The sequence below is a fragment of the Streptomyces sp. MNU76 genome (genome assembly GCF_020982545.1).
Classification (GTDB): Bacteria; Actinomycetota; Actinomycetes; order Streptomycetales; family Streptomycetaceae; genus Streptomyces.
In genome coordinates this window covers 1-56,119 of the sequence record NZ_JAJKLK010000011.1, presented here as the reverse complement: position 1 = coordinate 56,119, position 56,119 = coordinate 1, and the positions used below count along the sequence as shown (strand labels likewise).

Below are 56,119 nucleotides of genomic sequence, written 5' to 3'. Positions count from 1 at the left end.
CGCGGCCTCCGCCCAGGGCGCCGCGCAGGCGGCGGCCGCCGACTCCCTGAACGACCAGGGCATCACGTGCGCGTCGACTTCCGTCAGGATCGACACCGGTGGCCTGAGCGTTCCGGTGGGCCAGGTCGGCACGGTCACCGCAACCGTGACCTGCACGGTCAACCTCTCCGACCTCTTGCTGCCTGGCGTTCCCGGGGCGCGGACACTCACGTCAACGGCGACCTCGGTGGTGGACCAGTACCGGCAGCGGAGCGACTGATGATCTTCCGGCAGATGAGGCAGAGCCACACACGGTGGGATGACCGCGGAGGCGTCACCGTGTTCGTCGCCGTATGCGTCATCGCACTGATCGGCATCATCGGCGTCGCCGTCGACGGCGGCAGCAAAATGCGCGCGGTCGAACGAGCCGACTACATCGCCGGCGAGGCAGCCCGGGCCGGCGGACAGGCCATCGACCCCGCCGAAGCCATCAGCGGCAATGCGATCGTCGTGGATCCGCAGGACGCGCAGGCCGCCGCCCAGGCGTACCTGCGCTCCGCCGGCGCCACCGGCACGGTCAGCGTGTCCGGCGACGGCAAGACCCTCACCGTGAACATCACCAGCACCTACGACACGAAGTTTCTGTCGGTGGTCGGGATCGGCTCGTTGTCGGTGACCGGCCAGGGCAAGGCCACCCTCCTGCATGGCATCACCGCTCCCGAAGGAAACTGATGCGCACCACCCACTCCCCCGCCGCAGCGGCTGCCCGCACCCTGGCCCGTCTTCTCAAGGCCGGCTTGAGCCTGCTCGTTCTGGTCGCCGCGGTCGTGGGGCTGCCGTTGCTGCTGGCCTGGGTCACTCCGGTCATCTGGGCTTCCACCCACGACGACCTCACTCACCTGCTGGACCGGCAGGACACGGGCGCGGCGTTTTTGCTGTTGCTCGTCGCGGTGGGCTGGATCGGGTGGCTGCAGTTCAGTTTCTGTGCGGTACGCGAGCTGATCGCGCAGGTGCGAGGCCGGAGCTGGCACGCACCGCGAGGGATGGGCGCCTCGCAGCGCGCTGCGGCGCTACTGATCGGCAGCATCCTGGTGCTGTTGCCCACGAGTTCGGCCCTGGCCTCCGATGCTCAGGCCGCACCGGCCACTGCGGCGCCCGTCATCCCCGGCCAGACGGTCCAGGCCTCGCAAGGAGGCGAGACCGATCAACCCTCGCCGTCCTCCACGGCGCGCACACCCGCCTCCGGTACGTCGTACACGGTGCGCGAGGCGCGGCCGGCCGAGAGCCTGTGGGGCATCGCCGAGCGGGAGTTGGGCGACGGCGAGCGGTGGCGGGAGATCGCGAGCCTGAACGAGGGCCGTCTCATGCCGGACGGCCAGGTCTTCCGCGCGAACAGCTTTCTGCAGCCTGGCTGGCAGCTTCAGATGCCCGACGCCGCCGCGGCGGGAGGCGTCCGCACGCAGTTGGGGGACGGTCCTGCCACTTCTGCTGGCCGGAGCGAGCACGCCGTCACGGTCCACTCGGGCGACTACCTGTCGAAGATCGCAGAGGAGGAGCTCGGCGACGGCACCAAGTGGCCCGAATTGTTCGAGGCCAGCTCGGGCAAGCCACAGCCGCACGGCCTGCCCGCGATCACCGATCCGGATGTCATCTACGCAGGACAGCAGATCACCGTGCCCGGCCCGCAGCCCGACCAGCAGACGCCGCCGCGCGAGAGCAGCGACAGGGATGCGGCGGACAACCAGGAGAGCACTCCCCCGGCTACTCAGGCGCCGGACAGCGAGCAGAAGCCGGGCGCTGACACGGGCGATGGGCAGGCACCCGCGCCAGGCCAGAGCACCGCGCCCGCACCACAGTCGTCGGCTCCCAGTACCCCGAGCAGTCGGCCCGCCGAGCGGCCCGGCGAGGAGCACTCTCCTTCCGCAACGGCTTCAGCGACGCCGCAGCCCAGCAGCGGCGCCTCGTCCTCTTCCTCCTTGCCGTCGGCGTCGGCTGAGCAGCCTGGTGCCGCTGCCTCCTCCCCCGCCGCCGCGGCGTCCGAGACGCCGGCGTCGGCTCCGGCCGACGGTCCGCTGGTGCTGCGCACGGTGCTGGGCGCCGGTGCGCTGCTGGCCGCCGCCATCACCGGTGCTCTCGCCCTGAGAAGGGCGCTGCAGCGCCGCCGCCGCAAGCCGGGCGAGAAGATCGCCATCGCGTCGGAGACGTCCCCGGCGGAGGCGAAGTTGGCTGCCGCCGCCGAACCGGGCGGCGCAGCTCGCCTGGACACGGTACTGAGGACTATGGCCCACCAGGTGGCCCAGCAGGAGGGTCCTGCGGTCCTGCCGCAGCTGCGGGCCGCACGGATCAGCGCCCGCACAGTGGAGGTGCTGCCCGAGGACCTTGCCCAGAGGCCGCAGGCACCCTTCGTCTCCGGGAAGGGCGGCTGGTGGGCCCTGGACTCCGATGCGGTCGTCCTGGGCGAGGAGGCCGCCCGCGAAGTGCCGGCGCCGTATCCGGGGCTGGTCACGGTCGGCAGCACCGAAGCGGGCGACCTTCTGCTGCTCAATCTCGCCCGGGTGCCCGCCGTTTTGCTGGACGGCAACCCGGTGCACATCACCGAGGTGTGCACCTCGCTCGCCCTGGAGCTCGGGATGAGCCCGTGGGCGAGCGAAGTCGAAGTCGTGACGGTCGGGTTCGGCGAGGACCTGCCGCAGCTGCTGCCCACCGCGCGGATCGCCCACATGCGCCACGCCACGCACGCGCTGCGCGATCTGAGCGAGCGGCTGCTTGAGGCTCACCAGATGCCCGAGACCAGTCACCAGCCCTACCTGGTGCTGTGCGCATCGTCGCTGGACCCTGACGCGGCTTGGGAGTTCGCCGACGTCATCGACAAGGCGGGGACGGTTCCCGTGACCATGGTCGCCCCGGCGAGTACGGCGGCCTCCCACTTCCCCGAGGCGGAGATCCTCAACGCCTCGCTCAGCACACCGCAGCAACTCGATTCCGTCGGCGCAGAGATCACGGTGCAGCGTCTGGAGCACGCCTCGTATCTGCAGATCACCACCGCGCTGAGGGTGTCCGCGCAGCCGGCCCACCCGGCTGAGGGCCCGTGGAAGGACGTCCCAGAAGAGCCCGACAACGTGGCCCAGACCGAGCAGACCGGGCCCCAGGAGACGGCCGTGCCCGCGGCCCGCCCGGGCACAATCCCCTCGGTGACGCCGGCAGCAGACGTGAGCGGCGAGGTCTTCCCGGCCCTGCTCGCCGCCACCACCGACCCCACCGGACTGCGCCTCCTGCCGACAACCGCACAGGCGCCCCCGGCCGAGGAGGACCAAGCTCCGGGCACCGACACTCTGGCGCCCCAGGCCGCACAGGAAACGGAGCCCAAGGAAAAGAAGACGGACGCCGCAGACGCCCCTGCGGCGGAGACGAGGGCGGTTGAGAGCGCGGCTCAAGACCTGCACGCGCCGGAGATCCGGGTTCTGGGCCCGGTCGAGGTGACGGGCGTGGACAGCACCGGCCACGGCCCGCGCATGGCCCAGCTCGCCGCGCTGTTGTATTTCCGGCCCGGGCGGAGCGCGGACGCCGTGTGCTCCGACATGGATCCCATCAGTCCGTGGGGACTGAGCACCCTCAACGCCCGGATGCAGGGCCTGCGCCGTTCCCTGGGCAGCGATCCCGCCGGCAACCCCTACGTTCCACGGCGCAAGTCCGGCGAGGACCCCTACCGGCTCTCCCCCGGAGTGCGGTGCGACTGGAGCCGCTTCCTTCAGCTTGTCGAACGCGCTCTGCCGCTGGGCCCGGCCGGCCTGCCCGATCTGGAGAAGGCGCTCACCTTGGTCCGCGGCAAGCCGTTCGGGGGCACTCCTCTGCCCTGGGCCGAGCCCTACCAGCAGGAGATGATCACGCGGATCATCGACGTGGCGCACACCGTGGCCACCTACCGAACCCCCGCGGGCCCGCACCACGATCTCAGCGCCGCCCGCCAGGCCGTCGCGACCGGCCTCGACGTCGACGACACCGCTGAGCTCTTGTACCGGGACTGGTGCCGCCTCGAGTATGCGGCCGGGAACCGGCAGGGACTGCACACCGCCATCACTCGCGTCCAGCAGGTCAACCGGGCGCTTGACTGCTCGCTGGAGACGGAGACCGAACAGCTCATCAACGAGCTCCTCAACGGCTCGGGCGGGACAGCGCGCAAGGTCCTGTAGCCGCTGGGTGCGCAGCGCGCTCTATCGGCTGTGGGCGACGTCGCGGGCTGCGTACGCGAGCAGTTCGCTGACGGCGGCTTCGTCGGAGGCGGGAGGCCGCGCACTCCACTCCGTCAGCGTCTCCCGAACGGTCTGCGCAACTGCCGTCGCGTGCTGGACCAGGTCGTTGTCGAGTGCTGTCACGTCCCCGGTCGCTGTGCGGCCCGTGATGACGATGGTCCCGGCCAGCGGGTACAGGGCCATGCCGCGCCAGGCACTCGCGAGGGCCCATGCGGTCAGGTTCTGCGGGAGCCCGGCCTGCTGGCCGCTGCCGTGGATGTGCAGCACAGCCCGCCGGTGGTAGGTGCCCTGGTCGACGGCGTCGGGGGATCCGACGAGCTCCCGGATCGCCGCATGCGCGTCGGCCTCGGGGAGATCGAGGTCTGTGACGGTGGCGTCCGGGTCGATGCGCAGTGCTCGCAAGGGCCCTCCTCATTGTTGCGGAAGTGGGGGCTGCGCAGTGGGTTGAGGCTCGGGACTCAGGTCTGCGCAATGATCGCGCGGCCTGCGCAATGCACGGCTGATCAGGGGTTTTGCCGATTGCGCAGACTGGTGGGTCTGATGGGGTGCCCAGTGCTCAGCCAGTGCGCGGTCGCGGGCTTACTGCTGCGCATCGGCGTGGTGGCGGGTAAGGGCCTGCCAGCGCCGCTCGAATTCGTCGGCGTTCTCGGTGACGTAGTCGGTGGTCACGGGCTTGTTGTACTGGGCGGTGATTCCTCGGGCTGCGCATTCCTGCGCAACGGTGTCCGCCGCGGGTTCCTCACTGCGCATCCGGTACTCGGCCCAGACGTTGTAGACACGGGAAGGCAGGAAGTAGCGGCGCAGGGTTGACGGGCTGACCGGCTTCCCGCCGCGCCCGTGCATGCCCTTCCCGGCAAGATAGGCAGACAGTTGCTCGGCTGTCGGTTCGTCACCGTGCTCGGTCTGGTACTCCATCCACGCCAGGTAGTAGCGGTCGACCGTGGTGAGGACAATGCTCTCCGCCGTTGCGGCTTCCGGTCCTGGCGGCGGGTCGTCGATGGCGGCGTTCACCCGGGGACTGCGCTTCTCCTTGGCGGCCTGCGCAGCCGCAGCGGCAGACGCCTTCTCGGGTTCCTCTTGTGCGGGAGGCTCCTCTGCGGCCGGTTCGGCGGGATCGGCCGCTGACTCCTCAGCTGCCGGTCCGCTGCTGCTGAACTGGCGCTCCTGGAAGCTCTTGACGAAGTCGGCCAGGTCGTCGCCGGTGATGGGCCGGCCGCCGTCGCCGGTGATGGTGTCCCGCTCGTAGACGAATGCCGCGAGGGCAGCAGCATCAGGGTAGGTGCCGCGCTCCTGCGCGTAGGTGAGCCAGGCGCTGTAGAAGTAGTCGTACCACTGGTCGGCCGGTTCGCCATTCGGCTCCGGTTCGTCGGAGGCGGCTGACTCCCCCTGCGCCGCGTAGCGCTCCTGGAGCACCTGGAGGATGGGCTGCAGCTGGTGCTCGGAGAGCGGTTTTCCTGCCGCCCTGGTGATGCCGTACGCGTCGCGGAGCCAGAGTGCCCACTGCGTGGCGGTCGGCTCGACCTGGAACTGCGTGATGAACGCCTGGTAGGCCCCAGCGAACCGCTCGGCGTCATCCCCAGTGGAGTCCTTCAGTTCACGGCGCAGTTCGGGCACTGCGGCCGTAGCCTGCTCCGGCCCCGCCACCGTGATCGCTAGTTCCGCTGTCTCCGGCTCAGGGGCTGGCGTGTCCCTGAGCGCGGAGCCTTCGGGCTGGGCGGCGGGAGCTGCGACCCGCTCGACGGTGAAGATGATCGGCGGCTCGTCGATGCCAGCCGCAGCGAGACCGGCAGGAGCGGTTTCCGCGAGGGGAACGCCGTAGCGGGCAAGCCGCAGAGGCATCAGTGCTTCGACGGGGGCTTTGCGTCGCCATGCGCGGCCGAAGCGGGAGCGGAGGCTGGCCTGGTAGACAAGCCGTTCCTGCTCCAGCTTGATGACCTGGTCGTAGGAGCGCAGCTCCCACAGCTTCATGCGGCGCCACAGGAGGAACGTGGGCCCAGGTGAGAGGAGCCAGCGGGTGAGGCGGACGCCCTCCATGTGCTTGTCTGCCGTGATGTCTGCGATCCGGCCGATCGCGTGCCGGGCGGCCTCGACCGCGACGACGAACAGGATTGGGATCACCGAGTGCATGCCCACGCCCAGCGGGTCCGGCCAGGCCGCCGCGCCATTGAAGGCGATCGTTGCCGCTGTGAGCAGCCAGGCCGTCTGGCGCAGGAGGGGGAACGGGATACGGATCCAGGTGAGGAGCAGGTCCAGGGCGAGCAAGACGCAGATACCGGCGTCGATACCGATGGGGAACACGTAGGAGAAGTTCCCGAAGCCCTTCTGGAGGGCCAGCTCGCGGACCGCTGCGTACGAACCGGCGAAACCGATGCCGGCGATGACGACGGCGCCGGTGACCACTACGCCGATGAGGACTCGATGCGCTCGAGTCAGCTGGGGTATCACGCCCCTCCCCGCAGCCACGTCCCACTCCCCTATCCAAGCCTCACGACCGACCGGTTCTCACACTCCCATGAGGCGGGTGGGGTTGTGACGCTTGGCGGGTCACTTGTTGCGGATCGTCAGCGAAAAGTGATCACTTGGGCGCTTCATCCGCGCCCGGCATTGGCGTCGCGATTCTTTACGGCGTAAAGACGAGACCCCCCGGAGCTGAGGCTCCGGGGGGTCTAGCGACGCGGTCTTTACGGCGTAAAGGGCTCACCGGTACAGCTTCATCTGTCGACCGATCTTCGTGTAGGCCTTGGCGGCTCGACAGTTCGGGGCGAAGAGGGTTACCGGCTGTCCGGCCGTGTAGGCCTCGGGGACCTTTACGTCGTCGCAGACCGTCTCCACAACGATGTCGCCGTAGGCCTCCCGGAGCTGGTCCTCCATGTCCTTGTAGACCTTGCCCTGCGACTTGTGATCGACGCCTTCGGTGACCACCACCCAGTCGATGCCTGTGGGCATGCCCGTGTGGCCGTACGCCGCCGCCACGTCGGCAATCTTGTCCTCAAGTTCGGTGAGGCCGCGCGCTTCCTTCTCCTGTGACTTGGTGCAGCCAACGACCTCGTCACTGGCGATGATCGCAGCTATCGTCGCGAGCTTTACGTCGCCAGGGCAGTCAAAAATGATCAGGTCGAAGCGCCCTCGCAGCGCCCCAATGATCCGGTGCAGCCAGAGCTCCCGCGCGGTCTCGCCCGCGAGCTTGAATTCCAGGGTTTCGAGCTGCTTCGACTCAAGGACGACCCAGAGGTCCGGGATCACTTCCTTGGTTTTGCTGTCCTTGGCGGGTACGACGGCCTCGGAAAGCGTGACGAGCTTGTCCACCACGTCGTACATAGTGGCCAGGTCTTCGTCTCCGTCTGGGTCGTCGTAGCCGAGCAGGCGGGAGATGTCCCGCTGCTTGTCCAAGCCGATGACGCAGACGAGCTTCTTCTTCTTTGCTGCGGCGTAGGCAAGGGCTGCGGCGGTGGTCGACTTCCCGGATCCGGCGGAGCCGTTGGTGCACGCCAGGACACGGGTATCGCGTCCCGTGTCCTCCGGGAGGGTCGGAGTTTCTGTGGTCACGAAAGGTCTCCGTCGTTACGCGGTGAGAGCGGGTTTGGCGTCATCGGCCTGCTGGTAGTCGGCGTGCGTGGCCAGCCAATCCAGGTAGGCGCGGGCGTGTGCGGCGTCGTTGCCGCCGTCTCGAGTCATGCGGATCTCGCAGTGGGCGAGCGAGAGGGCGAGCGCGGCCCTCGTCTGTCGGTCGTGGCCCTCATCGCCAGTGAGGGATGCGAGGCTGAGCGCCGAGGCACCGATGCCGGTATCGCCCAGCCACTGGGAGGCGAGTGCGACGGCCTCGTCGGGATCGACGGAGGCCTGCAGCGCGATGATGTGCAGCCGGGAGGGATCGCCGTCGAAGACCGCCACGGCGGCCATGCACGCCTCGCGCCTCGCCTTGGCTGCTTCGTCCAGCTCGTCGGGACCTGAGCCGCCCTGCTTGGGAACAGCCTTCTTCGCCGCCTTCTTACCAGCGCTGTCCTTCTTCTCCCCCTTGGCCGGCCTGGGTGCAGCCGTACGGGCGGCGGCCAGGGCCTTCTCTTCCTCCCACGCCCGGACCTGTTCGGCGGGGTCTTTGATCTTCCCCAGGTCTCGGGCCAGCTCGATCGTCATGCCGTCGGCTCGCTGTTCGAGGGCCTGGCGGACCTCGGGCTGGAGGTTGTGGAGTCGGCGGCGCTGAGAGACCCAGCCCGCGGTCTTCCCGAGGACCTTGGCGACGGCGTCGTACGTCCCAAACTCCTGCTTGAGCTCCTCGATCGTCGCGAGCTCTTCGAACGGCTTGAGCTCCTCGCGGGCGAGATTCTCGGTGGCGGCCGCGACCAGGATGTCCTTGCGCGTCGTGGCCTTCCTGTTCACCAGGACGGGCAGTTTCTCCAGGCCGGCGAGCCGGGCCGCTGCGAGGCGCCGGTTGCCACCGATGACCACGAAGCGGGCGGCACCGACCTCATCCGCGTGCTCCGGGAAGGCCGCCGTGAAGACGTCGGCCGGGACTACGGCGACCGACTGCAGCAGGCCGACCGACTCGAAGGTCTCGGCGAGCCCTTCGAGCCCTTCAAGCTCCTCGCGCGCATTGCGCGGGTTGTTGACGAGCTCGTCGATCGCCACATCGGAACCGCCGCCGGCAGGCTGCGCTGCTTCGGCACGCCGGCGCTCCTCCTCTTCGGCGCGGCGGCGCTGTTGCTCAGCTCGCTGCCTGCGCCGTTCGGCTACGGACAAGTCGTTCTGCGCGCCAGGCATTCACCGCTCCTGATGGTGGTACGTGATGGGTTCCTCGGGCTGGAGCTTAACGAGCGCGACGCTCCGTGGCTCGCATGCCCCGGTCTTTACGCCGTAAAGAGGGCCAGTCGGGGTGGGGCGCGGGCGGGCAGCGGGCCTGGTGTGCCGCCACCGGCACACTGCCCAGGCCGTCAACGGACCAATCGGAATCGTCCTGTTGGGAGCTCCATCGAAGCCGCACATGATCACTCGAAGGAGATCTCCGCAGACCGGGCTTGCTGGTGCAGGCGAGGGGTCCGTCTCCGCCGCCATCTGGGGCAGGAGTCTTTACGCCGCAAAGACGCGTCCCCGAAACACGAAGAGCCCCGTACCCAGGACACCTGTCCTGGGTACGGGGCTCTTCGGATCGGCTCGGCCGAGCGGAGCGCGGCGCGGACGCCGCCAGCGGGTCCCGATCGAGCGGCGCTCACCCGGCGGTACTGACCTCACTGTGCATGTCGTCGTACGTGGCGCATGCCCTCCCCCAGATGTCACAGGCCCGCTCGTATCCCTCCTGTGCGTGCAGGCGCGCCCAGAGATCGGGGAAGTTGCCGCCGATGCCGTCCCCGTCCGGGTCGCTGTCCATCAGCATGGCGAGCTGATAGGGGTCCCTGGGCAGGTGCGGGTCGAGGTAGTCGAGCCCGGGGTGATGGGGATGCACGGTCACGGTCGTGCCGGGGACATGCTGGGTGCTGGTCCTCTGCTGCCGCAGGCTCGTGGTGATGGACTCGGCTTGGTGGAGGTAGTCGTAGGGGCCCAGGCGGAGGTCGGGGAGTCCGGGCCGGGCGAGGACGACGGCGTACCGCTCCCCCGGTTCGGGTGCGGCCGGTCGGGATGGTCGGCCTTCCCAGAGCTGCGGGGCGAGGCCGAGACGGAGCCGGAGCGGGTGGTGGGGGTGGCCGGCCTGGGTCACGGCGAGCGTGCTCAGCCGATGCATACCGGGAAGCGTGAGCACTTCGGCGACGCGATCGGGGTGGGCGTTCGTTCCCCATCCTGCGACGAGGGGGCCGCCGGTGTGCTCGGCGAGCCGGGCCGCGGCCTGGAGGTAGCTGTTGTTCTCCGGTCCGACAGGGTCGTCCGCAGTCGCGAGGTCGCGAGGCTTGGTGGCCCGCCAGGCGTACAGGTTGACGATGAGGAGGCCGCTGCAGCCCCACCCTTGGGCGTACTTGATGCAGCGCTGGCTGGTGTTGTCGTCCTTGGTCGCGTCGGCGGTAGAGGGGTTCAAGAGAACGAAGACGGCAGACTTGCCGGCTCCTGAACCCATGTCTCCCCATTCACGTACGAGCAGGTAGCGGTATCGGTCGCAGGCGGACAGGACCGCGGAGCGTCGTATCGGACTGCGTGGGGTGCGTAAGAGTCGCGTCATCGCTGATCCGTTTCGTGGTCGAGGGATCGGTGTCCGTGATGTGCGGAATCGCCGGGCGGTCGCAAGCGGGGTTCAGCGGTCGCCTGTGTCGTTCCGTTGGCAGCGTGTGCCGTGGCGGCGAGGAGGGCGGCCAGGGCGCGGGGCTGGTTGGACGTCTCTATAGTCCACAGCCGGATGGGTGTCTGGTCGACGATCGTGTCGATGTACGTCATCCGCCACCACAGCCAGTCCGGCATGCCGTCGTGGCTGGGCTCGGTGGTGCCGTAGGCGCTTGCACCCGTCGAGTGGCCGGTCCTGTTCAGAGCGTGCGCCCAGGCGTGCAGGGACTCCCTGTCTTCGACCTAGAACAGGGCGGCTGGTCCGAGGCCTGTCACGTCAGTGACGTCCACCGATACCGCGGAGAGGGAGGGGTGCGCGGCAATCAGGGCAGCCGCCACACCGGCGGCCGCGGTGTGAGGGTCCTGGGGGTTGGTCGTCATGGGTTCCTTCGGCAGGGAGTTGGACATGGCGCGCAGCCCACCCCGGGCTCGCCGGGTGGGCTGGTGTTCTTTACGGCGTAAAGATGTGGGCCCGGATCAGCGCGAGACCCGGCGTTGGTGAGTAGCGCCTCGCGGCCCGGCTATAGATCACGTCCGGGCGGATGGCCGTCGGGGATCCGGGCGGCAGCGGCCGCCTCTCGCCCCCTGCCTCGACCGCCTTGGTGCGCGGGGGGCGCGGATGTCTCCGTGACCAGTCCGTGCTCGGCCACGAGGATCCGCCACCGGATCCACCGCGTGCCCGTGCAGGTCCACCGGGTGGGGCTGCGCGTCCAGACGCGGCCGTGCCGGTCGCTGACTGCTTGGACGTCGGGGGGCGCTTGGAACGAGCCGGTCCCGCCCGGCATCCAGGTGCGGGCGGCCGTCGTGCTGCTCACGTGCTGGCAGCTACGGAGGTGGTCAAGGGGGCGATGATCCGGGTGGCTTCCGCTTGCCAGGCCTCGCAGTCGCAGAACACCCCGCGCTGCGGATGTTCGGGGCAGCCCCGGCGGTATCGGCCGACCGCGGCGAGCAGTGCGGGGTGCGCGGTGCGGACCAGGCCGACGCTTCCTGTGACTGCCAGGTGGCCGTTCCATGTGGAGTCGACGTCGAATCCGCGGCGGCGCAGTTCGTCGGCGAGTGCCTCCAGTTCGCCGGGCTCCAGCGGGTTCGCCGGAACCTGGTCTCCGTCGTCGGTCTTGTACTCGACCTTGGACACATTCACGGAGACAACGGGCAGGTTGCGGGCTCCGGTGGGGCTGAAGCCGTACCAGCGGTTCGCGGCCGGGAGCCCGAGGGCGATGCCGTGGTGCTGCTGGTGGGAGTTGTCGGGCTGCTCGGTCTCATACAACCAGTGCAGGCCGGCGTCGAGGACGGAGTCGAGTGTGGTCATGGTGTGGATCTCCTCGTCGAGGTTGCGGCATGCGGGCGGTCTGCCGGGTGGTCTTTACGGCGTAAAGACCGGGCAGCGCTCAGCGTGCGGATCGGGCGATAGTGAGCGGCGGCACCGCGTCGTGGAGGTGGCCGTCCAGGAGGCGGCCGGCTCGCTTCTTGCCGACGCGGATCATCTCGATGCGATGTCCGAGGTCGTCGACCGGTTCTCCGACCAGCACGCTTCCGGCTACGGGGCGGCTACGGATGACGTGGTAGCCGCTGGGGACCCACTCTCCCCATTGTTTGAAGAAGTAGGGCACGTCCGCCGCCTGGCACTGGTCCCTCAGGCTGCGGGCCCAGGCGGGGTCCATCGGACGGCCTTTGGCTCCGCTCTCTCCGCCCGCGATCAGCCAATCGATCGTGGGAGAGTGTCCGCCATGCCGCGTTCGCCGATCACCGTTGCGGAAGTATCCTCCGCGTACTCCTCCGGCGAGACCATCAACGAGCTCGCCGACCGGCTCGGAACCAGCCGCGCAACGATATGGCGGCGTCTCCAGGAGAGCGGAGTTGCCGTCCGCAGGCGAGGCGGCAAGCGAGCTCCCCTCAGCGTCAAAGTCCCCACGGATCCAGGTGTTCTGGGGTACATCGCTGGCATTTTCGATGGCGAGGGGAACCTGTACTGGCGGCAGCAATCCGCCCATGGCAACGGTGCTCGCATGAGCATTTACAGCACCACGCCCGAGGTGATCACGTGGTTGGAGACCACCATCGGAGGCCGAGTGCGATGGGATTACGCCCGCGTCGAGCGTCACGGGTGGAAACCCATGGGGGACTGGTCGATCAGTCGTGCAGCAGATGTCACGGCTCTGCTCACTGCCCTCATCCCCTACCTCATCATCAAGCGAGACAAGGCTCGTCAGACTGTGGAGTTGCTGAGCCGGTAGCCAGCGCCCAAGATCGATCGGCCCAAGTAGCGGCTCGCAGGACAGGAAGCGGACGCGGGCGTTGATCTGGAGGAGGAGGGGGATCCGCTCATCGGCGCGGCGCTGGTCCTCGCAGGACGTGCCGATCCACACGTGGTCCGGCCACGCGTCCTTCCAGGGCACCATGGCGGACACGTTCTCCGGTCGCTTGGTCAGCAACTGCCAGCGCAGCCACGGCGTCTGGTCGATGAGCTCCCAGAGCCGCTCGCGAGCGGTGGTGACCTGGGGGTGGTCCTCGAAGACGTCGCCCATGCTGGCGGTGAACACACGGAGCGGCGTGCCGGCCTCCTGCGCCTCGCGGTTCCACTTCAGAGGCTTGCGCCAGTTCGCGCCGGAGAGCATCCGGCGCTGCCCGCCCAGGTGGAAGACGTCGTGGCCCCAGCGGTGGGCCAGCTGGTCCGCGTAGCAGTTCCTGCACCCAGGCGAAATGCGTGAACATCCCCACCAGGGATTGAAGGTGCGGTCTGTCCATTCGATGGCGGTGTGGTCACCCACGGGCTTCTTCTCCTGCGCGGTTAGACGTGGTGGTGGTCTCGGGTGTGGGGGTGTGGCTGAGGTAGGAGGCGTAGGCGAGTTCCGCGAACCGCCATGCCGCCGGAGTGTGCCGCTTCGGCCGCCAGGGTCTGGGGGCGACGAGGGTCTCGCGTTCGCCGTTGCCGTGGTCGAGGAGGACGCCGATGCCCCAGAAGTCCGCCTCGTACAGCAGGTAGTCGCGGCGCGGCGGGGTGGGGGTGACGATGGCGCGGCTGCAGATCGGGGCGTAGGAGCTCGCCCGTCCGATGCTGGCGCGGGTGCAGGTGGCGTGGACGGTGGCGAGGTCGACGCGGCAGGGCCGGATGGCGTGCCGGGTGACGAGGTCGGGGGTCAGGTCCAGGATGCCGGCGGGGGCTCGGCGTACGTCGCGCTGTTGGCGTTCGGTGAGGTCGTCGACCGGTACGGGGTCGTCGGCGGGGAGGACCATCAGTGTGTCCAGCAGGGCGCAGTGCGAGTCGGTGATGTGCCCGAGGCCGGCCTGCTGTCGGCGGGCGTGCTCGGTGGGGTCGACGGTCAGGTGGAGGGTCGCGGCAGGGTAGCCGCGTGGCGACGGCACCCGTATCGGGCCAGTCACGTGGTGGTCCTCTCGGGATGGGCGGCCAGCTCCAGGAGCACGCCCCCGTGGCAGTGGTCGGGCTCGCCTGCGCGGGGCAACGAGCAAGTACAGGCCAGGTCACGCCCCTTCAGACGGGGCAGGCCGGTGAGGACGCGTCGCCGGTCGAACGTCTTACAGCCGACGGTGTGGGTGTCGGGGCCTTCGCCGTCCAGCCAGGCCCGGTATCGGGCGCTTGCCTCCTTGCGGGCTGCTTCGGGGGTCTCCAGGTGCTGGGTGGTGCCGTCCGGGGCGATGAGGACCGTGCCCTGGATACGCCACGGGTTGCCGTAGCGGCTGCTGCGGTCGACGATCATCGCGCTTCCGACGCTCGAGCCTTTGGTGCGCTTGCGCTGGATGCGCGTCGGGCGATGGGTGGTCGCGGGGAGGCTGTGCATTGCGCTCCTTGGTGTCGTGCGGCCTCCGTGCTCACCGCGAGCCGGGATCGGCGGCACGTGGAAGGGGAGGGTGGCGGGTGCGGGGTTCAGAACAGGAGGGCCTCGTAGAGGAGTCGGTCGACGGCGTCGAGTTTCTCGTCGCGGCTGCCGGTGACCTGGGCGTGCTGGACGTGGGCGATCTGGTCGGGGTGAGGGCCTGCGAGGCGCCGGAAGAGGGCGGCGCAGATGGGGAGGGCGACTCCTGGGAAGATGCGGGAGTTCGCTGGCGGCCGCTTGCCCTCGGGGGTGAGGTCGATGATCCAGCCATCGTCGGCGGTGGCTCGCATGCGGCTGCGCATCCCGTTGAAGGCGGGGCTGATCAGCCAGGCCGACGGTGAGACGAAGGCGACCACGGCGGCGTGCTGGCGGGTTTCGAAGGCGCGCCACAGGGCCCAGCGCCAGAAGTACACGTAGAGGTTGGACAGGTGGTGTTCGATGCGGCCCTGGCCGGGGGAGCGGAAGTCGTCGAGGCTGGGCCGCAGCAGGTCCGTGGGGGTGGGGTTCTTGGTGCGTCGCTGCTCAATCCACGGTGCTGTTCCTCGGGCTTTGTCCTTGTAGGGCGGGTTGCCCACGATCGCGAGAGGTGCGTCGTGGGTGATGCGGTCGGCGACGGCCGGGGGAAGGTCCGCGTTCAGGGCGTTGCCGTGAATGATGTTGTCGTCGAGGAAGTCGATGGGCGGGACGCCGTTGGCGGCGAGCCAGCAGGCCGTCTTGGCGAGGTCGACCGCGATGGGGTCGGTGTCGATGCCGAAGACGCAGGACTGGGCGATCGTGGCGGTGAGGGTGTCCTGTTCGGGTGCGGGAGCGCCGTAGTGCTTGAGCAGTTCGGTGGAGTAGGCCGTGAGGTAGCGCGCCGCGAAGGCGAGGAAGACTCTTCCGCCGCATGCCGGGTCGATGACGGTCGTGTCCAGGATCCGTTCGGGCCGGTGGTCCGGGTCGTGTTCGAGGAGGGTGTGGAGGGCGCCGCCGGCCAAGGAGTGGGCGAGGGGCGGCGGTGTGTACCAGGCACCGCACGCGCTCCGCTCTTCGCTGTCGAGGAACTGTTCGCGTAGTTCGCCGAGCTGGGTCTCGTCCCAACTGGCGAGGTCGGCCTGGTCGTCGAGGTGTTTGGTGACACGGGCGATGGTCTGTGCGGGCAGGTCCACGGGCCAGGGGGCGGCCAGGCCTCGTGCGGTGGCGACCCGGCTGGCGGCCAGCCGCATGATCTGCCGGTGGTCGTCGGCATCGGCGTGTTCGGTGTGCAGGGGTGCGAGGGTCTCGGCCAGAGCCATCTGGAGCTCCCGTCGGTCGGCCGGCAGGCCTGGGGTTGTGCGCTGTGAGCGCAGGTGGAAGCAGCCGGGGCAGCCGGGCCAGGTGGCCGGCGGCCGCCCCGGGCCGTCTTGGGGTGCTGGTCAGACCGTGCGCGTGGACCCCGCGCTGCTCTGCCAGGTCCGGCGGAGCCAGCTCCGCATGCGGTGCAAGCGCGTCCGCCGTTGCCTGCTGGGCGGTGGCACGGAGGCGGGCTCCGTGTGAGTGGCATGGGCGGGAGCCGGAGTTGCACCACGGCGGTGGGCGGCAATGAGGTCGCTGAGCGCGCTGGGCTCGTCGGTGGAGCCGGCCCAACTGCCGGAGACGTGCCAGACGCTGGTGAGGCAGGCGTCCGGGTCGTTCCACGTCTGGTAGTCGGCGTACCGCTCGATGTACCCGAGCTCGGACAGGACATGGGGTCCCAGTTCGTCCTCGCCGGCGACCTGGCTGAGGTCGACGCCGTCTTCCAGCACGTGGATGGCGCGGACCTGTAGCCGGATTCCGTCGCCGGGGTCGCGTGGGAGCAGGAGATGTCCGCTGACGCGGAGCAGGTCGCTGGCTCCCAGGTCGTTGACGACCGCGTGCGCGAGCTCGGGGTTGGTGACTGTGCAGGGCATGACGAGTTCGTCGATTCGGTCTTCCGTGGGAGAGACAACCAGTTGGAACCGGACCGAGGCTTCGGACAGGTCGTCGGGGAGCGTCTGGTCGTCGAGGTAGCCGTCCAGGACGATCGGGCTGTCGGCTTCACCGGGGAGGGGCGGGCAGGGGAGTCGTCACCTCACGGCCCTCCGTACCTGGCGGCCGCGGGGGCGGAGCGCGCGGGGGAGCGCACCGACCGTCCTGCGGCGTTGGGCGTATTCGCGGGCGTGTGCTCGCCCGTGGGCGTGCGTGCACTGGGTGCAGGGTTCTTCGTCGCGGGCTTCGTGGCAGTTGTGACCCTCGACCGTGCCGTGCGGGGCGGTGATGTGGTGCAGGGCGGCCAGACGGTACAGGTCGGTGGGCTCGATGCTGGTGCGGGCGGTGATCGTGCGCTGCGTGTAGCCGTCGCGGAGCAAGGTCAGAGCGACGGCATGCGCGGCGGTCAGTGCCGGCCGCGGCCTGGGCATGACGGAAGTCGTCATTGAAGAGTTCCTCTTTCAACGGGGTGGAGAAGGGCGCGGTCAGCCAGGCAATCCGGCGAGGTTGCGCGTACGGACGAGTCGCAGCGCGGGCCGTAGTACGACCGGCTGTCCCGGCTCAGGAGGCGGGGTGTCGGCGGTGTTGACCACCAGGCGCAGGTCGCTGGTGTAGCCGTCGGGCAAGGCGAGGTAGCCACTGACCGTCAGAGGTATTCCGGGCGGCAGCTTGGCGAGGTCCGCAGCGGCTTCAGGGTCGGCGAGAGCGCAGGGCAACAGGGCCTCGCGGACTTCGTGCTCGTGTCCCACGGGGGCGCAGTTGTGGCCTTCAGGCGTGTACGTCAGCCGGAAGTACGCCTGACCGTCGATGAGTACGGCGGGGTCGGCGAGCGTCCCGCTCAAGGTCATCGGGTGGGTGTGCACAGACATGCTGAACTCCCTCCGAGCTGTGCGGGCGCCGCGGGCGCGGCCGGGCAAGCAGCGTCGGAGGTGGACGCGGCAGGTTCCTTGCGGAGATGAGCGGCAAGGTCGGCGGCGGATTGGGGAAGGGCTGCCGCGACGCGGTGACGCAGGGGGTCGTCGGGCACCCAGATCCGCTGGCGGCCCTTCACCTGCGTGACCGGGGTGGGCAGTCGGACGACGTCGGAGAGTTCCCAGTGCCATTCGCTGTCGAGGTCGGCCCAGGTGCTGCACTGTCCGTCGCAGTCGGTGTGTGCCCCGGAGATGCGGGCGACGGCCACCACGGCTCCCCTGGGCAACTCCAGGTCGTGGGGCACGTGGCGCAGGGCGACACGGTCGGTGCCGAGGCCGGCGTGGACGAGGATCAGCCCGCGGAAGGTCGGCGACCATCCGCGGTTCTCGATGTCCTTGCCGAGGACGGCCACTGCGGAGGCGTAGGGCTGCCAGAGCGTCAGCGCGCGCACGGCGTACGGCTCGTGGACGACGGGCTTGGTCATGCCGAGGTCCTCGCTTCCTGTGTGGACGGCTTGGCGGGGACGTGGGGAGGCGCGGGTGCCTGTCGTACGGCGGTGGTGACGGCGGCCCGCAGGAGGCAGTTCGTGATCTGGTAGGCGGCGAGCGGGTAGAGCGCGCAGGCGCGGGCGATCTCGATCACGGGGTGGCTCCGTTCCTCGCCGGAGCCGGGGCCTGGCTCGGTGCGGGCAGGCCGAGGCGCTGTGCGAGCGCGTGGCGGGCAGCCAGGTCGTAGGCCTCGTCATGGATGAACTCGGCGACCGTACGGATGCGGCCGCGGAGGCGAGCGAGTTCGGTCTCAGCGCTGCGCAGGGCCCCGGCCAGCGGTAACGGGGCTGAGCTCGCGACGTCGGTGGTTTGGCTGGTCATCGTTTTCCTGTGTCTGGTCGGCTCGCGGCTCCCGGGTTGCCGAAGGACTGGCAGACGGCATGCCGGGGCGGGCTCGCGGAATGGTGGTGGAGGGGAGTTGTGTGGCCGGCGCGGAGTCAGGCGGCCTGGCCCCAGAGGGCGGTGCCCGGGCGGCCGAGCCGGCGCCCGTTGACGGACGGAACGGTGGCGTGCTGGGAGTCCGCGAGGACGGCTCGGCCGGAGTGCTTGCCGTCGTAGAGGGCGGCATCGGCGGCACGCTGCAGCAGTGACAGCTGGTGGATGCCGAGGGTGCGGGGATCGGCGGCCCCGACCGAGGCGGCCACGTTGACGTCCTGGCCGTCGTCGAGGGTGACGGGTATGTGCAGCATCCGCACGAGCTGCTCCAGCCGGGCGCGCCGGTCAGCGGCTTCGACGGGCAGCACGATCGCGAATTCATCGCCCCCGAGTCGGCCGACGGCAGCGCGGGACCCTGCCCACGCGCTGAGGCGTGCGGCGGTGGCCTGCAGGACGGCGTCACCAGCCGGGTGCCCGAGCGTGTCGTTGATGTCCTTGAAGTGGTCTTGGTCGACCAGGACCACAAGGGCTCCGTCACGGTGCCGGCGTAGGAGCCGTTGGGCCTTGGCGGTGTAGACGTCGCGGCGCAGGAGTCCGGTCAGAGGATCGCGGCGGGCTGCGGCCAGGCGCCGGTACAGGCACACGGCGTGCGCGGCCCATCCGGCCGCTGGTACAGCGGCGATCAGGATCTCGTTCACGGCTGCCCCGCCTCGCTGTCGTCCCGGTCGCCGGGGCGTACGACGACGTACAGGTCGTCGGGGAGGGACTGGTGCACGTGGGCGCCGTCGCCGGCCTCGGCGGCCACGGCGTCGGCCCTCTGCAGGGAGCGCGGGCCGCCAGTGCTGATCTCGTAGAGGCGTAGCGACGGGCGGCCGTCGCAGATCTTGCAGCCCGGTGCGACGTTTACGCCGGGGGCTTGGGAAGTGCTTGCGGACGGCGGTAAGACCGTGGTCATCTCGAGTTGCCTCCGTTTCGGGGGTTGGTGGGGCGCGCCCGGTGGTTGGTAGGCCGAGGGCGCGCCCCGCGTGTATTGCCGGGCAGGACGGTTCCGCCCTGTGCTGCTAGGGCGATGTGCCTGGTGAAGGAGCGGTCGGATTGCGCACGCGACACGGGGTCCGGTCTCCCCGACCGCCGTGCGTGCAGGAGTGGGGGCGGCGATCGCCGCGATTGGGGACCGTCAAGGTCTGGCCGGTCCTCCGCAGCGCACCGGTCCGGTGGGGATCGGTGCGGCACGGGGAGCCGTCAGCGGCTGGGGCACTGGTCGGGGGTGGCCGCCCGGCCGGTGGCAGCGCGCCACCGGCGTCGTGGGGAAGGCCTCGGGCGGGCCGTCTCTCGCACCTCGGAGGTCATCGCTGGACGACGGGCCGTGCGAGGTCACGGTGGGTCAGCTTCACGACCAGGTCCCGGTCGACGAACGCCTGAGCCGACTCGGTGAGGCCGTACCCGCTGGCCTGCTCGACGTCGCCACAGACGACGGCGTGCAGCGCCATAGCCGTGACCGCGGCACGGTGGCGTCCGCCGGCGCACTGGGTGACCACGGTGATCGGCGCCTTCGTGGGTCCGGCAAGGTACGCCTGGACCTGCAGCGCGGTCGCTGCGAGGACCTCGCGCACGCCCGGCGTGTCCATCACAGCGTCGACGACGACCTGGTTGTGGGCGGTCAGTTCGCGCAGGTCCGGCGACACGTGCGGGTCCCTGAGCTGTTCTCCACCGTTTTGGACTCTCATGAGAGGCCGCATCCTTGATGTGTCGGGAGTCACTGACCGTTCGTGGTGGACCAGGGGAACAGTGGGTTGAGAGTCGGCCTCTCATCTCGGAGTTCACCCCTGGGGGTGGCGGGTTCGGTACCTGCTTTCGAAGTTCCCCGGTTGAGTTCGTCCGGCTCAGATTCGAACGGGGGCTCCTCACCCATGCGGCTGGCCGTCGTTGCGCGCGTCAGGTCGTTTCGTTCGGATCACCCATCGAGTTGGGCCCTCGATGGCTTCTGTAGCCTGCTGTCAGCTGTGTGTCGGGGGGAGATGACGTGGTGAACATCCTGTCCGTGGCCATCGGGGCTGGTTTCGGCCTCATAGGGGCCGTGTTCGGGTCTTGGTTCACTGCGCGCCGACAGGACCGCATGTGGCTGCGTGAACAGAAGCTGAAGGCCGGGGTCGGCTTCAACACCGCCGTGGTCCAGCTCATCGACTACCTTCGGGAAACGCAGCTGAGTGACGATGGCGCCGGGGCCAACGAACTGGCGGGCCGGATGCAGGAAGCCCGGTCAGCCCTCTACCTACTGTGCGCCGACGACACCGTCGATCTCGCCGACGCTCTCGCGCGTCGGGTCTGGGGTTCCCGGCCCAGCGAGGGCAGGGACGATCGCAAGGCCGAGTACAGGGAGACGGTGGATCTCCTTCGCCGCTTCACCCATCAGCTCCGGCAAGAGATCGCCAGGACGTAGTCTCAGTTGGTTCTTCGGTGGGAGGATTGGTGCAGATATCGCGGTTCGGGCCGGTGCGGGGCAAGGAGATGACGCTGTCTTCGAGAACGATCAGTCCCGTGCAGCTTCCCGGGAGTCGGCTGGCCGCTGCGGCGGGAGGTCCGGCGGGTGATGCGCCTGGTCATGATGGTGATCGCGGCCCAGGTGATCAGTGATTCCGAGTACTGGATGAGGCGTTCGTAGTCCCGTGCGTGACGGCGGGCGTGCATGATCCAGGCGAGCGAGCGTTCGACCACCCCGCGGCGAGGCAGGACGACGAACCCGCTGGCGTCTTTCGGGCGGCTGACGGTCTTGAGGGTGAGGCCGAGGTGGGTCTTCGCCCAGGTCATGTGCTTGCCCGCGTCGGCGGATCGGCCCAGGCGATCGCGATCTCGGGGTGCATCAGCCGCAGCCGGAACAGGACTTCCTTCGCTGCGTCGCGGTCGGTCATGTCGGCCGGGGCGACCATCACGAACAGCGGCAGGTACTCAGGCTCGGGGCTGCGACGGGAACGCGACGACGGTGCTCGCTGTGTCGCGCTCGGTCCGCAGCATCCGGTTGTCGTGGTGGAACGCGGCGATGACGGTGGCGGCGGCGGTCAGGCGACGGTTGAGCTCGGTGATCTCCTTCTTGGCCGCAGCAAGTTGGCGGCGGAGGTCGTCGATGTCGGCGTCGCGGCGGGCCTCGCCGGGGGTGAGGCTGCCATGGGCGATGATGTGGGCGTCCCAGTCGGCCAGCACCACCTTCGCGCGGAACATCGTGGCCGGGCTGACGCCCGCTTCGAGGGCGAGGTTGTTCTTCGTGAGCCGGCCGTCGCTGCGCTGCGGTTTGCCCGCCAGGAGCCGGTTCATGGCGTCGCGGAGCTTGTGCTCGGTCTTGGCCGAGACGCTCGTGTCGTTCATCGTGCGGCCTTTCGCAGGACGGCCTGTGCTTCGTCCCGCTGCTGTTCGAGTGCCGCGCGATGCCCGGGGGCCAGGCGGCGGGTCTCCAGGAGCTTGGTGAGGGATCGCTCCTCGCTGTCCCAGATCTCGACGTGCTGGGGGCCGATCATGCTGTTGCCGCAGCGGTCCGGGCGGCAGCGGTCCGGTAGGGGGCCGGTATGGCCGGGTGGGATCACAGTGTTCTCCAGGCAGACGGCGCCAGCCGGGTTGGCGGCGTCGAACAGACAGTTGTTCAGGGTTCCGAATCGGATGGAGATACGGGCCTGCTTCAGCAGGGCATGTTCGACCGTCGCGTCGCCTCCTTGGGCGGCGACGGTGTCACGGATCGTGTCGAAGGCGCGGGTCAGCTGGTCGACGCCGGGGCCGAACCCGATCGGCTCGTTCGCTTTGTGGGCGTCGAACAGGTCCCGCAGTCCGCGGAACCGGGCGGCTTCGATCGCCGCATCCAGGTGTTTGGCCCAGGATGTCGCGGGGGCGGCATAGCCCTGGGTGGTGCGGTTGGCCAGGGCTCGTGAGGCGACGTGCTTGAGCTGGATGCCCAGGGCGATCTCGGAGCCGGGGAACTGGTCGGTCAGCATGGACATGGTCCGGCGGAACATGTGCGGGGCGACCCGCTCGTTCGGGATGGGCTCCAGCCCGTTGACGTCTGTCCGGGTATTCACGTGCTCGATGAACGCCTTGATCCCTCCGACTGCCGTGAACCGTTCCGCGTTCCTGATCTCTCCGGCGATGCCGGTGAACAGTCGCTCGGGGTGTGAGGCGATCTCCTCCGCCAGGGCCAGGGCCCGGGCGACCGGTTCGATGATCCACCAGTGCTTTCGGGGGAAGTCCTCCTCGCCCTTGACCTCTGCCGAGACCACGGCCGGCGCCCCGAAGTGCTCGACCACCGAGCCCTTGACGACCTCCTGGACCTCGGAGTCGCGCATCATGCTCAACGCGGTGACGAAGACGTAGCAGGCGACTCGCAGAATCTGGATTTCTCTCGTCAGGCTGCGGGGTGCGAGCCCGCGGCTCCAGCCGCCCGTCGTGCCGTCCGCGCGCCTGACCTGTAAATACTCCGGCAGGACACTAGCGGTCGCGCACTGGCCACGCTCCACCGCCTCCAGCACGATCCCCCGCAGGCCGCGCGCCTGGGTGAAGATCTGGGCCCGTTTGTCGATTCCGATCTGAAACGACAGCAGCCCCCAGTGGATCATGCCTGCGTCAGTGATCCGCGGCGGATGGTGCTCGTCGTGCAGTGGGACGAGGTTGCTCGGGTCAGCCAGCCAGGCCCGCAGCCGGGCTTCCGCGCCCACCGACGAGCGTGTCGCCTCCGCCTGGAGTTGCTGCCAGCGTTCCTGGGCCCGCAGGATGTCTGGGGCGAAGGTGTCGATGTAGGTCCAGGCGGCCCGGATCAGCGGGAACCACACCTCAGGCGGGATGACCGGCGTCGACAGCGTCCGGGGGCCGCTCGCCGAAACACCCGTAGCCGCTCGTGAGGACATGCCCGCCCAGGGATCGCGGAGCAGGCCGCCGCCGGTCAGCAGGGGCCCGCAGCGGTGCAGTTCACGGATCACCGTGATGTGACTGGTCACGGTGTTGACGGCCAGCCCCTCCTCCTTCAGCCCGGCGATGCGGACGTGCAACTGATGTTCGGGCCATGCCCTGAGATCCTCGGGAAGGCCCCGCTCAGCGGCCCATGCCGCCAAGGCCCGCAAGGTCCCGACCCTCTTGATGGCAGTCCGGGGGTCGACCGGCCTGCGCGGGGTGGGGATCCCGGCGGCCATCACCTTCGGGTGCCGCGGGTTCAGCGAGATCATGGCCAGCTCGCGGGCCCTGAGGTGCCAGGGGCCGGTGAAGCCGTCGAACTTCAGCTTCCACTCGGCCGGGTGCAGGTTCGCCGGACGTTTCAGAACCCCGTTCAGGTCCCACTGATCACACTGCGCGAAGAGCGGACTGACCGCGCCCGGCAGCAGGGAACGCGACGTCAGGACCGGTTCGTCCGCGAGGAAGGCCGCTTCGGCCAGCAGGTCGGGGGCTGTGCTGTTCATGCGTTGAACTCCGCTCGTGCGGCGAGGGGAAGCTGCAAGGTGTTGGTGCCGTCGGCGATGTGCTGGAGGGCGGCGGCGATCTCCGCCTCGGTCCGCTCGGCGAGGACCGCCGCCAGGTTGGCGGCGGTCTGCCCCCAGAGGGTCTGGAAGTGGACCGGGCTCAACCGGGTGCGCAACTTGTCCAAGTGGTCGCTGAACAAGAGCAGTTGAGGAAGATGCGAGGGCAGAATCCAGGCATTGCGGCACTCCAGGCAGCGCAACGGCGCGACCGTGCAGAGATCACCGGGGCGGGAGAACGGTGAGTCGAATGGATCACGGCAGCTGGTGACGCCCATCTCCATCGCCCCGCTGCGCAGGTCCTCGACCTGCTCGGCGCTCAGTCCCAGCTCCCGCAGGGCAGGTGTGGTGTCTTCCTCTCCGAGCGCTGTCTCGGCCGCGGCGTCCAGGACGACGGGCCCGGCGATCGCCTTGTCGAACCACGACTGCTGGGCAGTGGTGATCACCTGTCCGGAGATCATCCGAAGGGTGGTGCCCTGCGCGTAGTGGCCGCGGAATGTCTCCTCGTGGTGGTCGTCCGCGATGTCGGTGATCCGGCCGCCGAAGGCGACGGCCTTCTCCACCTTCACCGACTTCCTCAGCCTCCGGACGTCGGCCAGGCCCTCCAGGTCGAGTCCCATCTCCTTCACCCACTGCCGGAAACGCCGCAGCCGTCCCTGGCCGACGGTGAACTGCCCGTTGGGCGGCAGTGTTCCTTGCAGGAACAGCGGCGCCGGACGCGTGCCGTAGAGCTCGCGCAACGGTGCGGTCGCTTCCATCAGCTGCCGGATGATTGCCGAGACTTCCAGGCGGGGCCGGTCCGCGTACTCCTGAGCGTGCTCAACCGCGTTCACCTTGTCGATGTGGGCGAAGGCGCGGCGGTGGATCCTGCGTGCCCGGTTCTTGGTCATGGTCAGCCGGACGCCGCCCTCGGTGAACTCCACCGAGTCCTCCGTCAGACTGGTCACCTCTTCCGGGGAATGACCGGTCGCAGCGATCAGGAGGACCCGGAAGGCGTGCAGGTCACGCTCGTTGGGATAGAGCTGGTTCAGCAGGCCGCGGACCAGAAAGTAGCCGCGCAGCCCGCAGCTTCGTCCCTCGGTCCGGACATGGTCCGGGATGATCGCCGCCAGCTCCGGGGCCAGGGGGAACGGGACCGTCCTGGCCATCTCCTTTGGCGAGACGGCCTGGTGGGCCAGGGCCCAGAGCAGATTCGGCATCGTCGACCAGCCGCGTTCGGCAGGGTGCCCGCCGGCGGTGACCACCTCCCATCCGGCCTTCAGCCGCTTGCGGAGCCGGGCGACGTCGTCCCAGGCTGCCCTGACCAACGCGGCCTTCTCCTTGCGGGAGAACTCGTCCAGTTCCTGGGTGGTGCCCCAGGCCAGGCCGTGGTCCTGAGCGGCCACCTGTGCCAGCCGGGCGGCAAGCGTCCGCTCGGGATGCTGCTGGCGCCGGTTGATCAGAATGCGCAGGTTCGCCGCGAAGGTTCCCGGGCGTGTCGAGCCAGGCGGATACTGGGCTGGCAGCGCCTGTTCCCAGGCCAGCAGCACTGCGGTCAGGTCCGGGTCCGCCCTGGCCAGGGACGCCTCCGCTGCCCGGTCGGCCAACTGTGCGTCGACATGCTCGCAGAACATCCGCAGGCCTTGACGGTGCCTGCTGGCCGTGCCGGTCCTGCGGGCCGTCACCTCGATGTATTCGCCCCACTCGTCCGCGAGTTCCGACGCGAGCGTCCGGCAGGCGAACTGCGACGGGTCGAACCTCAGGACCCTCTTCTTTCCCCTGGAGTCCGGCGTGACCACCTGCCGGACACCGATCCTCGCCGGCCCCAGGTGAGGGTCGTCGTGCCGGAAGTCCCGGCGCCGTTCACCGCGCCGCGGCATGACCGGCCTCCTCGCCTCTCATGCCCCGCAGGGCGATGTCCGCGTAGGTGTCCTCGTCGCCAGCCGCCCACTGGGCGAACGCGGCATCGACGTAGGACATTGGATCCTCCAGGTAGCGCAGGTACTCATAGGTCACGGCCGGGCTCGAATGACCGAGCCTCCGGCTGACGATCAGCAGCGGGTTGAAGGCGATGTGCTCGGCCAGCGTCACTGTGCCCGCCCGGTCCGCTGTCCGCTCGAGCTCGGCCGCCCGCCGCATCAGGAAATCCAACAACCGCAGGGCGAACGTGTGCCGCAGGTCGTGGAAACGCCAGCGCTTTACGGGAAGTTGAGGGGCCCGCTCGTTCTCGCGGGCCGCCGTCATCCGGTCCCATGCCTGGTAGCGGACCCGGTCCCAGGACGACGAGGTGAGCATCAGGCTGCCGTGACCGATGAACACCGCCAGTGGCTCCAGCCCGGCCGGTCCCTCATGGACCGTAACCCGCCGCAGATTCGGCGGCATTGCTGACCAGGCGAACGCCCGGTTCCGGTCCTGCCAGCGTCCCCGCAGCCGGCGCCGTGCGTAGTCGATCTCAGCGACCACGAACAGGTCCCGGTGGCGCCGTTCCAGCGTGCGGGCCATCGACTCGGCCATCTCCGGCCGCTCGATGAGCACGAACCGGTCCACCGAGGTCAGCGCGTCCGGCGGAACGTAGGCGGTGCGGTGCTTCTTGTATTTCGCGCACGCCTGGAGGTCGAACTCCGCTCCTTCGCCGGGCCGCCGCCTCCCGACCGCGAGTTCCGGCAGCAGCACCGTCGACCACTCCTGCGGCCGCATCCCCGACGTCACTGCCAGATCGGCCGCCGCGCGGCTCCGGTTCGGTGCCTGGCCGCGGAAGACCCGATCCACCCCGCCGTCCAGGGTCTGCCCGCCCAGTCCGACGTCCCGGAAGAACAGGTACTGCCCCAGCGTCAGGTGCCGGATATCCATGTCCCGGCTCATCCCGGTGGACAGCGGGTTCGAGGAACCCGCAGCCCGTAGCGGCGATGCGGGGCGCAGGCCCTGCCCGACCATCCAGTCCAGCAGCGTGTTGATCACCGACGCCTCGCGGTCCCAGACCGTCCCTCCCACCGGCACGTCCTGCAACTCCATGCGCGACCGCCGGTACGCCACCAGATCGGACTCCACGACCGTGCCCAGATCCCGGCCCCGCTCTGCGAGGAACTCCATCACCCGCAGCACGATGTAGGCGTAGTGCCGCAGCGTGTCCTCCGGATCGCGCCCCTGGTAGGCCAAGTGGCGAAACCAGGAACAGGCCGGCTCCACCGGCTGCATCTGATCGTCCACGATCACCGGCAGACGATCCGGCAAGGCCCGGAAGTCCAACCGTCGTACGGCCTCCACCCCAACCTCGCTGTACAACTCGGGCCGTTCCTGTACGCGGGCCCGGCTGACGAAGAACAGATCCACTACCCCTCCGGCTGAGAGAACTCACAACCGTCAGAGGTAACGAAGCAGCTCGCAAATAGTGTTGGGCGGCTCCTTCGGGGCCGCCCAACAAATGAGAGTGTCTGGAACTACCGGGAGAAGAAGTGGAAGCGCAGATCGATCGCGATGGTGGCGTGCTGCAGGATGTCGGCGTGCTCGGACTCCTCGGCGTCGTGGAGGCGCCCGGTGGAGACGATGGTGACGTCGGGGACGAGCGGCTGGGCGATAACGCGGTCCCGCTCGGGGTCCCATGCCGTGCAGTGTGTGTGCTCACGGCCGTCGTCCCAGCGCACGGTGATCTCCCACGGCCCCCAACTGTCGGTCTGGTCGTCGATGGCGAGGACCTCGTACGCCTTCCCCCAGTACGCGCTGTAGTAGCGGCCCCCGACCTGCTGGGGGCCGATCTGCCGCGCGATCCAGTCGGCGTCCTCTCCACTGACCAGATGGTCGTCGAGCGGCTCGGCGTCCTCGGTGCCGGCGGCGGGTTCCTCGACCGTGGGGTCGTGGTGGCCGATCCGACGGGCGGTCTGTGCAGTGCGGATTTCGTCCGCGTCGTCCGGGATGTTGTCGTTCACTGCTCGTTCTCCTTCGGTGTGTTGGGTCAGCCGCCGTCCGTGCTGTTCGTCCACCGGTGCCCGTCGGGGCAGGTGAAGGCGTGGTTGCTTAGTAGTTGGAACGGGCCGCGGTCGTCCCACGCGTGTGTCCCTGCCACCGGCGTCTGCTGGCACGTCGGGCACTTCCACGTCGCCAGGTCGTGCTCGGCCAGCGGCCGCGGTTCGGTCGACCGCGTCGCCGGGGCTGGAAGCGGTGGGGCGGTCGCGGGGTCCAGGAGGAATGCCAGGTGATCGACCGGCTTGGTCGCCCCCGGGGGGCGGACGGGGGGCGGTGCGATCCAGTCGTCCAACCGTTCCGCCCATTCCTCCAGCCGCTTCTTCAACGGCCGGGAGCGGGGCACGCCCCGTACGAAGAACAACACGGCCACCGCGGCGCCGGCGGCGGACGTGGCGGCTAAGGCCCACGAGACTCGCGAACCTAGGGCGCTGTGCAGCAGGGCCAGCGTGAACGCGGCCCTCACGTCGCCGTAGAACACCAGGGCGCCCAGCACGAACCCGATCCTGTTCCTGGCCTTCGGCAGCATGGACTCCCCCTTCATGCGAAGGCCCAGCCGGTGCGCCACGCGGCACCGACCGTACGGACGTCGGCGAACCCCTCACCGGCCAGCAGCGGCAGCGACAGCGCCGTCTGCTCGACCTGCCACTCGACGGTTTCGTCCGGCACTTGCAGGTCGGTCGGCCTTCTGGCGTTGCGGAGCAGGCAGACGTCCCGCCGGGTCAGGAACACGATCGCGACCACCGGCCTGCGCCAGCGCCGGGCCCGCTCCACGAGTTGGGAACGCACGGGGGCCTCCACGTTCGTGGAGTCGAGGACCGTGGTCTGCCCGTACTCCAGCCGCGTCTCGACCAGCAGGTTCTGGATCTGGACGGCTTGCGGCGTCACGAGCTGCTCGCCTCGGTTGCCGGAGAGGCGCCCCCGTTCCCGGTCGAGGCTGACGACCCAGTCGGCGGGGAAGGCCTCGGCGAGACGCGTCTTGCCCGCGGCCGCGGCCCCGACGAAGACCACGAGGGTCCCGGGCGCGAAGAGCTTCTGGGATTCGTCGCGTTCGTGGGCGTCGGCGTCGTGCGCCGCGTCCCGGGCGTCGAGGTATCGGTACTGGCCGGCCTGGCAGCCGGGGGCCTGGCAGTCCCAGCCGAACGTCTCCTGGGCTGGGTGGTTCACCGTGGCCGAGGCCTGTTCCGGGAACCGCCAGGTGAGGTGCGGCTCCAGAGTGGAGCTGGTCATGTGCTTCTCCCAATTCAGCGTGTTTCCCGGGCCCGTTGGCGTCGGGGCCGACGGAGTCCCTCGTCGCCCGGGTGCGGGGGCAAACTGGTGGGTTCTTTACGCCGTAAAGAACCCACCAGTTGGGTCACGGCCCGTGGGACGGGGGTGTGAGCCGGGACGGCGGTCAGAGTTGGATGGTGATCTGAGGCCGGGGGTCGCCGGCGCGGGTGTGCACTGTCCTGCGGTGTGCACTCAGGCCTGCGGCGCCGCCTTGGATCGGCAGGTGGCACTCGGGGCAGCCGCGGAACCAGGTGTCTCCCTCGGGCAGTTCGGCCGGAGTGAGCGGGTGCGGGTGCGGCCGCCGGGGTTTCATGCGTCGATCGCCTCCCGGGAGCCGGGGACGTATCCGATCGCGCTGGCGACGCATCCGATGTCCATGAGGCTTCCGGCGTCGTCGATCCGGTCCCGCAGAACCGTGTTGCATGCCCACGCGTGCCTGAGCTGTTCGACGAGCCACTTGGTGTCGTCACCGGCGTCGTCGAGCGTGGCCTCGATGGCGACCAGACGACCGGTGTCGAGCACACCGGCGGCCAGGTAGGCGTCGGCCCTTCGGACTTCGTCTTCGGTGAAGGCCTCGCCGATCCGTCGTGCGGCGTCGGCCTCCGGATCATCGCTGAAGCTCGCGAACCGGCGGAGCATCACCGCCTCGCAGGCGAGCGCCCAGTCATCCCAGCCGGTCTTGTTGCTGCGCTCGCGGAACGTCACGATCGATCCCCTTACCCGGGTCACTCGGAGGCCGCGATGACGGCCGCGACGGTTTCCACGGCGTGGTGGAACGCCTGGTCCAGGGCGTAGGCGCCGCCCAGCGGGCCGCCCAGGGCGTAGAAGCGCTCCTTGCCGGTGGCGTCCGCGAGTATCGGCAGGTTCGGATATTCGAGGGTGCGGAATAGAGCCAGGCACCGGGCGGCGGGCTCCCGCAGTTGGCGGTCGAGGTTAGGCCGACTTGTCGTGCGCAGGAATCGGCGGGGCATGACGGACGGCCGGACTGACGGTGGCGATGACCGCGGTAACAAGCATCACCGTGGCCAGCACGAACACGGAGCCGATGGGTCCGATGGTGGTGAGCAGGTATCCGGCACCGAGGGAGGCCAACGGCATGACCCCCCAGGACAGGGTCATGGCCGCGCTGGTGACACGCCCCAGCAACTCGTTGGGAACCAGGACGGTTATGTAGGTGATGATCACGACATTCCACAACGGTCCGATGAACGCGGTGGCGGCACCGATGGCGCCGATCAGCAGAGGGCTCGACGTGAGTGCGAACAGAGGCAGAAGCGCAGCCCAGATCCAATTGACGCCGACGATGACGGTCTTGGGCTTGAAGTGACGATGGAGCCTGCTCGCCGCGAGTGCGCCGATCAGACCACCACCGCTGTAGATGCCGAGCATCATCCCGATGGTGGTGGATGTGGCGCCTTGGCGCTGGGCGAGGACGACCAGGATCAATACGAGGGCCTGGAAGACCAGGTTGCTGACGGCGATCAACAGGATCGCTGCGCGGATGAGGGGGTGGCGCCAGACCCAGCGCAAACCTGCGGTGGTCGCCTGCCACAGAGGCTCCGAGGGAGGCTTTGTCTGGTTCTGCAGGTCGCTTCGGATGAACAGCAGCACGATGGAAGCAACGATGTAGGAGACCGCGTCGGCCAGGAACGGCATGGCGCGGTCGATGCCGAAGAGCATGCCGCCCAGGGGAGGACCGGCCAGAGCAGCACCGCGGCTCCTGGCCTCGTTATGGGCCACTGCGGTGGACAGAAGCGCGACAGGGACGATCTTCGGGAGTGCGGCGCGCTCGGCCAGCCCGAAGAAGACGAAGCACAGTCCCTGCACGAAGGCGATCACGGCGAGGTGCGCGACCGTGAGTTTGCCCAACCACATGGCAATCGGGACGGTGGAGAGTGCCAGTCCCGCAACGAGTTCGCTGATCAGCAGGATCTTGCGGCGGTTCCACCGGTCCACCAGCGCTCCGGCCGGCAGGTGAGCGATGAGGAAGGGGAGCGTGCCGGCGGCTCCGACGATCCCGGCGTCGGAGGGCGATCCGGTGGTCGCCAGCACAAGCAGCGGCATCGCCGTCCCGCTGATCTGGGCGCCCAGGGTCGAGACGACCTGACCGCTCCACAGAGCGACGAACTCGCGGTTGCGCCATAACGAGGGTCGTTCGGCGGTCGGGGCAGTCACGACGCGTCCCCGCTGTCAGGAGTGGGGAAGGCATGGAACACCACGGAGATGTGCCGACTGCCGGGGGGAGCCTGACCGGGTTCCCGGTCCCAGCGTTTGAGGAAGGCGATGTACTCCTCACCGAACTCGGCCAGCTCTTCAGCGGTGAGCATGGTGCTACCGAAGGAGTGCATGGCGCTGGCTGCAAACTCGCCGAACGCCTCTCTGTTGGACAGGTAGGCGGTCAGGTCACGATCAGCACGCTCCATCCATTGCCGGTGGATTTCCTCAGCGGCGAGAGCAACCTCGGGTTCCGTCGGGCGGCGCGGCAGCCGCACGTCCTGTGGGATGGCCCGCCAGTACTTGCGACGCCCGGATGAGCGGTCCGTGTCCTCTTCGATGAACCCGAACCGGGCCAGTTGCCGCAGGTGATAGCTGGTCGCGCCGCGGTCCTCACCGAACTCTGCGGCCAGGTCGGCGGACGTAGCCGGACCATGGCGCTGAAGCCAGGTCACCAGTTGTTGGCGCAGCGGGTGAGCGAGGGCCTTGAGTGCGTCGATGTCAGACAGCATGCGTGGTCGTGATTCAGGCATGATGAGAAGATATATATGCAAAGACTTCTTCTCAATGCTCTTCACATGGCTTCTCAGGATCGGCGGGCCACCTCGGCTGCGTAGGCGGTCCTGACGGCCCCGGCGGCCCACCGTTCGGCGGCTGACGGGCTGATTCCGAGAAGGCGTTGGAGGACGGCCGGTGGCATCTGTGTGCAGAGATCAAGCAGGGCTGCGCATCGTCCGGCTTCGGCAGGGAGTCCGATCTTGCGGAGGCGGCGACTGAGTTGCTTGCTGCCCAGTGGCTTGCCGGGCCGCTGAGTCGGGAAGAGCCAGGGTGCGTTGAGGTCGTTCGACATCACGGTGCGTTGATGATCGTTTGCGATGTCGACGAGCTGGAGGACTAGGCCGTCAAGGGGCGGTGGCAGCCTCAGCGGCGTCTTGTTGAGGCGGAGCGCGACGCCGTTCTCGTCGTGGATGACGTGCGCGGTGGTCAGCCGACAGGTCCTTGCAGGGAACTGGCCATAGAGCAGGACCATCAGCCCCGCGACGCGGTCTTTGGTCTCGAAGGAGTCGTCGTGGAGTAGCCCGCGGGCAATGGCCCAGCGCTCCTCGGCGTCGAGCGGGCGGTGGAAGATCCGCCGTGGTTTGGTGGGGATGCTGATCCCGGAGGCGAACTTGCTGCGGACAGCCCAGCTGACGAACGGCCCCGCGATGTAGGGGCCTTGGTGGTTCTCCGAGACGAGCCAGAGGTCGATGAGCGGTTGTCGACAGGTCGCCAGAGTTTCACCCTGCTCCTTGATCCAGGCCAGGAAAGTGATGGCCTTGGCGATGCGGGTCTGTGTGACGTCCTGGACAAAGGCGGAAATCGGCTTGCCGCGAGCCCGGCGCCGGATGCGTGCGATGCGGTCCCAGCGGGCGTAGGCGGTGATCAGGCGGCGGTCTTCGGGATCTTCGATCGATGCGGTCTTGCGTTCGATCCATCGCTCCAGCCGGGCCATGTACTCATCGCGGACCGGCAGGACGCCGGCGGAGACCAGGACGGCCCGGAAGTAGTCGACGGCCATGTCCTTCTGGCTGGTCATGCGGGCGTCGAGGGCCTCGTGAGTGAGCTCGCAGGTTCCGGCGGCGAGGTCGGTGACCAAACGGGTGGCCGTGGGTGATTCCCGCAGATAGAGCAAGGCCCTGCGGGGGTTGTGGTTCAGCAGGGCGTCCACGATCTTGTCGAGTTCGGGACGGGGCTTCCCATCTGGCGGCGTCAGCAGCTTCCGCAGTTGGCGGTCGCCTGCGCATCTCCGGCAGAGGCCGAAGTGGAACAGTCGCTCGACCGTGCCGCACTGCTTGCAGGGCTTGTGTGCCTCTGGGGCCTGTTCCCAGCAGTTTTCGCAGATCGGGCCGCGGGGAGTGCGGGCGGCCACCGTTTTCAGGCGCCCGCAGTCGGTGCAAGGTTCCAGCTTGCGCGAGCATGTCCGGCAGCGGGGTGAGTCGGTCCAGGCGAAGAGGCAAGCCCGGACCTTGCCGCAGGAACCGCACTGGACAACCGGCGGTTTGCGGCAGACGGCGCAGATCGGCCCGTCGGCCGTGCGGGCGCCGACGCCCTCGACGCGACCGCAGACAACGCATTTCTCCTGGTAGGAGGGTTCCTTGTTGCGGCAGGTGTTGCAGATCGGGGCTCCGGTGTCGTCGCGTCCCGCCACGGGGCGGTTGCGTCCGCACCACTTGCAGGGCTCCGCTTTAGCGTGGTTGTAGCAGGTTCCGCAGACTCGGAGTCGGTTGATCGAGTGGCTGAGCCGGACCGCCCGGTCGCAGTGCGGACACTTCGGGGCAGGGACGCCGTTGGCGCCGGCCTCGTGGAGCCGGTTGACCAGGAGGACGGTCTTGGGTCCATGGTGGTGGGCCTGGCCGGTCAGCAAGCCGGGCTGGTTCTGGAGGTCCCAGAGCAGGCGGCGGGTGACCGACGTGTTCCCTCCAGTGACCTCGGCGATCACCGTCCGCAGTACGGCTTCGTCGAGTCCGAGGGCAAGGCCATCGAGGTAGCCGAGCAGATCAGCGCCTGGGTCCTCGGTGCACTGGGTCTTGTAGCAAGAGCGGCAGACCTCTCGTCCGGTGCGGTCGAGGCCGTAGCGCGGGGTGTCGCCGTTGGCGCAGATCGCGCAGGCCCAGCCCGAGCCCGCACCCTTGCGGTTGTCGGAGCCGCTGCAGGAGGAACAGACGCGGCGGCCGGAGCCGCCTATGCTCCCGAGAGGCCGCAGCCTGCCGCAGCGCGAGCAGGGCGGTCGGACGACGTGGGCGGCGCCGAGCTCAGTGAGAGCGCGGATGAAGCGTTCGACCGAGGCCGGGCCTTCGGCCCGGCCTGAGGTCAGCAACTCGGGATCGGCTTCGAGGACCTGGACCAGGCGGACGGCGGCCGACTTGGACCGAACCGCCTGGCCTATCGCCTTCCGGACAGTCTCCGAGGGCAGATCCGGTTCGACCGCGGCGACCAGCTCGCAGATCACCGCGTGCGGGTCGACGGCGGTCCGGGAAATTGCGGTCACGACCTGGTGATCCGGGCCCGCTTGGGCCGAAAGTCGCCGACGCCGGTCGTCTCAGTGCCGTCCGCGGCCTTCTTCGCTCGCGGCCGGCCTGCGGCGACCGGCTCGATCAGGTCGTCCATCGAACAGTCGAGGATGTCCAGCAGGGCCATCAGGACCTTGAGGTTGAGCCGTTCCGGGACCTCAACCACGAGCCGGTAGATCTGGCTGGCGGACAGGTCGATGCCCCGCTCGGCCAGCAGAGGCCGCAGATCGGTGGTGGAGAACATGCCCTTCGTGGCCATGACCTCGCGCAGGTTCCACTTGTAGTCGAGCTTCGCCGTCATCGTCGTCCACTCCGTTCCAGGACCCGCTGGCCGGGGTCGTTGCCGAAGGCCAGATCGATGGCCTTGAGCATCATCGTGTTGGCGAAGTCGTCACTGACCGCGGTGTAGAGGGCGGTCGTGGACGCGTAGAGGTGACCGACCTGTTCTTGAATGAACTTCGGGTCGACGCCGTCCTCGATATTGTGCGTGACGTACGAATGCCGCAGGCAATGCGGCACGAGTTCCTCCGGGAGCCCCAGTTCCTCGCGGTAGAGAGCGAACCGGTCCTCGATCTCGCGCGTCCTGAGCCGGCCTCCGCGTTCGGTCAACCACAAGGCGGGGTGGGACGGGAAGCCGTAACGGGGGCGGACGTTGACGACGTAGTCCTCCAGGGCCTCCACGGCCCAGGGCATAATGCTGGCGACGTTCCGCCGACGCGGCCCCGACCCCTTGGTGCCCTTGGCCTTGCGGACGTGCACCATGCCGTACCTGCCGAACTGCGGAGCCTTCGCGTTCCGGTAGAGGTCCACCAGGTCCAGGCCCGATGCCTCCGAGGCCCGCAGGCCCCAGCCGTAGACCGTCTTGAACAAGGTGGAGTCCCGGTAGGCGGTCAGGGCGCCCTTGCGGCCTCGCTTGATCATCCGGTCCACCCGGTCGTCGATGTGGTCGAAGAGGAGCTGGCACTCCTCCCGCGTCATCGGCCGGCGCTCTGCGCCGCCCTCGTAGTCCACGAGGTGTTCGCGCCGGTTGCCGTCATGGAGGATCGGCGTCGGGTGTGTGCCAAACCGTTCCAGGCAGACCTCCGCCCACCCGTAGACCGGGTTGAGGAGATAGTCCATGAACAGGCTGATGGCCCCTTGGTAGTTGCGGAGCGTCGACTTGGCGCGGTTGTGTCGCATCACCAGGTCCGCCATCCACTCGTCGATGTGCGCGGCCGTCCAGTGCCAGGGGTACTCGTTTGTGAACTCCTGGAACGTCTCGACAACCCGGCGGCGGCCGTCGGCAGTGCCCGGCTGGAGCCCCCGGCCACCCAGCTGCTGCCGTGCCCATCCCGACAGCATCGCGTCGAGTACGGCGTCCTCGGGGTGCAGCAGATGCACACCCGAGACCAGCTCCAGCACCGCGGCGCCTTGCACTTCCCTCGTACCGTCGGACACGCCCCACCCTCTCTCACCAGAGGATGGAATCATGCATCTGATGAATGAGCTCTGTAAAACCCGCAGGTCAACGGCGCGATGAGCTTCGCTGGACGTTAGACAGCCAGCCGGTACACTTCCCGCAGTTCAGGGCCAGCGGCCGACAGCCGAGCCTGCATCAGATGCAATTCCCCGGGGTCGGCCTTGAGGTGGATACGCCGGTCGGCCCACCAGTGGGTGGCGGCCGACAGGGCGAGCGCCGCGGCGACGCGGCTGGGCTTCAGGCGCAGCCCGAGGACGCGGGACCCGGCGTACAGGACAGCGGCCTGGGTGGCGGTGTAGGTGGCGACGTGCGCGGTGCAGGCGATGCGACCGGTCCAGCTGGACTGGCCTTCGTTCTCGTCGTGCTGGCCCTTGGTGACAGCCTGGTGGTCGGACTGGATCCAGTGGTCTCCGAGGTCCGCTGCCATGCGGAGCAGGGCGTAGGCGGAGGCGAAGCGGATGGCCGAGGCGCTGCTGTGGTCGGTCATGTGGAAGGTGCTCCTTGTATCTGTGGTGGGTGGCTGCGAGGCCACGGGATGGCCTCGGTGGTGACGGGCGACGTCAGATCGTCTGTGGGGTGTCGGAGGGCGAGGGCCGCGCCGACGACATGGTGTGTGCGGGTCGTCGCAGTGGTCCGTCAGCGGGGGGTGCGGTGGACGCGCCGGAGGTCGGCCGAGCAGGCATCGCACAGGAAGCGGCACACCGCGGCGAAGGGGTCGGTCGTGCCGGTCCCGAGCTCGGCCAGGCAACCGCAGTTGTCGCAGACCAGGCCGAGGAGCTTGCGGAGTTCGTCGAGCTGGCCCGCGAACGCGGCGCGCTCGCCGGGGAGCATGGCGGCGACGATCCGCCGAGCGTCACTCCGGTCGCCGGCGAGTACAGCACACACGGCTGCCGTCTCCGGGAACGTGGCAACGGCGGTCGCCGTGACGTCGGTCGGGGCGCAGCAGGTCGGCGGCTGGAGGTCGCTGCCGTCGTCTTCGGCCAGGCCGGGGTCGGGGGGCACCAGCGTTGTGGGCGCCTCGTACGGGGCGGTGATCTTGTCGAGGGCGGCGCGGATGCGGTCGGCGTTACCCAGGACGAAGGAGCGCTGCTGCTCGGGCGTGATGCCGTTCAGGTGAGCGGCGGTCTCGTCCTCGGGCGGGCCGGCCGTCTCGGCCAGGTGCTCCAGATGAAGCGTCACCACGACCAGCTCGCTGATCATCGGCGTTTCCGCGGCTCGGGTACTGGGGCCCACGGCCTCGGGTGCCTCCGTGCGGCTGTGGGTGATGTCCATGGTCGTCATGGGGCGCTGGCCCTCCGTGTCGGTCGGAGCCCGTCTGCCGGGCCTCTGCACTGCCCCGGCCCGCGAGGGGTCGGGGCGGCACAGGGGTCCGGCAGGTCAGGCGCTGACCGGCTCGTCCTTCACCTCGTGGTTGAGGTGCCGCTCCAGGAGGTCACGCACCTGGTCCATGGACGTGACGGGGACCGGCTCGTCCTCGGCCCCCGTGACAACGAAGGCGTATTCGTGGGTCGCGAACTTGCCGTCCTCGTTCTTGCGGTAGTGCACGTAGGCACCGTCGGTGAGGGGGAACAGGGCGCTGGTGCCGTCGATGCCCACCCACAACTTGGCCTTGTGCAGGAGGTTCCCGGCGGGGTCGACCCTCCCGGAATACATCGCGGCGTCGTGGGCGCCGCCAGCCCGGGCTGCCTCGGTCAGGCGGTCGATGAGGTCCTCGGCGTCGGTGGGCAGGTCCTCGTCCGTCTCCTGTGTGCCCAGCCCGTAGGCCGGGGAGGTCGAGGTGCGGGTGAGGGCACGCAGCGGCGACATGAACGAGTCGAGGAGTTCGCTGACCCCGAAGGCGAAGGCGATTGCGATGAGCCCTGCGGAGAAGGCGGCCCAGGTCGACGTGGTGCTGCCGGGCCAGCCGTCGACTCCGGCGTCGGTCAGCAGGGCCGGCGCGTTGTAGCCCAGTACGCCGCCGGTTCCGGCGGCGGCCAGCATGACGACGTTTTCGAAGCCTGCCAGGGCGATGGCGGCGGTGGTACGCATGGTCTTGCCCATGGGGTTCTCCTCCTTGGGGAGTCCGGGAGCGGGGTGGAAACGCGGGGAGACCGCCCGATCCGGGATCAGGCGGCCTGTGGGAAAGGGCCGAGCAGCCGGTGGTGCGCGTCGCGTTGACCGGCGACGGTCACGTGCTCGTCCTGAGGGTCGATGGGGTTCTCTGCTGCGTTGCCGTCCGGGGCGGGCGCGGGCGTGAAGTTCATGGGGGCACCTCACCCGGCAGCCCCGACCAGGGCGGCGACCATCAGCCCCGACCACCGGTCACGATCAGGCAACGTGTTGCCTGGGCTGCCGTGGTCGGGGTGATGGTCGGGCCGACCATGACGGACCCGGGCGCTGGAGTGCTCGGTCCCATGCTGTGGTCGCACCCTGTACCGCCGTGGAGCAGGCGTCGTGATCGCTGCGGTCAGCCGACTGCCCGCCGACTCCATGGCGGCGTGGCCTCGGTCCGGCTGGCGACCGGGACCGAGGCAGGTCGACGGGGCAGTCCGCTGGCACCCGGCTCACGATGTCCGCGCAGGCGCGGGGTTCTGGCGGCGGGTGCGGCTCATTGCAGCCACTCTCCGCCAGTCGCGGTCTGAACCCGCTCCTGGAGGCTGTCGGTGTCCGCGCCTTCTCCTTGCGCACTGCCGGGTAAGGGACGGAGCAATGCCAGCACCCCGTCCAGTTCATCCGGCTTCACGAGGACGTCACGCGCCTTGGAGCCCTCGCTGGGACCGACGATGTCGCGGGACTCCATGAGGTCCATCAGCCGCCCGGCCTTGGCGAAGCCGACTCGCAGCTTGCGCTGAAGCATGGACGTCGAACCGAACTGGGTGGAGACGACCAGTTCGGCCGCCTCGCACAGCAGGTCCAGGTCGTCGCCGATCTCCTCGTCGATCTCCTTCTTCTGTTTGGTGCCCACGACGTCGTCCCTGAAGACGGGTGCCATCTTGGCCTTGCAGTGCTGGACGACGGCCGCGATCTCGTTCTCGGTCACGAAGGCGCCCTGCATACGGGCTGGCGTGTTCGCCCCCATCGGCAGGAACAGCCCGTCGCCCTTGCCGATCAGCTTCTCGGCGCCGGGCTGGTCGAGGATGACGCGCGAGTCGGTGAGCGAGGCGGTGGCGAAGGCGAGCCGCGAGGGCACGTTCGCTTTGATCAGCCCGGTGACAACGTCGACCGACGGCCGCTGCGTGGCGAGCACCAGGTGGATGCCGGCCGCACGCGCGAGCTGCGTGATCCGCACGATCGCGTCCTCGACGTCGCGCGGGGCGACCATCATCAGGTCGGCGAGCTCATCGACGATCACCAGCAGATACGGATAGGTCTTGAGCTCCCGCTCGCTGCCGACCGGTGCCTTCACTGTGCCGCTTCGTACGGCTGCGTTGAAGTCGTCGATGTGCCGGAAGCCGTACGCCGCGAGGTCGTCGTAGCGCAGGTCCATCTCGCGTACGACCCACTGGAGCGCCTCGGCGGCGCGCTTCGGGTTGGTGATGATCGGGGTGATCAGGTGCGGGATGCCCTCGTAGGCGGTCAGCTCGACCCGCTTGGGGTCGACAAGGACCATCCGTACGTCCTCGGGCGTCGCGCGGACCATGACCGAGGTGATCAGGCAGTTGATGCACGACGACTTGCCGGAACCGGTGGCTCCGGCGACCAGGATGTGCGGCATCTTCGCGAGGTTGGCCATGACGTAGCCGCCCTCGACGTCCTTGCCGAGCGCGACCAGCAACGGGTGGTCGTCCTCGGCGGCCGCGGCCAGCCGCAGCACGTCACCGAGGTTGACCATCTCGCGGTCGGTGTTCGGGATCTCGATGCCGACCGCGGACTTGCCGGGGATCGGGCTGATGATCCGCACGTCGGGGCTGGCGACGGCGTAGGCGATGTTCTTCGTCAGCGCGGTGATGCGCTCGACCTTTACGGCGGGGCCGAGCTCGACCTCGTAGCGCGTGACTGTCGGCCCGCGCGTGAAGCCGGTGACGGCGACGTCCACCTTGAACTCGGAGAAGAGGTTCGAGAGCGAGGCGACGACCGCGTCGTTGACGGCGCTGCGCGCCTTGCCGGGCCCGCCGCGCGTGAGGAGGTCGAGCGAGGGCAGGGAGTAGGTGATGTCGTTGGACAGCTGGAGTTGTCCCGCGCGCGCTGGAAGATCGCGCTCCTCGCCAGCAGGCGGCGCCTTGGTGAGGTCGGGGACGACCAGGGGGGACGACTCCATCCCGTGCGGCTGGGCGGCGGGTGCCGGCATTGCTGCGGTCTTGAGTTTCCCGCGCGGTGGGAGGGCCTCCTGCTCGACGCCGTCGGGGTCGTATGCCTCTCCGACGGGCCCGCGACGGCGGGAGCGCGCGGGCGACGCTTCGTGCTGCTGCTCCGGGTACCGCTCGTCGTCCTCCCTGGGCGTGCCGGCCGCTTGCCCCTGGACGACGCCGAGGTGCGCGCCGAGCGCCCGCAGCCGCTGCGGGATGGCGTTGACTGGGGTGGCCGTGACTACCAGCAGCCCGAAGACGATTAGCAGCACCACCAGCGGTGCGGCCAGCACGTCGCTCATGGCGTATGTCAGCGGGGTCGCGACGCCCCAGCCGATCAGTCCGCCAGCGTCCCGTATGGCCTGCATGCCGTCGTCTCGCGCGGGCGAGTCGCACACGATGTGGACCAGCCCGAGGACACCGATCAGCAGCGCGGACAGGCCGATCACGATACGGCCGTTGGCCTCGGGCTTCTCGGGGTGCCGGACGAACCGGACGGCGATCAGCGCGAGCAGGATCGGTACGAGCAGGTCGAGCCGCCCGAAGGCGCCGGTCACCAGGATCTCGACGAGGTCGCCGACCGGGCCCTTGAGGTCGGCCCAGGTGCCCGCGGCGACGATCAGCGCGAGGGCGAACAGCAGCAGCGCGACGCCGTCCTTGCGGTGCGCCGGATCGAGGTTCCTGGCGCCCCGCCCCATACTGCGGAAGAGCCAGTACACAATCCTGGTAGGCCTGGGTGACCGCTTCGCCGCGGCCTTCTTGGCAGGGGTCCTCTTCGCGGCGGGCTTCTTGGCCGGTGCCCTTTTCGCCGCGGCCCTTTTTGCAGGGGCCCTTTTCGCAGGGGCCCTTTTCGCAGGGGCCCTTTTCGCGGCGGGCTTCTTGGTGGGGGTCTTCTTCACAGCGGTCTCCATGGAGGTCAGGTAGGCAGGCGGGGCAGGACGACGAGCAGCAGCAGGGCGGTGGAGAAGGCCAGGACGAGGACCGCTAGTTCGCGGTCTGGGTGGCCGGGCGCACACCGCACGGCCCCGCGGTACCGCCCGTTGGGGCGGCGAGCGGGGGCGTACGGAGAACGGCCGATCACTGGTGGAGCGGGGTGGTGCGGAATCGGGCGATGTCGTTCTTCGCGTCATGCGGAGCCAACGTCATTCCCGGTTGCCGGGAAGTTCGTTGTTGGTGGTGCCGAACCACTTGGTTTCGGTGTGCAGTTCGTTGTGCTGCACGTAGTTCGGCCCGGTGAAGTGGTTGACCGTGTGGTTCGGCAGGGCGGAGGCGCCGTCGCGTACAGCACGCCCGATCATGCGGGCTGCGACGCCGATTGAGGTGATCACTCCGGCGGTGCCCACGCCGACGATGATCAGCGTCGTCGGGCTGACGTTGGCCAGCCGCCACAGCACCAGCGAGATGGCGGCGCTGACCGGCAGCGAACCGAACGAGTAGACGAGTACGAGCGCCGCGTGGTCCGTGGCCCGCTGGGACATGGGCGGTCGTCCGTGCGGATCGAACGGCACGGTGTCTCCCGTGGCGGGCTTGGGCGGTGGAAGGTCGGGGGCGACGAGTCTGGTGGTCGTGGGGGCGTTGCTGCTGTACCAGTTGGCCAGCATGCGTGCCTCGTCGACCGCTTCCTGAGCCGTCTGCCCCCGCTTGAGGCCTGCGAGGTCGTCGGCCATGTCGTTGGTCTCCTTGCTGATGGGCCGAGGGGTGGACGCAGCAGAGGCGGCCCGCACCGTGCGGGCCGCCTCTTGCCTGGGGTGGTTCTACTTGGACGAGACCGAGTTGACGGTCTGGGTTGCCGTCTGGACTCCGTTGCCGATCAGGGTCTGAACCTTCTGGACGCCCGTGGCTCCCCAGGGGGTGGCGACCGCGAGGATCCAGAACAGGGAGATGGCGAGGAACTCCCGGCGGCGGAAGGAACTGTCCTTCTTGAACCAGATGCCGAGGCCGATGCAGGCCAGGAGGAAGAGCGCGGTGATGGTGATGTTCATGGGGATGTCTCCGGTTCGGTGAGGGCGGGCGGGTCAGGCGTCGACGCGCTGGTCGTCGAGGGGAGGCCGTGTGCCAGTCGCGGTCGACCTTGGTGAGCTTCCCGAGCCGTTCCAGACGGGTCGTGGCGTTCGCGACGTTGGACGGCTGGAGTTCGGTGACCTCGGCGATCTGCTTGTTGCGCCGGGCACCGCCGTCGACCGCGTACCAGACCTTCTGGGTGCGGGTGAGCGGCACGAGCTCGTCCAGGTCCTCGTCCTCGCTGTCCTCCTCGGTGGCGGCCGGGGCGGGCTTGAGGTCGATGACCTTGGCGTGCGGGCTGTTCTTGGACTGCTCCTGCTTGATCAGGTCGAGGAGGAAGGCTTCCTCCTCGGCGGCGTCCAGGTAGCGGTATTCCTCCCGGCGCAGGTACGCGGCGCCGGCGGCGTCGGCCTCCGGGTCGGAGAGGGTCGCCATGGGAAACCCCCGGGCGACGCGGGCCGGGTTGGTGTGGAACATGGCCCGGGACTGGGTGTACTGGGCCTTGCCGTCGGCGAGGTAGAACAGGCCGCCGGTCTCGGACCCGTCCGGGAACCGCTCGGGGAGGGGTTCCAGGCGGAATTCCGGGGTGCGGGAGCCGAGCGACATGACGTCGACGTCGGCGCGTGCGGTGCGGAACAGGCCGATGTTCCCGGACTGGAGCATGTCGCGAATGGCGTTCGCGCTGGCGTCCGATCCGATGGAGTCCAGGTTCGGGATCTGGACCCACGCCCGTGCGGACAGGCCGGCCGCCCTGGAGAGGCGGCCCACGCTGGACATGGCCCGGGTCAGCGGCTTGACGTGGAACGCGTGAGGGTCTTTGAGGACCATCTCGTTGAACTCGTCCCAGGTGACGACCATCGGTGCGAAGGGCTCGCCGGGCACGAAGAACGACCGGCCCTGCTCGATGAACCCTTCCGCGTCCAGCCACTGCATCTTCATCTGCTCGCTGTAGCGGTACTCGCTGACGCGGGTGGCGGACTGGCCCATGAGCATGGCCCCGACCGGCGACTTGACCAGCCAGTCGAGATCTCCGAACCAGGATGCGTACCCGGCGCCGCCCTTGCCGTCGGCCAGCCAGGAGATGAAGCCGTTGATGCGCTGGGCGACCTGGAGGTCTTCTTCCAGGGAGGTCTTGCCGGCGCCGGTGGTGCCGGAGCCGAACGAGTGCACCGCCGATGCGGACGGCCGCCCGGACAGGCCGCGGCGGATCGGGTCGAACTTCAGCAGCCGCCACTTCGCCGGACGGCCGTAGATGTCCTTGCCGACCGTGACGTATCCCTGCGCGTCCATGGTCAGGGCGCGCAGGTCGAGCGTCACACCGTCCTGGAGGGGGTTGGTGCTCATCTCGTTGACTTCGATCCGGCGGGCATCGATCACCCGCAGGTGAAGCCGGTCGACGGCGTCCTCGCCGGGCATGTCCAGGGCCTGGGCGATGCTGCGCGGCTGTACCTCGGCGACCGAGGAGCCCCGACGCGGCATCAGGATCTTGAACTGGCGGCCGTACTCCGTCTCCTGCACGTCGTACAGCTCGCTGCCCATGTACGGGCCGAACTCCTGCCACACAGCAGGCAGGTCGTCCATGTCCAGGTCCTCGGCGGCGGCGGCCCGCAGCCGGACGGTGAGCTTGGCACGGCTGGCGGACATGTCGTCGGGGCGGTAAACGTTGACCGCACGGGGCGGCACGTCGAACGCGATCGAGATCTCGTCCTGCCCGACGGACAGCGCGGGCCTGGCGGTGGTGGACACGATGATCGCGGTCAGCTTGTCGTCGTCCAGGTGGATGTCGACGAGCTTGGAATCGGGCAGCGGGCCGCGGTCGCACGCGATCCACTCATCCCACCGCGCGAGGTACCAGCCTGCTCCCTCCGGGTGTTCGGTCGGGGAGACCTGGAAGTCGGGACGGGCCCACACCCACGATCCCCACGAGGATCCGGCGAGCGCGGTAACGATGTGCGCCCACCAGGGCACGTCTATGAAGCCGCTCGCGGGGATCGCTGCCAGAGGCCCGGCACGCAGCGCCATCTCGGCGGGCGTGTACCGGCGCCACCAGCCGCGCTCCCAGTCGGGCAGGGCCTTGGCCCACATCCCCCGCAGCGTCGCGCAGCGGGCGCGGTAGGCCTTGGCCTTCGCCGCGCGTACGAGAGCGGCGCGGTCGTTGCGGTGGCGCCAGCCGTCGGCGATACCGATGGTCGGCACGAGCATGCCGTCGCTGCCCACGGACGGGCCGTAGCCGTCGTCTTGGGCCAGGCGGCGGCGCATCCGGCGGACCTTGCGCCGGTACCCGCGCTGGCTGCTGCGGATCATCCACTCCCACGGCTCGCCGTTCCCGGGCAGCCAGCGCCAGGGTCCGGGGTTCATGGCCAGAGCGGCCCAGCCGGCCGCGAGGCCGGTCGCGCCGATCGTGGTGAACAGGAGCGGGTCGCCAGACAGCAGGCTGGAGGCGATGCTGAGCCCGGATCCCACGTACAGGCCGGGGTTTTGCATCTGGGCCGCACGGGCGCGCAGCCCGGTCAGCTCCTGCGGAGTGTCTTCTTCTTCCTTCGTCGCTTCGGTGGTCGCTGCCATCCGGCTTTCTCCGATTCCGGGTGTGACGAAGGGCGGGGCCGCACGTTGCGGTCCCGCCCTTCGTGGTGTTCGTGTCTGGCGCCTACTTGGGCTTGATGAACTCCTTGGCCGCCATCTGCACGTGGTGCGTGCGGTTGGCGTCCGCCATCCGGCCGTGCTGGGCCTGCGTCTCATCGGCCAGGCCCTGCGCCACGGTGGACAGCGTGTCGGCCGCCGAGACGATCGTTCCGACGTTGGCCGACATGGCCTCCGTCAGCGTCGAGACCTCCATGTAGGCGGTGGTGGTCGGCTCGTCGACTTCGAGGACGGTCATCGCGTCGGACATGTACTTCGCCGAGGCGCCGCGGTCGTCGAAGCGGGACTTGAGACGTTCCACGGCCCGTTTGGTGTTGGCGGCGCGGATGCCGTACGCCGCTGCCCTCGCGAGGACGGCGGCGTAGGTGACGATCGCGGTGAAACCACCCTTGGCGTCGCTCATGGTCAGGCTCCCCTCGTCTCGTAGACCTCGGTGTGCGCGGAGGTGTCCTCGGCGTCGACCGCGTCGGAGATGTAGACGTCGCGGTCGGCCACGGACTCCATGTCCTTCGCGATGTCCGCGTACAGGCCCTGGCCGGCCACCAGCAGGGCCTTGGCCTTCACGACGGCCTCGCCCTGGGCCTTCGTGTTCGACTTCAGCTCGGCGAGCTGGGAGTCGATCACCCCGTACTGCTCCTTGCCGCGGGTGACCCAGCCCATGACCTTCGGCCCGAAGCCGACGGCCTCCATGGCCACGAGCAGGGAGTCGCCGCGGCTGATCTCCCGCTGGCAGCGTTTGCCGATGCGGTCGTAGACGACCAGGTCGTCCTCGCACATCAGGGAGAGCTCGTCGCTCTCTTCCTCAACGGACTCGTACGACACTTCTGCCGCCATACGCCCAACTCCTTCTCCGGCAGCGGCCGGTTCCTTGGTGGTGTTCACGGGTGCCGTCACAGCGGCCGCGGGCTCCGTCACGGTCGCGGCGAGTTCCGTCACAGCGGGTGCCGGTTCCGTGTCGGAGTCCGTCACAGCCGTGACGGGTTCCGTCACGGTCGCGTCCGGGGCCGTCACGGGCTCCGCCGCGGCGGGATCGGACGGCTCGTCGGTGCTCTTGGGCTTCGTGGCTTCCTCGGGTTCCGCCTTGCCGGCCGCTGGGTCCGTCTCCTCCGAGCTGCGGGGTTCCGGTACCGGCGAGGGCCCATCTGCGGCCCCTTCAGGGGCAGTTGGGGCCGTTGAGGCTCCCGGGGGCCCGTCATCGGCCGTTGGCGCCTCAGAGGCCCCCTCAGGGGGCTTCTCGCCCGCTTCGGGCTCCGAGACTGGGTCCGGCCTGGCCAGGGACACTCCCTCGCCCTCGCCGCTGCCGGTTCCGCCCGTCGGAGGATCGGCCGGGATCGGCGGCACCTCCGGCGGGTGGGCTGGAGGCAGCGGGATGAGCACCGGAGCCGGGTCAGGTTCGCCCCGTGCCCGACGGCGCTTGCGGTGCTCGCGCAGTGCGCCCCTGCCCGTGTCCTCGGCCCAGGCCACGCCTCGAGCGGTCCAGCTGCCGACGCGGCGCCCCACTGGGGTCGCCACCCGCTCGATGCGGGTGTGGCCGCGGTAGCCCGCCCGGAACGCTTCCGGGAGCGTGAGCACCGGGTCGCGTTCCGAGGCTGGCGCATCCTTCCACGGCGAGACTCCCGGCCTGCGTTCAGCCGGCCGAGCGGCGCCGTGCTTGTCGGCGATCTTCTGCACGGCCTTCTCGTGCCGGGTGTTCTCCCGAAGGATGTCTCGCTGCGCCGGAGACAGCCCCAGCTTCGCCTGCTCGCTCTGCGCGCCTGCTGTGTGTGCGAGCCAGGCGCACGCCGCGAGAAGCAGAACTTCCATCGCATTCCCCTCACGGTCTGCAACCGGGGGGAGTGAACGCGGCCCTCGTGCGCGTACGTACGCGTGTAGGGCCGGGTCGCGTTCATCTCCCCCCGGGGTGAATGAATGAGTGAACGATCACCGCGAGTAGCGGTCGGTGATCCGTTGGAGGGCTTCGCGGACCTCGCGCCAGGCGCGGTTGGCGATCACCGGATCGGGGTCGCGCAGCACGCCGCGCAGCCGGTCCAGTCGCTTGATCGCACCCTCCTTGGCGGACCTTCCGTCCGCCTCTCTGATCTCCTTCGTCCAGTACGCGGAACCGCGTACCGAGTGGCGGTCGGTGGTCTGCTGGAGGAGGTTGCCGACGTCGCGCCAGGCGCGGTCGGCGACCCCCGGATCGAGTCGGCGCAGTACGCCGTGCAGCCGGTCCACTCGCTTGATCGCACCCTCTTTGGGGGATCGCGCGTCCGCCTTTTTGATCGCTTTTGTCCAGTACGCGGATCCGCCCATCGGGCCTGGTTTTCCTCCGTTCGTTCGGGGTGTCGGGTGGGGGTGCAGAGCGCTCCGGGTCTGCTCGCTGGGTCTGCTTGCCGGGTCTGCGAACGCTCCGCTCACCGGGTCACTCGCCAGCTCACTCGCCGGACTGCTTTGCACCTGTTTCGACCGCTTCCGGCAGTCGCAGCAAAGGCCAACCCGCCGGGGCGAGTTGGCCTTCACTGGTGGTGTCGGACGCTGCTCAGGCGTCGGTCTTCTCGGGGGTCTCGGTCTCCTCGTGCGACATCAGGTGGCCCCAGACGCGGCGCACCCGCTCCTCGCCGCCGACGAAGCCGGCGTCGCGGAAGGCGGTGACGGCCTGGCGGTAGGACAGCGGCGGGTCGTCGGAGTAGCGCAGGTGGCGCAGGACGACCTCCAGCTGCGCCTCCGTCAGCCGCTCGCCCGTCACCGGGGTGGGCACGCCCGCGACGGCCGCGACCTCTTCGAGCGTGACGGGGTGCGACGACTCCTGTGACGGCGTCCCGTCCGTGACGGAACCGGGCGTGACGGAGCCGTCGACCGTGACGTTTTCCGTCACACCGTGCGCGACGGAGCCCGTGACGGTGTGCGTCACGGTGTCCGTGACGGATTCCGTGGAGTGCGACGGCCGCGCGGCCGTGCCGCCACTGACCTGTGTGCCTGTCTTCGTCGCACCCTGCGGGCCGCTCGTGACGGCGGCGTCACGGGGCGGCGGGTTCGTCACGGAGTGCGTGCCGCCGGTGTGACGGACTGCCTCGTCCGTGACGGACCCTGTGCCGGAACCGTCGCGCCCGACCGTGCCGGGAAGCGCGGGCGTGACGGACGCGGTGAGCGCGGGCGTGACGGATGCCAGGTCGAACATGCCGGCCAGCGCGTCGTTCGCGCCTTCCGTCATGCGGTCCCGCTGAACCGTCACGAGGCCCGCGCCGAGCGTCGCGTCGCCCGTGCCGACCTTCTTGGCCAGGTCCCACGACTTCAGCTCCGACTCCTTGCGCGTCTTCTCGTCGGGGTGGTTCGCGGCACGGGCCCGGTGGTACGCGAGCTGCTGCATCGTCTTCGCGTTCCGGCGCTGGGCCTCCATGTCGATGCCGGTGACCCGGATGACAATGCGGCGGGCCAGCAGGCCCATGCCCTCGGCGGAGGAGCACATGGCCAGCGGCGTGACGGCGAAGACGATCGCCTCGGTGGTGGTCTGCGCGACGGCGGCGCCGGTGCCGGAGGCCGTTGCGGGCAGCAGCCACAGCCCGACCCGGACGGCGGCCGGCGAAGACTGGCCCAGCAGGGTCAGCCCGACGTAGACGAGCGCCAGGGAGAGCGTGGCGCCCTCACCGGCGGCGACCACGCCCCACGCCGTGGCCGAGCGGTGGAAGACGCCGGTGATGTTGGTGTAGGTGCCCCAGGCGCCCAGGCCGGCGAAGACGACCATCGGCACGGCGGCGGCGATGAGGATGATGCGCTGGCCCCGGGTCAGCTTCGCTTCCGGGGGAGGGGACGTGGATGTGGGTGTGGGTGTCATGGTTCTTCACTCCTGACGGCAGTTGGGGGACAAGGGGAGCCGGGCCCGGTACGGGGGAGCTGTCGTACCGGGCCCGGCAGCAGGACGGCCGGCCTCCCGTGGGGGAGGCCGGCCGTGGAGCACGGGATCGGGGGAAAGTCCCTGCTGCTCCCTGCCGGTCCCGCCGACGTGAATCGGCAGGACCGACAGGCAGCCCCGGGGCGAGATGCTCCGGGGTGGGTGTCAGACGAGTTCGCTGTCGCTCAGGTCCCTGTCGCCGGCCAGGACCTGAACCTCACGCAGCCGCTCGCGCTGCGCGTCGATCTCCTTGTGGACGCGGTCGATGAGGCGGTCGCCGATGCCGCGCCAACCCGCCGTGGACGAGGTGTAGGCGCCGTGCCAGGCGATGTGCCAGTCGGAGTCGTCCAGACCGAGTTCCTTCGCGATGGTGCTCAGCGGAAGGTCATCGTCCTCGCCCGCGACCCGGATCTGCTCCTCGGCGAGCCGGGTGAGCTTCTCCGCGATGTCGTCGAAGGCCTCAGCCGCGGCCTCGGCGGCGCGTTCGGCGTCGGTGAGCCGCAGCAGCTGGGCGCGCCAGAGGCCGTCCTCGGTGGTCCAGAACTCGCGGAAAGTGGCCACGAGTTGTCCGTGGGCGGCCGTCCAGGCCTCCCACATCGGCGCGGCCTGCTTCAGGAGCGGTCCGGCCTGCCGCCGTAACCGCGCCTTCGACCACAGGACCCGCGCGGCCTCGTACTCGTTCGACAGCTCGGCGGACTGCTCGCGGGTCAGCGTCGTGTCCCGGATGGCCTCGATCGACATCTGCGGCTGCTCTTCCAGGCCGGTGAACGCGCGGAAGGAGTACGTCACCCAGCCCTCGAAGCGTCCGGGTTCGGACCGGAGGAAGAGCGGGTGGTGGTAGCGGGAGATGTCCGCGGCCGCGGCGGTACTCGTCGCGGTGCCGGGCCGGTGGTGGGACAGACCGGTGTCGTCCAGCGGTGTCTTGAGGGGAATGAGCTCAGCCATCGATCCTCCAATGATCGAAAAGCCCGGGACCCTCCCGGACTCACAGGCAGAAGCAGGGCGGGCTGACCAGGAAGGGATCAGGCGGTCACGGAGGCCGGCGTGGGACGCCGCGGACCGGTGATCCGTCCGTCGGGCAGCAGCTCACCGGTGTCGTCGAAGACGAAGAGGCCGTTGCACAGCAGGCTCCAGCCCTGCTCCGGGTGGGTGGCCACGGTCTGCGCGGCCTCGCGGTCCGGGCTGCCTGCAGGCGGGCACGTCGGCTCGTGCCGGCACAACGACGAGGTGGTCGCGGTCATGGAGGAACTCCCTCAGGGTGTCGGGGACGGGGGTGGACCGGGAGCGAGCGCCAGGGCGCTGGGGTGGTCCCTGCGTTCTCCGCCGCCACCGGACTGGCCGGGACCGGGCCGGTGACGACGGGCTGAGCAGGGGGGAGCGTGCGTTGTCGTGTTGCGCGCCCGCCGGGACAGCGGGCAAATCGTCCGTCAGCTCGCGCGGCGGCTGCGGGCGACGAAGCCGGTGCCCCCGGACTCGTCGAGCCACCGCTGAGCGTGCTCTTGGTCGTGAGCGCCAACGATCGGAGCGAGCCCGTCATCAGTGGTGACGAACGCGGACCACGTCGTGCCGTCGTTCTCCGTTTCGGCCTGGGCAGCGGCGAGTTGGCTGTCGAGCCACGCGGGCAGAGGCACCTCGTTCTCCTCAGGTCAGGGCGGGAGTGGGGTGGGCTGTCAGGCGCTGGCCTTGCGAGCGCGGTTACGAGCCGCACGGCGCTTCATCGCGCGACGCTCGTCCTCGCTCAGTCCGCCCCACACGCCGGCGTCCTCGCCCGACTCGACGGCCCACTGGAGGCACTGCTCGATGACGGGGCAGCGGCGGCTTCTCTGGGGTGCTGACCTGCGTGGTGTGTTGTTGCAGGAGGAGGCTAAGTTGATCTTCTGAGACTCGTTCTTGGGGGCTGTAGCTCTGTGGCGGGTTGTTGCATCAACCGTCGAATCATGGAGTTGCATGTGCGGGCCTTTCCTGTGGAGTTGCCGTCTGGAGTGCGGTACTGGACGGTCGTGGACGACGACCTCCAGGTGGTGCCGGTCGCTGACCAGTGGCTGAGGTTCTTGCGGTTTGGCCGGAGCCGGGCCGAGCTGACGACGAAGGCGTACGCCGGTGGCGTAGCCCTGTACCTGCTGTGGTGCAGGCGGACGGGGCGGCAATGGCCGCAGGCAGCCCGGGACTTGGGCCTGTTCATGGTCTGGTTGAAGTTCACGCCGTCGACGAGGGACGGCGAACCGGCCTCGGTGGTGTTGGGGCCCGGGGCCGATCCGGCCCGAAGGGAACGGCGGATGAACGGGGTACTGACCGCGGTGCGTGGGCTGTTGTCGTACGCCGTGTCGGTGGGTGAGGCGCCCCGGTCGGTGCTGGGACAGATCTATGAACTGGCCGACAGCCGTGACCTGCCGCTGGAGGCGCAGGGTGAGGACTCGGGGCTGTCCTACCGGCTGCGGGCCCGGCATCGGGTGCAGGAGCCGGAGGCGGATGTCGACCGGGCCACCGACGACGAGCTGGTGGCGATGTTCCTTGAGTGCCGCAACGCGCGGGACCGGCTGATCGTACTGCTGCACGGCCGAGTCGGCCTGCGCCGCGGCCAGGTAGCGGGCCTTCGCCGCAGCGACTGCCATCTGCTGCCCGATTCAAAGGCGTTGGGCTGCGACTACGAAGGCCCTCACCTGCACGTTCGCCGCCGGGACAACCACAACGGCGCTTGGTCGAAGTCGAAGAAGGCATGGACCCAGCCGGTGGACTTCCTCGTCGTCCAGGCCTTCGACCAGTACATCGACGAGCGCCAGCAGATCCTCGGAACCGGCGGCAGCGACTTCCTGCTGGTGAACCTGTTCCGTGAACCGCTGGGCACCCCGATGACGCCCGACGCGATGGGCGAGCTGTTCGAGCGCCTGGGCGAGCGGGCAAAGCTGTCGCGGAAGGTGGGCCCGCACATGGCCCGCCGTGCGTTCGGCAGCAACGTCTCGGACGCCGGCGGCACGCTGGACGAGGTGCAGGCCCTGCTCGGTCAGGATCACCCGGAGTCACCGCGACCGTATCTGATACCTGACCGGTCCCGGCTGCGTGAGGCGATCGAGCGTGTCCCCTCACCGCGGGCCCGCCGCGGTCTGGAGGAGAGCTGATGGCGACGCCTCTTCCTCTGGCCCGTGAACTGCAGGATCTGCGGACCAGCGAGATCATCGACGCGCTGGACGCCGACTTCCTGAGCCTTCTGAGCTGGGACTGGGAGGTGCGGGTTGCTCGCTATCCCGCCAGCCATCCGGTGCTGGGGATGCCGGATTGCGAGATCCCCGGGTGCGTGAAGGGCACCCCGCTCGGTGAGCCGATATGCGTCGGTTGTATGAACCGCTGGAGGCGGTCCGGGCTGTCCCTGGAGGACTTCACCGCCCGGGGCCGAACGGGCCGGCTTCGCAGTATCGGCCAGAAGCTCTGCGAGGTGGAGCAGTGCGAGCGTCCACGACGGTCGGTCGCCGCCAGGCTGTGTCCCGCGCACCAGTACCACTGGGCGAGATCGAGCAATCTGACCATGGAGGACTTCCTCGGCCGCCCGGATCTGCGTCCGCTGCCGGCCATCGGCCCCTGCCACGTCGCCTCCTGCTACCGGATGCGCAGCAGAGAGGGAAACCTCTACTGCGACGTGCACGCCTCGCGGCTGGTCATCGAGCGCAAGCGCGGCACTTTCGACGGTGACGAGGACAAGTGGCGTCGGACGACGCCTGCGGTGGCCGTGGACCGGGAGATCAGCCTGCGCGGCCTGCCCGACCGGCTCGTCGCCGAGCTCCTCTACAGCCTCCAGGTCCGCACCGCGCGCGAGGTGAAGACCCGCGACCACCGGTTCCGCACGATCTGCGACCGAGTGCGTATCCTCCAGATCCCGAGCCTGGAAGCGCTCGACGACGCGGACCTGGACCGCGTGGGCCTGATCGACGACCTCGGAATGATCGTCAGGGTTGCCCGGACCGCCCTGCGCCGGTTGGGGACGACTCCGGAGACCGAACGCCTCAAGGACATCTGGGACCTGGTCGTCTTCGGGCACAGCGGCACGCTCAACTTCACCAAGATCCATCAGAAGGCCTTCCGGGAAGCGGTCAAGGTATGGGCCTACGACGAGCTGCCGCGGCGCCGGGGCCAGCACGTCGCCTCCTCTCTGCAGAACACGATCCGGGGCATGGAGCGGCTCTCGGAGTCCCTGCGGCTGCAGCGTGAGGACGGGGGACACCAGCCGCGGCTTCTCAGCCGCACCGACATCGACAACTTCTGCACCCGGATGGCCTTCCTCACCGAGACCGGCGTGTTCGGGGCCTACCACCGGGTCCACGTGATCCGGTCCGTCCGGCAGATCCTCAACAGGATCCGCGTCCTGGGCCTGACCGCCCACGGCGAGATACTGGACGGGCTCCCTGCGAGTTTCGCGCTGTCTGTGCAGGACATCCCGGACGAGCCCGAAGACACCGAGGCCGGCAAGGACCTGCCGGACGAGGTGATGCGCGAACTCTGCGACAACCTGGACCGGTTGGAAAAGACCAGCTACCGCGAGATCCGTGTCGCCACCGAGTTGCTGATCGACACCGGTCGGCGGCCCGACGAGATCGCCAAACTGCCCTGGGACTGCCTGACCACGGACCCCGACGGCTCCCTCATTTTGCTCTACGACAACCACAAGAACTACCGGCTCGGCCGACGCCTGCCGATCGCCAAGGCGACCGCCGCCATCATCACCGAACAGCAGAAACGGGTCCGCGAACGGTTCCCCGACACCCCGACCAGCATGCTCAGACTCCTGCCGAGCCCCGTGGCCAACCCCGAAGGGAAGAAGTCCATCGGCACGATCGGGGACCAGCACCGGGCATGGGTCGACGCACTGCCCGACATCATGATCCCGGTCGTCGTCGAGCTCGACGGGAAGCACGTCACGCGGCTGCTGCCGTTCGACAAGTCCAAAATCTTCCCCTACGCCTACCGGCACAGCTACGCACAACGGCACGCCGACGCCGGCATCGCACCCGATGTCCTCAAGGATTTGATGGACCATCGCGAACTCTCCACCACACAGTCCTATTACCGCGTCAACCAGGAACGACGGCGCGAAGCCGTCGACCGCGTCACCGCCCTGCAGTTCGACCGGCACGGCACCCGTGTCTGGCGCAAGGCCCAGGGCCTGCTCGACTCCGAGCACGTGCGGCGAGCCATCGGAGAGGTCGCCACGGCCTACGGCATCTGCCTGGAGCCCCACAACGTCGCGGCCGGCGGACAGAGCTGCCCGCTCCGCTTCCGCTGCGTCGGCTGCGACCACTTCCGCACCGACGCCTCCTACCTTCCCGACCTGGAGCGATACCTCGATGACCTGCTCCGCAGCCGAGAACGGCTGATGTCAGCCTTCGAGGCCGACGACTGGGCCCGCAGTGAAGCGGTGCCCTCCGAGGAAGAGATCCGCCGGGTCCGCCGCCTGATCAGCCGGGTCAAGGCCGACCTCGACGACCTCTCACCCGAGGAACGCTCCCAGATCGAGGAAGCCGTCGCGGTGGTACGCCGCAGCCGCACTGTCATGCTCGGCATGCCGCGAATCGCCCAGCCCATGCCCGACGTCCGTCCCTGGAGACTCCCATGAGCCCCACCATGCGAGACGGCCGTCAGGCCAACTCCGAGCGCCGCCGCCAGCGGGTGGCCACAGCGGTCAGGAACGCCGCGAAGAACGGCACCCCGATCAGCGTCTCGGCCATCGCCCGGCAAGCCGGAGTTGACCGCAGCTTCCTCTACCGCCATCGCGACCTGCTCGAAATCGTCCACGCTGCAGAACTCGAACCGGCAGCCCAGGACCCGGCCGGCGGCTCACCGGTCAGCCGGGCCTCGCTCCAGGCCGACCTCGCCAACGCCCAGGCCCGCAACACCCGCCTGGCCGCTCGCGTCCAGCAGCTGGAGAAGCGGCTGTCGCAGGCGCTGGGAGCTCAGGCATGGCAGGAGTCCGGGCTCGGAGCCCCAGCGGACATCGACGAGCTCCAGCGGAAGATCACGAGGCTGGAGCAGCACAATGTCGAACTGACCTCCGCGCTGGAGGAGGCCCGGTCCGATCTCGGTGCCGCGAGGGAGGCCAACCGGGATCTGACCAGAGCTCTGAACCAGCGCGGCTGAGTCAGTCACCGACCCGATCGTCAGCACGCGAGGCGGTCCGGGGGCTCTCGGGCGATCGGCGGTTCCTGAGCGGACGTGACAACGGCTGCCAAGTCTGCGCCCGCTCGGAGTAGTGCCACGGTCCGCATGGCGATCTGGTCGAGACGTTGTTGCAGGATGCGTTGGGTCTCTCCCAGGCCGTCGAGCTGGTGCAGGGAGCCCATGATGTCGCGTACTGCGGGAATGCCGTAACCGGTGCCGCGGAGGGCCGCGACGATTCGGGCCGCTCTGATCGCTGAAAGCACGTAACGACGTGCCCGCAGTGACGTCACTCGCTCGGGGATGACGAGTCCTTCCTGCTCCCAGAACCGCAGGGTTGAGGGACGGACGTCGAGCGCTGCGGCCAGCTGCGTGATCGTCATCGCGTCGCTCTCCTGCTCGAACTCGGGTGTGTTCGTCTCACCCTGGATCGCACGCAACGCTTGTTGAGCACGCAGAGCCTCGTCCCGTTCCCGCGCGAGCCGAACGTGCACCGCGCTGACCGCCGAGGCTGCCGCCGCGATCGACTCCGTCCGCAGCGCCGCGAGCATCTGCCGGGCTGCGACAGGCCCAACAGCACCGGCGAGTCCGCGATAGGCGCGAAGAGCATGCACGTGAGCTGATGTGTATGAGCGGTAACCGTTGCTCGATCGAGCGGCTGGGGGAATGACTCCCAGCCGCTCCAGGTCGCGAACCTGTTGCACCGAGTACCCCGACTCTCTGGCGACATCGACTGTTCTCAGCGGTACTCGTCGCCAACCGCTCGTGGTCTCGTCCACCGGCAAACCCCACATAAGCACTTGAAGGTAATGCTTGAACCATGAGTATGGAACAGATCATCGCGACCGTGCGAGGCCTCGACGGCGCACTTGTGCTTATCCCGGAACCGGGAAGCGACTTCCCTGAACTCGCCTGGGGGGACGCGTTCTTCTACTACGCCCCCGACGGCCAGATGCCCAAGAACGTTCAGCCCTACGGGACGATCGTCACCAAGAACTACCCCGACGACGATGCTTCCGACCTGGACCCTCCGGGCCGCTGGCGCGTGAACGTCCACATCGACCGCGCGATGTTCCAGGAGCTCACTGGAGAGGAGCCGCGCAGCATCAGCCGTCCTCGTGACTACGCGGCCGCCGACAGTTTGATGCCGCATCCGGTATACGGCACGCTCAGCTGGATCTCCGTCATCAATCCCGGTGAGAGGACGACGGACACGGTCATGCAGCTACTGCGCAGCGCTCACGAGGCTGCTCGTGCGCGGCTCGCACGGCGAAACGAACCAGGACCTGCCTGATGCGGCCCTGGCGCCACAGGTGTTGCACACGATACTGTCGATCACACCGGCGCTGAGCTGCACAAAGTGGTCTTCACTCGCCTCGCGCCACACGGTTACCCCCAGAGAAGGCGGCAGACGGCCTTGGCCTCCTCGATCTGCAGCAGCGCGGGACCGGTGTTGCCGATCGGGAAGAAGAGCTCGGGGTCCTCCTCGCGGCACACCGCGTTGTGCCGCCAGTCCACGCCGGACCCAGCGGCGGGCCTGTGGGCAGCAGAGAGGTTGACGAGATCGTAGAAGTCCTGCATGGGTCCTCCGTTGTGATCCAGATACGGACAGCCCCAGGAACTCGGAGTTCCTGGGGCTGCTGGGATGAGGGCGCTGGGAACGGTGATCTCCGGCCCCGCCTGGTGCG

Annotated in this window: 56 protein-coding genes and 3 pseudogenes (1 of these 59 cut by a window edge); 8 read left to right on the top strand and 51 right to left on the bottom strand. The window is 69.1% G+C overall.

Annotated elements, in window-relative coordinates; all coding sequences use genetic code 11:
* The 3 genes in view from E4N62_RS25070 to E4N62_RS25060 are tightly spaced (each overlapping or abutting the next) and all read left to right on the top strand, a layout consistent with a single transcriptional unit that may run on beyond the window.
* Nucleotides 1-259: the 3' portion of a TadE/TadG family type IV pilus assembly protein gene (locus E4N62_RS25070; protein ID WP_374117056.1), read on the top strand. 194 nt of this gene lie to the left of the window's left edge; the window shows 259 of its 453 coding nt (coding positions 195-453); its start codon lies beyond the left edge, outside the window; it ends in the stop codon at nt 257-259.
* A complete protein-coding gene (locus tag E4N62_RS25065; protein ID WP_230217972.1) occupies nt 259-711 on the top strand; it encodes a TadE/TadG family type IV pilus assembly protein in 453 nt (150 codons plus the stop codon). Before E4N62_RS25070 ends, E4N62_RS25065 begins: the two co-directional genes overlap by 1 nt.
* Nucleotides 711-4,169 (top strand): LysM peptidoglycan-binding domain-containing protein, encoded by a 3,459-nt coding sequence (locus E4N62_RS25060; protein ID WP_230217969.1) that lies wholly within the window; start codon nt 711-713, stop codon nt 4,167-4,169. The genes E4N62_RS25065 and E4N62_RS25060 overlap by 1 nt, the downstream gene beginning before the upstream one ends.
* 21 nt (nt 4,170-4,190) lie before the next feature.
* On the opposite strand, the gene E4N62_RS25055 is transcribed toward E4N62_RS25060, so the two are convergent.
* The 20 genes and pseudogenes from E4N62_RS25055 to E4N62_RS24960 form a co-directional block, all read right to left on the bottom strand.
* A complete protein-coding gene (locus E4N62_RS25055; RefSeq protein ID WP_230217967.1) occupies nt 4,191-4,631 on the bottom strand; it encodes a hypothetical protein in 441 nt (146 codons plus the stop codon).
* Nucleotides 4,632-5,990: 1,359 nt separating this feature from the next.
* Nucleotides 5,991-6,674: pseudogene (locus tag E4N62_RS49625) on the bottom strand (DUF2637 domain-containing protein); the annotation flags it as partial.
* 252 nt (nt 6,675-6,926) lie between these two features.
* Nucleotides 6,927-7,775, bottom strand: coding sequence for a ParA family protein (locus tag E4N62_RS25045; protein ID WP_230217963.1), 849 nt, complete (start codon nt 7,773-7,775; stop codon nt 6,927-6,929).
* Nucleotides 7,776-7,790: 15 nt separating this feature from the next.
* Nucleotides 7,791-8,987, bottom strand: coding sequence for a ParB/RepB/Spo0J family partition protein (locus E4N62_RS25040; protein ID WP_230217961.1), 1,197 nt, complete (start codon nt 8,985-8,987; stop codon nt 7,791-7,793).
* A gap of 445 nt (nt 8,988-9,432) precedes the next feature.
* Entirely contained in the window at nt 9,433-10,371 is a 939-nt protein-coding gene (locus E4N62_RS25035; RefSeq protein ID WP_268269812.1) for a DUF1643 domain-containing protein, read from the bottom strand.
* A 341-nt stretch (nt 10,372-10,712) separates the two neighbouring features.
* The gene (locus tag E4N62_RS25030; RefSeq protein ID WP_230217958.1) at nt 10,713-10,850 is read right to left on the bottom strand and encodes a hypothetical protein; all 138 of its coding nucleotides are present in this window, start codon (nt 10,848-10,850) and stop codon (nt 10,713-10,715) included.
* 430 nt (nt 10,851-11,280) lie between these two features.
* Nucleotides 11,281-11,778, bottom strand: coding sequence for a hypothetical protein (locus E4N62_RS25025; protein WP_230217956.1), 498 nt, complete (start codon nt 11,776-11,778; stop codon nt 11,281-11,283).
* A 79-nt stretch (nt 11,779-11,857) separates the two neighbouring features.
* Entirely contained in the window at nt 11,858-13,237 is a 1,380-nt protein-coding gene (locus E4N62_RS25020; RefSeq protein WP_230217953.1) for a DUF5131 family protein, read from the bottom strand.
* Nucleotides 13,230-13,850 (bottom strand): hypothetical protein, encoded by a 621-nt coding sequence (locus E4N62_RS25015; protein ID WP_230217951.1) that lies wholly within the window; start codon nt 13,848-13,850, stop codon nt 13,230-13,232. The genes E4N62_RS25020 and E4N62_RS25015 overlap by 8 nt, the downstream gene beginning before the upstream one ends.
* A complete protein-coding gene (locus E4N62_RS25010; RefSeq protein WP_230217949.1) occupies nt 13,847-14,266 on the bottom strand; it encodes a DUF4326 domain-containing protein in 420 nt (139 codons plus the stop codon). The genes E4N62_RS25015 and E4N62_RS25010 overlap by 4 nt, the downstream gene beginning before the upstream one ends.
* A gap of 86 nt (nt 14,267-14,352) precedes the next feature.
* Entirely contained in the window at nt 14,353-15,576 is a 1,224-nt protein-coding gene (locus tag E4N62_RS25005) for a DNA methyltransferase (RefSeq protein WP_230217947.1), read from the bottom strand.
* Between the two features lie 120 nt (nt 15,577-15,696).
* A complete protein-coding gene (locus tag E4N62_RS25000; RefSeq protein WP_230217945.1) occupies nt 15,697-16,209 on the bottom strand; it encodes a hypothetical protein in 513 nt (170 codons plus the stop codon).
* Nucleotides 16,210-16,365: 156 nt separating this feature from the next.
* Nucleotides 16,366-16,713, bottom strand: coding sequence for a hypothetical protein (locus tag E4N62_RS24995; RefSeq protein WP_230217943.1), 348 nt, complete (start codon nt 16,711-16,713; stop codon nt 16,366-16,368).
* Between the two features lie 39 nt (nt 16,714-16,752).
* Entirely contained in the window at nt 16,753-17,136 is a 384-nt protein-coding gene (locus E4N62_RS24990; protein ID WP_230217941.1) for a hypothetical protein, read from the bottom strand.
* Nucleotides 17,112-17,663, bottom strand: a complete 552-nt coding sequence (locus E4N62_RS24985; protein WP_230217939.1) for a hypothetical protein — start codon at nt 17,661-17,663, stop codon at nt 17,112-17,114. Before E4N62_RS24985 ends, E4N62_RS24990 begins: the two co-directional genes overlap by 25 nt.
* Entirely contained in the window at nt 17,660-17,821 is a 162-nt protein-coding gene (locus E4N62_RS24980) for a hypothetical protein (protein ID WP_230217937.1), read from the bottom strand. Before E4N62_RS24980 ends, E4N62_RS24985 begins: the two co-directional genes overlap by 4 nt.
* Entirely contained in the window at nt 17,818-18,048 is a 231-nt protein-coding gene (locus tag E4N62_RS24975) for a hypothetical protein (RefSeq protein WP_230217935.1), read from the bottom strand. Before E4N62_RS24975 ends, E4N62_RS24980 begins: the two co-directional genes overlap by 4 nt.
* 116 nt (nt 18,049-18,164) lie before the next feature.
* Nucleotides 18,165-18,800, bottom strand: a complete 636-nt coding sequence (locus tag E4N62_RS24970) for a GGDEF domain-containing protein (RefSeq protein ID WP_230217933.1) — start codon at nt 18,798-18,800, stop codon at nt 18,165-18,167.
* Nucleotides 18,797-19,057, bottom strand: a complete 261-nt coding sequence (locus E4N62_RS24965) for a hypothetical protein (protein WP_230217931.1) — start codon at nt 19,055-19,057, stop codon at nt 18,797-18,799. Before E4N62_RS24965 ends, E4N62_RS24970 begins: the two co-directional genes overlap by 4 nt.
* Nucleotides 19,058-19,448: 391 nt before the next feature.
* Nucleotides 19,449-19,829, bottom strand: a complete 381-nt coding sequence (locus E4N62_RS24960) for an RNase adapter RapZ (RefSeq protein WP_230217929.1) — start codon at nt 19,827-19,829, stop codon at nt 19,449-19,451.
* Between the two features lie 296 nt (nt 19,830-20,125).
* Between E4N62_RS24960 and E4N62_RS24955 the strand changes: the two genes are divergently transcribed.
* Complete coding sequence (locus tag E4N62_RS24955) at nt 20,126-20,542, top strand: hypothetical protein (RefSeq protein WP_230217927.1); 417 nt, start codon at nt 20,126-20,128, stop codon at nt 20,540-20,542.
* Nucleotides 20,543-20,685: 143 nt separating this feature from the next.
* Here E4N62_RS24955 and E4N62_RS24950 read toward each other — a convergent pair.
* The 29 genes and pseudogenes from E4N62_RS24950 to E4N62_RS48145 form a co-directional block, all read right to left on the bottom strand.
* Nucleotides 20,686-21,047, bottom strand: a pseudogene (locus E4N62_RS24950) (transposase); the annotation flags it as partial.
* A 1-nt stretch (nt 21,048) separates the two neighbouring features.
* Complete coding sequence (locus E4N62_RS24945; protein WP_230217926.1) at nt 21,049-21,462, bottom strand: hypothetical protein; 414 nt, start codon at nt 21,460-21,462, stop codon at nt 21,049-21,051.
* Complete coding sequence (locus tag E4N62_RS24940; protein WP_230217924.1) at nt 21,459-23,531, bottom strand: integrase; 2,073 nt, start codon at nt 23,529-23,531, stop codon at nt 21,459-21,461. Before E4N62_RS24940 ends, E4N62_RS24945 begins: the two co-directional genes overlap by 4 nt.
* Nucleotides 23,528-25,447, bottom strand: coding sequence for a hypothetical protein (locus E4N62_RS24935; RefSeq protein ID WP_230217922.1), 1,920 nt, complete (start codon nt 25,445-25,447; stop codon nt 23,528-23,530). Before E4N62_RS24935 ends, E4N62_RS24940 begins: the two co-directional genes overlap by 4 nt.
* Nucleotides 25,431-26,897 carry a hypothetical protein gene (locus tag E4N62_RS24930; protein ID WP_230217920.1) on the bottom strand — a complete coding sequence of 489 codons (1,467 nt, stop codon included), beginning with the start codon at nt 26,895-26,897 and terminating at the stop codon, nt 25,431-25,433. Before E4N62_RS24930 ends, E4N62_RS24935 begins: the two co-directional genes overlap by 17 nt.
* Before the next feature lie 107 nt (nt 26,898-27,004).
* Nucleotides 27,005-27,490 (bottom strand): hypothetical protein, encoded by a 486-nt coding sequence (locus tag E4N62_RS24925; RefSeq protein ID WP_230217918.1) that lies wholly within the window; start codon nt 27,488-27,490, stop codon nt 27,005-27,007.
* Nucleotides 27,491-27,516: 26 nt separating this feature from the next.
* Nucleotides 27,517-28,053 (bottom strand): hypothetical protein, encoded by a 537-nt coding sequence (locus tag E4N62_RS24920; protein ID WP_230217916.1) that lies wholly within the window; start codon nt 28,051-28,053, stop codon nt 27,517-27,519.
* Nucleotides 28,054-28,064: 11 nt separating this feature from the next.
* On the bottom strand, nt 28,065-28,754 hold the full coding sequence (locus tag E4N62_RS24915; RefSeq protein WP_230217914.1) for an ATP-binding protein: 690 nt from the start codon (nt 28,752-28,754) through the stop codon (nt 28,065-28,067).
* A 348-nt stretch (nt 28,755-29,102) separates the two neighbouring features.
* Nucleotides 29,103-29,498: a hypothetical protein gene (locus E4N62_RS24910; RefSeq protein WP_230217912.1), complete on the bottom strand. Its 396-nt coding sequence runs from the start codon at nt 29,496-29,498 to the stop codon at nt 29,103-29,105.
* A 20-nt stretch (nt 29,499-29,518) separates the two neighbouring features.
* A complete protein-coding gene (locus E4N62_RS24905; protein WP_230217910.1) occupies nt 29,519-29,764 on the bottom strand; it encodes a hypothetical protein in 246 nt (81 codons plus the stop codon).
* Nucleotides 29,727-30,968, bottom strand: coding sequence for an MFS transporter (locus E4N62_RS24900; protein ID WP_230217908.1), 1,242 nt, complete (start codon nt 30,966-30,968; stop codon nt 29,727-29,729). The genes E4N62_RS24905 and E4N62_RS24900 overlap by 38 nt, the downstream gene beginning before the upstream one ends.
* The gene (locus tag E4N62_RS24895; protein WP_230217906.1) at nt 30,965-31,585 is read right to left on the bottom strand and encodes a helix-turn-helix transcriptional regulator; all 621 of its coding nucleotides are present in this window, start codon (nt 31,583-31,585) and stop codon (nt 30,965-30,967) included. Before E4N62_RS24895 ends, E4N62_RS24900 begins: the two co-directional genes overlap by 4 nt.
* Before the next feature lie 8 nt (nt 31,586-31,593).
* On the bottom strand, nt 31,594-34,035 hold the full coding sequence (locus E4N62_RS24890) for a hypothetical protein (protein ID WP_230217904.1): 2,442 nt from the start codon (nt 34,033-34,035) through the stop codon (nt 31,594-31,596).
* A complete protein-coding gene (locus E4N62_RS24885; protein ID WP_230217901.1) occupies nt 34,032-34,358 on the bottom strand; it encodes a helix-turn-helix transcriptional regulator in 327 nt (108 codons plus the stop codon). The genes E4N62_RS24890 and E4N62_RS24885 overlap by 4 nt, the downstream gene beginning before the upstream one ends.
* The gene (locus tag E4N62_RS24880) at nt 34,355-35,494 is read right to left on the bottom strand and encodes a tyrosine-type recombinase/integrase (RefSeq protein ID WP_230217899.1); all 1,140 of its coding nucleotides are present in this window, start codon (nt 35,492-35,494) and stop codon (nt 34,355-34,357) included. Before E4N62_RS24880 ends, E4N62_RS24885 begins: the two co-directional genes overlap by 4 nt.
* A 95-nt stretch (nt 35,495-35,589) precedes the next feature.
* A complete protein-coding gene (locus E4N62_RS24875) occupies nt 35,590-36,003 on the bottom strand; it encodes a hypothetical protein (RefSeq protein ID WP_230217897.1) in 414 nt (137 codons plus the stop codon).
* Between the two features lie 149 nt (nt 36,004-36,152).
* The gene (locus E4N62_RS24870; protein ID WP_230217895.1) at nt 36,153-36,797 is read right to left on the bottom strand and encodes a hypothetical protein; all 645 of its coding nucleotides are present in this window, start codon (nt 36,795-36,797) and stop codon (nt 36,153-36,155) included.
* 96 nt (nt 36,798-36,893) lie between these two features.
* Nucleotides 36,894-37,556: a hypothetical protein gene (locus E4N62_RS24865; protein WP_230217893.1), complete on the bottom strand. Its 663-nt coding sequence runs from the start codon at nt 37,554-37,556 to the stop codon at nt 36,894-36,896.
* Nucleotides 37,557-37,621: 65 nt separating this feature from the next.
* Nucleotides 37,622-37,759, bottom strand: coding sequence for a hypothetical protein (locus E4N62_RS24860; RefSeq protein WP_230217891.1), 138 nt, complete (start codon nt 37,757-37,759; stop codon nt 37,622-37,624).
* Between the two features lie 344 nt (nt 37,760-38,103).
* Nucleotides 38,104-40,692, bottom strand: a complete 2,589-nt coding sequence (locus tag E4N62_RS24855; protein ID WP_230217888.1) for a DNA translocase FtsK — start codon at nt 40,690-40,692, stop codon at nt 38,104-38,106.
* A 166-nt stretch (nt 40,693-40,858) separates the two neighbouring features.
* Nucleotides 40,859-44,347 carry a hypothetical protein gene (locus tag E4N62_RS24850; RefSeq protein ID WP_230217886.1) on the bottom strand — a complete coding sequence of 1,163 codons (3,489 nt, stop codon included), beginning with the start codon at nt 44,345-44,347 and terminating at the stop codon, nt 40,859-40,861.
* A gap of 82 nt (nt 44,348-44,429) precedes the next feature.
* Complete coding sequence (locus E4N62_RS24845) at nt 44,430-44,825, bottom strand: hypothetical protein (protein ID WP_230217884.1); 396 nt, start codon at nt 44,823-44,825, stop codon at nt 44,430-44,432.
* Between the two features lie 2 nt (nt 44,826-44,827).
* On the bottom strand, nt 44,828-45,256 hold the full coding sequence (locus E4N62_RS24840; protein WP_230217882.1) for a hypothetical protein: 429 nt from the start codon (nt 45,254-45,256) through the stop codon (nt 44,828-44,830).
* Between the two features lie 1,086 nt (nt 45,257-46,342).
* Entirely contained in the window at nt 46,343-46,714 is a 372-nt protein-coding gene (locus E4N62_RS24835; protein ID WP_230217880.1) for a hypothetical protein, read from the bottom strand.
* A 226-nt stretch (nt 46,715-46,940) separates the two neighbouring features.
* Nucleotides 46,941-48,233 carry a hypothetical protein gene (locus tag E4N62_RS24830; protein WP_230217878.1) on the bottom strand — a complete coding sequence of 431 codons (1,293 nt, stop codon included), beginning with the start codon at nt 48,231-48,233 and terminating at the stop codon, nt 46,941-46,943.
* 222 nt (nt 48,234-48,455) lie between these two features.
* Entirely contained in the window at nt 48,456-49,235 is a 780-nt protein-coding gene (locus E4N62_RS24825) for a hypothetical protein (protein WP_230217876.1), read from the bottom strand.
* A 77-nt stretch (nt 49,236-49,312) separates the two neighbouring features.
* Nucleotides 49,313-49,510, bottom strand: a complete 198-nt coding sequence (locus tag E4N62_RS24820; RefSeq protein WP_308185591.1) for a DUF5999 family protein — start codon at nt 49,508-49,510, stop codon at nt 49,313-49,315.
* A 207-nt stretch (nt 49,511-49,717) separates the two neighbouring features.
* The gene (locus E4N62_RS24815) at nt 49,718-49,921 is read right to left on the bottom strand and encodes a hypothetical protein (protein WP_230217872.1); all 204 of its coding nucleotides are present in this window, start codon (nt 49,919-49,921) and stop codon (nt 49,718-49,720) included.
* Between the two features lie 39 nt (nt 49,922-49,960).
* Nucleotides 49,961-50,239, bottom strand: coding sequence for a WhiB family transcriptional regulator (locus tag E4N62_RS48145; RefSeq protein ID WP_268269811.1), 279 nt, complete (start codon nt 50,237-50,239; stop codon nt 49,961-49,963).
* Between E4N62_RS48145 and E4N62_RS24805 the strand changes: the two genes are divergently transcribed.
* From E4N62_RS24805 to E4N62_RS24795, 3 genes are read left to right on the top strand one after another with little or no spacing between them, the layout of a single operon-like run.
* Complete coding sequence (locus E4N62_RS24805; RefSeq protein WP_230217870.1) at nt 50,228-51,406, top strand: tyrosine-type recombinase/integrase; 1,179 nt, start codon at nt 50,228-50,230, stop codon at nt 51,404-51,406. The genes E4N62_RS48145 and E4N62_RS24805 overlap by 12 nt on opposite strands.
* Nucleotides 51,406-53,892 (top strand): tyrosine-type recombinase/integrase, encoded by a 2,487-nt coding sequence (locus tag E4N62_RS24800; protein ID WP_230217868.1) that lies wholly within the window; start codon nt 51,406-51,408, stop codon nt 53,890-53,892. Before E4N62_RS24805 ends, E4N62_RS24800 begins: the two co-directional genes overlap by 1 nt.
* A complete protein-coding gene (locus tag E4N62_RS24795; RefSeq protein ID WP_230217866.1) occupies nt 53,889-54,413 on the top strand; it encodes a DUF6262 family protein in 525 nt (174 codons plus the stop codon). The genes E4N62_RS24800 and E4N62_RS24795 overlap by 4 nt, the downstream gene beginning before the upstream one ends.
* Before the next feature lie 20 nt (nt 54,414-54,433).
* Here E4N62_RS24795 and E4N62_RS24790 read toward each other — a convergent pair whose 3' ends face one another.
* Nucleotides 54,434-55,225, bottom strand: a complete 792-nt coding sequence (locus E4N62_RS24790) for a MerR family transcriptional regulator (RefSeq protein ID WP_230217864.1) — start codon at nt 55,223-55,225, stop codon at nt 54,434-54,436.
* Between the two features lie 32 nt (nt 55,226-55,257).
* Between E4N62_RS24790 and E4N62_RS24785 the strand changes: the two genes are divergently transcribed.
* Nucleotides 55,258-55,725, top strand: a complete 468-nt coding sequence (locus E4N62_RS24785) for a DUF6194 family protein (protein WP_230216079.1) — start codon at nt 55,258-55,260, stop codon at nt 55,723-55,725.
* A 110-nt stretch (nt 55,726-55,835) separates the two neighbouring features.
* On the opposite strand, the pseudogene E4N62_RS24780 reads toward E4N62_RS24785, so the two are convergent.
* Nucleotides 55,836-55,949 (bottom strand): annotated as a pseudogene (locus tag E4N62_RS24780) (WhiB family transcriptional regulator); the annotation flags it as partial.
* Nucleotides 55,950-56,119: the final 170 nt, after the last annotated feature.

Bases quoted from the DNA above. Each gene is read 5' to 3' on its own strand.
- E4N62_RS25065 (WP_230217972.1), top strand. From the start codon at position 259: ATGATCTTCCGGCAGATGAGGCAGAGCCACACACGGTGGGATGACCGC.
- E4N62_RS25060 (WP_230217969.1), top strand. From the start codon at position 711: ATGCGCACCACCCACTCCCCCGCCGCAGCGGCTGCCCGCACCCTGGCC.
- E4N62_RS25040 (WP_230217961.1), bottom strand. From the start codon at position 8,987: ATGCCTGGCGCGCAGAACGACTTGTCCGTAGCCGAACGGCGCAGGCAG.
- E4N62_RS25035 (WP_268269812.1), bottom strand. From the start codon at position 10,371: ATGACGCGACTCTTACGCACCCCACGCAGTCCGATACGACGCTCCGCG.
- E4N62_RS25030 (WP_230217958.1), bottom strand. From the start codon at position 10,850: ATGACGACCAACCCCCAGGACCCTCACACCGCGGCCGCCGGTGTGGCG.
- E4N62_RS25025 (WP_230217956.1), bottom strand. From the start codon at position 11,778: ATGACCACACTCGACTCCGTCCTCGACGCCGGCCTGCACTGGTTGTAT.
- E4N62_RS25010 (WP_230217949.1), bottom strand. From the start codon at position 14,266: ATGCACAGCCTCCCCGCGACCACCCATCGCCCGACGCGCATCCAGCGC.
- E4N62_RS25005 (WP_230217947.1), bottom strand. From the start codon at position 15,576: ATGGCTCTGGCCGAGACCCTCGCACCCCTGCACACCGAACACGCCGAT.
- E4N62_RS25000 (WP_230217945.1), bottom strand. From the start codon at position 16,209: ATGCCCTGCACAGTCACCAACCCCGAGCTCGCGCACGCGGTCGTCAAC.
- E4N62_RS24995 (WP_230217943.1), bottom strand. From the start codon at position 16,713: ATGACGACTTCCGTCATGCCCAGGCCGCGGCCGGCACTGACCGCCGCG.
- E4N62_RS24990 (WP_230217941.1), bottom strand. From the start codon at position 17,136: ATGTCTGTGCACACCCACCCGATGACCTTGAGCGGGACGCTCGCCGAC.
- E4N62_RS24985 (WP_230217939.1), bottom strand. From the start codon at position 17,663: ATGACCAAGCCCGTCGTCCACGAGCCGTACGCCGTGCGCGCGCTGACG.
- E4N62_RS24975 (WP_230217935.1), bottom strand. From the start codon at position 18,048: ATGACCAGCCAAACCACCGACGTCGCGAGCTCAGCCCCGTTACCGCTG.
- E4N62_RS24965 (WP_230217931.1), bottom strand. From the start codon at position 19,057: ATGACCACGGTCTTACCGCCGTCCGCAAGCACTTCCCAAGCCCCCGGC.
- E4N62_RS24960 (WP_230217929.1), bottom strand. From the start codon at position 19,829: ATGAGAGTCCAAAACGGTGGAGAACAGCTCAGGGACCCGCACGTGTCG.
- E4N62_RS24945 (WP_230217926.1), bottom strand. From the start codon at position 21,462: ATGAACGACACGAGCGTCTCGGCCAAGACCGAGCACAAGCTCCGCGAC.
- E4N62_RS24940 (WP_230217924.1), bottom strand. From the start codon at position 23,531: ATGAACAGCACAGCCCCCGACCTGCTGGCCGAAGCGGCCTTCCTCGCG.
- E4N62_RS24935 (WP_230217922.1), bottom strand. From the start codon at position 25,447: ATGCCGCGGCGCGGTGAACGGCGCCGGGACTTCCGGCACGACGACCCT.
- E4N62_RS24920 (WP_230217916.1), bottom strand. From the start codon at position 28,053: ATGCTGCCGAAGGCCAGGAACAGGATCGGGTTCGTGCTGGGCGCCCTG.
- E4N62_RS24915 (WP_230217914.1), bottom strand. From the start codon at position 28,754: ATGACCAGCTCCACTCTGGAGCCGCACCTCACCTGGCGGTTCCCGGAA.
- E4N62_RS24905 (WP_230217910.1), bottom strand. From the start codon at position 29,764: ATGCCCCGCCGATTCCTGCGCACGACAAGTCGGCCTAACCTCGACCGC.
- E4N62_RS24885 (WP_230217901.1), bottom strand. From the start codon at position 34,358: ATGACGGCGAAGCTCGACTACAAGTGGAACCTGCGCGAGGTCATGGCC.
- E4N62_RS24875 (WP_230217897.1), bottom strand. From the start codon at position 36,003: ATGACCGACCACAGCAGCGCCTCGGCCATCCGCTTCGCCTCCGCCTAC.
- E4N62_RS24870 (WP_230217895.1), bottom strand. From the start codon at position 36,797: ATGACGACCATGGACATCACCCACAGCCGCACGGAGGCACCCGAGGCC.
- E4N62_RS24865 (WP_230217893.1), bottom strand. From the start codon at position 37,556: ATGGGCAAGACCATGCGTACCACCGCCGCCATCGCCCTGGCAGGCTTC.
- E4N62_RS24860 (WP_230217891.1), bottom strand. From the start codon at position 37,759: ATGAACTTCACGCCCGCGCCCGCCCCGGACGGCAACGCAGCAGAGAAC.
- E4N62_RS24855 (WP_230217888.1), bottom strand. From the start codon at position 40,692: ATGGAGACCGCTGTGAAGAAGACCCCCACCAAGAAGCCCGCCGCGAAA.
- E4N62_RS24850 (WP_230217886.1), bottom strand. From the start codon at position 44,347: ATGGCAGCGACCACCGAAGCGACGAAGGAAGAAGAAGACACTCCGCAG.
- E4N62_RS24845 (WP_230217884.1), bottom strand. From the start codon at position 44,825: ATGAGCGACGCCAAGGGTGGTTTCACCGCGATCGTCACCTACGCCGCC.
- E4N62_RS24840 (WP_230217882.1), bottom strand. From the start codon at position 45,256: ATGGCGGCAGAAGTGTCGTACGAGTCCGTTGAGGAAGAGAGCGACGAG.
- E4N62_RS24835 (WP_230217880.1), bottom strand. From the start codon at position 46,714: ATGGGCGGATCCGCGTACTGGACAAAAGCGATCAAAAAGGCGGACGCG.
- E4N62_RS24830 (WP_230217878.1), bottom strand. From the start codon at position 48,233: ATGACACCCACACCCACATCCACGTCCCCTCCCCCGGAAGCGAAGCTG.
- E4N62_RS24825 (WP_230217876.1), bottom strand. From the start codon at position 49,235: ATGGCTGAGCTCATTCCCCTCAAGACACCGCTGGACGACACCGGTCTG.
- E4N62_RS24805 (WP_230217870.1), top strand. From the start codon at position 50,228: ATGGAGTTGCATGTGCGGGCCTTTCCTGTGGAGTTGCCGTCTGGAGTG.
- E4N62_RS48145 (WP_268269811.1), bottom strand. From the start codon at position 50,239: ATGCAACTCCATGATTCGACGGTTGATGCAACAACCCGCCACAGAGCT.
- E4N62_RS24800 (WP_230217868.1), top strand. From the start codon at position 51,406: ATGGCGACGCCTCTTCCTCTGGCCCGTGAACTGCAGGATCTGCGGACC.
- E4N62_RS24795 (WP_230217866.1), top strand. From the start codon at position 53,889: ATGAGCCCCACCATGCGAGACGGCCGTCAGGCCAACTCCGAGCGCCGC.
- E4N62_RS24790 (WP_230217864.1), bottom strand. From the start codon at position 55,225: ATGTGGGGTTTGCCGGTGGACGAGACCACGAGCGGTTGGCGACGAGTA.
- E4N62_RS24785 (WP_230216079.1), top strand. From the start codon at position 55,258: ATGGAACAGATCATCGCGACCGTGCGAGGCCTCGACGGCGCACTTGTG.